Here is a 51,650-nt window from a genome sequence, read left to right as displayed (position 1 = left end):
GCTCCGGCTCCCAGTCGAGCGTCGCAAGGTGCTTTTCGATGGAGACGGCGAGCGCATCGATATAGGCCGGGTCGTCGTGATAGGGCGGCACGGTGCGCAGCGCCGGCTGCCAGCGCATCTTGAGCAGCGTCTCGAACGCCTTGTCGTTGACGGTCGCCGTCGTTGCGGCTGCATATTGCGGATAGAGCGGGAAGACGAGGATGCGCTCACAGCCCTGCTTTTGCAGATGTTCCATGCGCGATGCGATGGACGGCTGGCCGTAGCGCATGGCCCAGTCGACGACGACCTCGGAATGGTCCTCAAGCGCCGTTGCCATCAGTTCGGCCTGGCTGCGCGTATAGGTGCGCAGGTAGCTCTCGTTCCGGTCCTTGTTCCAGATCGTCTCATAGGCCTTGCCGACCTTGCCGGGGCGGGTGTTGAGCACGATGCCAAACAGGATCGGATACCAGGCGATGCGCGGCCATTCGATCACGCGCTTGTCGGTCAGGAATTCCCGCAGGTAGCGGCGCATCGAGGTGTAGTCCGTGCCATCAGGCGTGCCGAGATTGACGAGGAGCACACCGACCTTGCCATGCTTGACGGGCGGATGGGCGGTGGGCTTGGCAATGTCCTGCATGATGGTGCGATCCTGTACGTTGTCGTTCATTCTTCTTCTGCGCGGCGGGGCCGGTCCGTTCAGAATGGTTCTAAAAAGAAATGCCGGCCCGGGAAAGCCCGGACCGGCATAAAAAGTGGAGACAAATTGTCCTTATTTGGCCGGGATCGACAGCTCCGTGCCGATATGCAGCGTGCGCGGACGCGGATTGCCATTGGCTGCTGCAATCTTGCGCCACAGCGTGCCGTCGCCATAGGCGGCCTTGGCCAGGTCCCAGAGCGTGTCGCCGCGGGCGATGACATGCTTGCCGCCAGCCGTTGCCGCGGACTCGGATGCGGTGGTGGTGGCCGCCACTTCGCCGGCGGCGGCAGCGCCATCGACCGACTTCGCGTCCGTCTGCGTCGTTGCAGCGTCGGCTGTCGCCGGGGTCTGCGTGGATGCCGCTGCGGCGACCTCGGTGATGCGGCCGTCCGTATAGGGCTTGTAGGGGCGGTTGGCGGCGAGATAGTCGGCGACGACCAGCTCGAGGTTCGGACCGAAATCGTAGGCGTTCATGCCGGACTTGGCGAAGATCGAATAACCGTCGCCCCCGGCGCGCAGGTAGTTGTTGGAAACGACGCCATAGGTCTTGGCCGGATCGAGCGGCACGAAGGCTTCGCCCTCCTTGACCTCGACGGAGACGACGCGGCTGCCTGCCGGCTTCGACTTGTCGAAGGAATACTTCATGCCGGAAACCTGCGGGAAGCGCCCCGCGCCTTCCTCGATCTGGCCGAGGCCGTTTTCAAGCGCGGCGATGAGGTCCGAGCCCTTGAGCTGGAAGGTCGCTACGGTGTTCTGGAAGGGCAGGACGGAGATGACCTCGCCCATCGAAACCGGGCCGCCATCGATCGACGAACGCAGGCCGCCGCCATTGGTGATGGCAATGGTCATGCCCTGGTCCCTGGTGCGGTCAAGGATGGCGTCCGTCACGAGGTTGCCCATGGCGCATTCGGCGGCGCGGCATACCTCGCGCGAGCCGTCGATCGGCTCTGCGCTTTCGGCGACGATCTTGTTCTTCAGCTCATCGATCGGGCCGGCAAGCTCCTTGATCCGGGCAAGGACGGCCTCGTCCGGCTTGATGGAGGAATCGATCAGGATCGGCTCGCCGGAGGCTTCCTTCACCGCGCCCGCATCGTCGAAGACGACCTTCAGATTGCCGAGATACTTCGAATAGGCGCCCGCCTGCACGACCGGCACCTTGTAGCCGCCGGGATTGTCGACCAGCGTCGGGTAGGGGCCTTCCGCCTTGTCCGAGGTGTTGGAAAGGAACGTGTTGGTATGGCCGCCGACCACCACGTCCACATCCGGGATCTTGGCGATGGCGGCGAGGTCGCGCGGATAGCCCACATGGGTCAGCGCGATGATCTTGTCGACGCCCGCTTTCTTCAATTCGCCGACGGCCGCGGTGATGTCTGCGACGTCATTGCCGATCAGCACGTTCGGGCCGGGGGAGGAGAGTTCCGCCGTGTCGTTCGCAACGGCCCCGACGATGCCGATCTTCTGGCCGCCCTGCTCGATCACGATGAAGGGCTTGATGCGGTCGCCGAGCTTCGAGCTTGCGCCGGCTGCGACATTGGCGGTGACGACCGGGAACTGGACCTTGTCGAGGAAGGTGGCAAGACCGTCCTCGCTGTCGTCGAATTCATGGTTGCCGACGGTCATGGCGTCGAACTTCATGAGGTTGAGGAATTCGGCTTCCACCGCGCCCTTGTAGGTCGTGTAGAAGAGCGAGCCCTGGAAATTGTCGCCGGCATTGAGGAGCAGCACGTTCTTGCCGGTGAGCGCCTGGCGCTGGGCATCGATCGCTGCCTTGAGGCGCGCGACGCCGCCGAAGCACTCGCCTTTGCCTTCCTCCTCCGTGGAGCAGGTCGAATCGAACTTGTTGATCGCCTCGATGCGTGAATGCAGGTCGTTGATATGCAGGATGTTCAGTTCGTAATCCGCAAGCGCAGAGCCGCTGGAGAGTACGATAAGGGAGGCGGCCAGAAGGCCGGATCGGATAATCGTCATGGACTGTTCTCCTCGTTTGCCCCGCGACCGACCGCCTGGGAGGGGCTGCCTCTTCCCATAGACCGGAAACATGACAGCCGGCTGGCGGATGTTTTCATCGCTTGCCGGCAACTTCAAGAGAAAACAGGGGCGTGGCAGCGTGGCCATGCGCCGAAACGAAAAAAGGGCCTTGCGGCCCTTTTTGGATATCTGCCCTGGCTCAGGCGCGGCGGGAAAGCGAAAACTGTGCGCCTTCGGCCGTGGTGCAGTTGAGCTGGCTCTGGCTGACGAGCGCGCAATTGACCTTGGACTGGGTGTTGCGCACCAGCGAGGTCATGTTGATCTCGACCAGCGTCGGGGAGTTTTTCACATAGGTGCCCGACGCCAGGAGCTGGTTCGTGTCGGTCGTGCGCGTCGTGAACGTGCCGGCCGAGAAGGTCGAGACGATGCCGTTCGGATCCACCCAGGCGCCTTCCACCCCGGTCGGCATGGGCCGCTGGGCCGTCGGCATGTCGCGCGGTGCGCGCTCGGTCTGGCAGGAGGCGAGCGCGGCGGCGGCGGCGAGCAGGCTCAGGACTGTGATCGGCTTCATATGGTTCTCCCAAGGTCACGGCGGCGCAAACCACCCGTCCGGTTCGGCAGAACATGCCGTGAAGACAGGTCGAAAGCAAGATACGCGGCGGGGCGAATGAGTATTATCCCATTGAAAGCGAAGACGCCCGCGGCTTGGCGCGGGCGTTCGAGAAGGCTGAAAAGTCGAGCGGACCTCTCCTCTGTCATGCTCGGCGGGCCTGCCATGACAGAGGACGGTGTCGCGGGTGGTTCAGCGAACCAGGATATTCTTGAACTGCCACGGATCCTTCGTGTCGAGGTCTTCCGGGAAGAGGCCCGGGCGGCCGTCGAGCGGGGTCCAGTCGGTGTAGTGGCCTTCGACCGGGCCGAGATAGGGCATCTGCACTTCGAGGCAGCGCTTGTAGTCGATCTCGTCCGTATCGACGATGCCGGCCTTCGGGTTTTCGAGCGCCCAGACCATGCCGGAGAGCACGGCGGAGGTCACCTGCATGCCGGTTGCGTTCTGGTAGGGAGCGATGCGGCGGGTTTCCTCCAGCGACAGGCGCGAACCGTACCAGTAGGCATTCTTGTCGTGGCCATAGAGCAGAACGCCGAGTTCATCGACGCCGTCGACCAGTTCCTTCTCGTCGAGCACATGCAGGACAGGCTGCTGATGGCCGCCATTGCCGAACATTTCATGCAGCGACAGGACGGCGTCATTGCACGGATGGTAGGCATAGTGGCAGGTCGGGCGGTAAGTGACGTCGCCGTTCTTGTCGCGCACCGTGAAGAAGTCGGCGATCGAGATCGCCTCGTTGTGGGTGACGAGGAAGCCGTATTGCGGGCCGGGCGTCGGGCACCAGGAGCGAACGCGCGTATTGGCGCCCGGCTGTTCCAGGTAAATGGCCGCCTTGCAGCCCTTCTTGTGCTTCTTGGCGTTCTTCGGCATCCAGTTTTCATGGGTGCCCCAGCCGAGTTCGGCAGGCTGTAGGCCCTCCGAGATGAAGCCCTCGACAGACCAGGTATTCCAGAAGGTGTTGAACGGCTTCGGGTTCTTGGTGCGCTGGGTATCGCGCTCGGCGATGTGCACGCCCTTGACGCCGGCCTTCTTCATCAGCTTGGCCCAGCCTTCGCGGTCGTCCTGCGCAGGCTCTTCGAATTTCAGTTCGAGATCGTTGGCAAGATTGAGCAGCGCCTGCTTGACGAACCAGGAGACCATGCCGGGATTTGCGCCGCAGGTGGAAATGGCCGTCGTGCCGCCCGGGCTCTTTTCCTTCTCCTTGCGCACGGTTTCGCGCAGGGCGTAGTTCGTGCGGTCGGCATTCTTCATGTCCTTGTCGAAATAGAAGCCGAGCCAGGGCTCGACGACGGTATCGATATAGAGCACGTCGAGCTTGCGGCACAGCTTGATCAGGTCGAGCGAGCCGGTATCGACGGAGAGGTTGACGCAGAAAGCCTGGCCTTCGCCTTCCTTGAGGAGCGGCTTCAGCAGGTCCTTGTAGTTGTCCTTGGTGACATGCGCCTTGATGTGGCGCACGCCATGACGGGCATAGATTTCGGCGTCGGCCTCGTCTTCGCGCGGCTCGATGACGATCAGCCTGTTCCGGTCATATTTGAAGTGGCGCTCGATCAGCGGCAGCGTGCCGCGCCCGATGGATCCGAAGCCGATCATCACGATCGGGCCGGTAATTTCGCCATAAACCGGATAGGTGCTGTCTGCCATTTGGTTCTCCTGCGGACGGCCGCTTTGCGCAAAACAGGACCCTCGAAGGTCCTGCCATGCTAAGCGCTAGATCACAGATTTCTGTCACAATAAAGGGAGGCGGAAGTTTTCTGCGGCGGTATATTTAACCGGCTGCGACCGCCCGCAATTCAGCCACGAGTGCTGCCCTTTTCTCGACAAGTCCCTTGTATTGCGCCTGCGGCAGCGTCAGCGTTTCGAGCTGGTCGGCGAAGACAGCGGCGACCTTTGCCGCATCGGGCAGGGTGCGCACGGCGGCGAGCGGATCGGTGTAGATGCGGATGGTGAAGAGGATGTCGCCGGAGACGGGCAATTTGCGCAGTGTCTGGCGCTCGACGCGGGCGAAGGTGGTTTCGAGCGACAGTCGGTGGCCTTGCGGCAATGCGCCATGCGCCTTGGAGGCCGGATAGTGCAGGTCGGCATCCGGATTGATCGACCAGTTGAAGCGGAAGACGGGCTGTTCGACCTTGAGATTGTCGAACATGCGGTTGATCAGCTGGGCGTTGCGCGTGCCCTCGCCGAATTCCGGCACGGGGGCATGGATATCCTCCATCCGGCGGCCGAACTTTTCGGCAAGCGACCAGGAGGAGGGGAAGGCGACGTAACCCGCAACGAGCCGCCAGCCGCTATCGTCGCGGCGCATCAGCACGAGGTCTTCCTGAACCAGCGCGCCGGCGGTGACGAGCGGCGCTTCGCCGCTGTCGAGTTCGATGCTGCGCGCGCCGACCGAGATGGCCGAACCCTTGCGGCTGTAGCGGTCGGGGTGGCGCTGCGCCAGATGGTCGGAAAGAAGGTCCAGGACTTCCCGTTGTGCGGCGCGCGTGCCCTCTTCCTCGACGAAGACGGCGTCGCGGTGGTGGGCGATCAGCCGGTCCTTTTCGAGAAGGTAGCGTTCCATCTCGCCGTCCGGTTCGATCCAGCGGTCCGGGTCGAGCGGGCCGAGGCCGATGGTGAAGAGGCGGGCGGAACCGTCATAGGGCGTATAGGCCGGCTGTTTCATGCACGTTCGCTCCGGATCAGTCCGCGCAGGGAATTGCCCATCAGGATCGCGCCGCGATCGAGGTCTTGCGGGCGCAGGACCTGTTCGACGGCTTTGCCCGTTTCGAGCAGTTCCTCGCGCAGCACGCCGGCAAGCAGGCCGGAGGTAAGCGGCGGTGTCTTCAGCACGCCGGTGCCGTCATCGAGGAAGAGCGAGGTGATGGTGCCCTCGCACAGTTCGCCGCGCTCGTTGAGGAGGATCACTTCGTCGGCCTCGCTCGCCGGGAATTCGGCACGCGCCGCGCCGTAGGCATCGCGGCGGGAAGTCTTGTGGCGCAGCAGCGGATCGGCCGAGAAAAGGGGCGTGGCCGCTAGCTTCACCCGCCATGTCGCGTCGGGGGCGAGCGGGGTGAAGGGGGCCGTCTGCACGTCAAGACGCCCGCCCGCGAACAGCTCGAGACGCACGCGCAGCGGCGTCTGTTGCGGCAGGGCTGCGGACAAGGCGGCCCTTGCCGCATCGGCTCCCGGCAATCCCAGCGCGGACGCCGAGCGCGCCAGCCGCGCCAGATGCCGCTCCAGTCGGACGAAGCCGACGGCCGGCTCCCAGCGCAGGGTCTCGATCAGCGAGAGATCCATTGATCCCCCACGGCAAAGCGCGCCTTCAGCAGGCATTCCTCATATTCGGATTCGGCGGTGGAATCGAAGACGATGCCGCCGCCGACATTGAAGACGGCATCGCCGTCTTCGAAGAGCGAGATGGTCCGGATCGCCACGTTGAAGCGCATCGTGCCGTCGGGCGCGATGAAGCCGATGGCGCCGCAATAGGCGTCGCGCGGGCCGTTCTCCAGGTCGTGCAGGATTTCCATGGCGCGCATTTTCGGTGCGCCGGTGATCGAGCCGCAGGGGAAGAGGGCGGAGAAGATATCGCGGATCGACAGGCCGGGCAGGAGCTTTGCCCGCACATGGCTGACCATCTGGTGCACGGTCGGATAGGTCTCGACGGCGAAGAGCTTGGGCACATGCAGCGTGCCGACTTCGGTGATGCGCGAGATGTCGTTGCGCAGGAGATCGACGATCATGCGGTTTTCCGCCTGCGACTTCGGATCTGCCTGCATGGCGGCGATGATCCGCTCGTCCTCCGCCGCATTGGCGCCGCGCGGCGCGGTGCCCTTCATCGGATGCGTCTCGATCCAGCCGTCGCTGTCGATGTCGAAGAAGAGTTCCGGCGAGCGGGAAAGAAGCTGCGGCCCGTCGAGCGAGACGAAGGCGCCGTAGTGCACCGGCTGGCGCTCGATCAACGACCAGAAGGCGGCGAGCGGATCGCCGTTCCAGCGGGCGCGGATCGGCATGGTGAGGTTCGCCTGATAACAGTCGCCCTGCCGCAGGTGCTGGTGCAGGCGATCGAAGCGGCTGCGGTAGGTCTCGAAATCCCAATGGGCTTGCGGCTCGGTCAGGAACGGCTCGTTCTCGACGCGCTGGCGCACGCTTGAAAGCGGATGGCCGTCCGCCGGCTTCTCGAAGATGCCGAAGCTCATCAGCGGCGTCGGACGGTTCTCCACCGCAAGCGGGGCGAGTTTCTCCTCGAAGAGATGGCCGGCTTCGTAGCTCATGAAGCCGGCGATCCAGTGGCCCTTCGCATGGGCAGCCTGCAAGGCCGCGAAAGCCGGCTCGAAACCGGCGTGCTCGCGCACGGTGACGACCGCGATCGGGTCGGCGAAAACCACCGTCCGGTCCTCACGGTCGTCCCTGAGGAGCACAAAGCGTTCGCGGTCGGTCATGCTGACGTCTGGCTTTCCCTGGAATTGCGTAAACAAACGATTCTGAGATCAGGCCCTATCAAGCGCTTCCAGTTCGTCGATCAGCCCCTCGATCATCGACAGTCCCTTGCTCCAGAACGACGGATCGGTCGCGTCGAGGCCGAACGGCTTCAGAAGCTCGGAATGGTGCTTTGTGCCGCCGGCCTTGAGCAGGTCGAAATACTTCGTCTGGAAACCGGTCTCTGCCTGCTGGTAGACGGCGTAGAGCGAATTCACCAGGCAATCGCCGAAGGCATAGGCATAGACGTAGAAGGGCGAGTGGATGAAGTGCGGGATATAGGCCCAGTAGGTCTCGTAGCCCTCGGAAATCCGGATCGCGGGGCCGAGGCTTTCACCCTGTACGGAGAGCCAGAGCTCGCCGATCTGGTCGCTGGTTAGTTCTCCTTCCTTGCGGGCGGTGTGCACCTTGCGCTCGAATTCGTAGAAGGCGATCTGGCGCACGACCGTGTTGATCATGTCCTCGACCTTCTGGGCCAGCATCGCCTTGCGCTCGCGCTTGTCCCTGGTCTTGTCGAGCAGGCTGCGGAAGGTCAGCATCTCGCCGAAGACGGAGGCGGTCTCGGCCAGCGTCAGCGGCGTGGAGGCCATGAGCGCGCCCTGGCCGCCGGCCAGCACCTGATGCACGCCGTGGCCAAGCTCGTGGGCGAGGGTCATCACGTCCCGCGGCTTGCCCATGTAGTTGACCAGCACATAGGGGTGGGCGGAGGGCACGGTCGGATGGGCGAAGGCGCCCGGCGCCTTGCCCGGGCGCACCGGCGCGTCGATCCAGCCCTTGTCGAAGAAATCCCTGGCGATGTCTGCCATTTCCGGCGCGAAGGCGCTGTAGGCGGAGAGCACGGTGTCGCGAGCCTCGTCCCAGGAGATCGCCGCGTTCGGCGTCTCGGGAAGGGGCGCATTGCGATCCCAGAACTCCATCTGCTCCATTCCGAGCCACTTTGCCTTCATCGCATAGTAGCGGTGCGACAGGCGCGGATAGGCGTCGCGCACGGCGCTGGCCAGCGCTGCGACCACTTCCGGCTCGACGCGATTGGCCAGATGGCGGCTGTCGGCGATGTCGGCAAAGCCGCGCCAGCGGTCGGCGATTTCCTTGTCCTTGGCGAGCGTGTTGGTGATCAGCGTGAAGGTACGGATATTCTCCTTGAAGGTCGCTGCAAGCGCCTGCGCTGCCTTGCGGCGCGCCTCGCCATCGGGCGACTGGAGCTGGTTGAGGGTGACTTCCAGCGGCAGCGCCTCGCCGTCGATCGTGAAGCGCAGCGACGCCATCGTCTCGTCGAACAGACGGTTCCAGGCGGCCGCGCCCGTCATCGACTTTTCGAGGAAGAGCTGTTCCGTCCTGTCGTCGAGCTGGTAAGGCTTGTCCTTGCGCAGGTCCTCGATCCAGGGGCGATAGTGTGCAGCAAGCGCATCATTGGTGAGGGCAACCTCGATGCGCTCGTCAGCTATCCTGTTGAGCTCAAGGGAGAAAAACAGAAGGTGCGCGCCAAGATCGGTGAGCTTCGACTGGGCGTCGCCATAGAACTTGCCGTTGGCCGGGTCGGTCGTGTTGGTGAAATAGGTGAGGCCGGCAAACGAGATGATGCGGCCCATCAGGTCTTCCAGCGCCTCGAATTCGCGCACCGCCGTGCCGATGCCGTCGTCACCGGTCTTGCCGGCCGCCGCGTCCAGCTTGCCCTTCCATTTCGCCTCGAACGCAAGCGCGCCGGCCTCTGCCGCCTTCATGTCGTTCTGGAATTCGGGCGAGGCAGGTGCGGGATAGAGATCGCCGAGGTTCCAGCCGGGAAGGTCGCCCAGCTCGGCGGCAGCGGCTGCGTCGGCCGGTGCGAAGTCGATGCGGGGTTCATGGAAAATTCGGGCCATCTTCTATCTCTCTTGCTGGTGGGCAGATCGGGTTCATTGCTTGCGTCGGCGATGGTTAAAATGCAAGCCTTTCTCAAAACGGCATGTTCAACCCTTTCTGCCAAGTTCCGCTGGTGTCCAGTTTCCCTAGGGCGTGCATGACGCATGCCTTCGGCAAGGAGGTTCCAGTGACGGCCCATATTCTTGTCATCGATGACGATCCTGTCCAGCGCAGGCTTTTGAAGAACATGATCGAGCGCTCCGGCTATGTCGCCCATATGGCGGAAAACGGCCGTGCGGGCCTCGACCTGCTCGACCGCAAGGGCGGTCTGATCAATGTGATCCTGCTCGACCTCATGATGCCGGAAATGAACGGCTCGGCCTTCCTCGAGGCGCTCGCCGAACGCGAGAACACCATTCCGGTGATCGTGCAGACGGGGCAGGGCGGCATCGAGACGGTGGTGATGGCCATGCGGGCCGGCGCCTTCGATTTCGTGGTGAAGCCGGTTTCGCCCGAGCGCCTCAATGCGGCGGTCAGCAATGCGCTGAAGGTGGATCAGCGGGAAGGGCGCAGCCGCAGCGGCCGCCGCCACCGCACCGAGACCGTGCATTTCGATGACATCGTTTCGGCAAGCCCCGAAATGCTGCGCGTCATCGAGCTTGGGCGTCGCGCCGCGCAGTCGAACATTCCGGTGGTGCTGGAAGGCGAATCGGGTGTCGGCAAGGAAATGGTGGCGCGCGCCGTCCAGGCGGGAAGTGACCGGGCGCACAAGCCCTTCGTCACCGTCAACTGCGGCGCCATTCCGCACAATCTGGTCGAAAGCATCCTCTTCGGCCACGAGAAGGGCGCCTTCACCGGCGCGACGGAACGCCATACCGGCAAGTTCATGGAGGCCGATGGCGGTACGCTCTTCCTCGACGAGATCGGCGACCTGCCGCTCGAGGTGCAGGTGAAGCTGCTGCGCGCCGTGCAGCAGGGCGAGATCGAGACGATCGGCGCACGCTTCCCGCAGAAGGTCAATGTGCGCCTCATTTCGGCGACCAACCGCGACCTCATCAACGAGGTGCGCGAGGGGCGTTTCCGCGAAGACCTCTACTATCGCCTGAATGTCTTCCCGATCACCATTCCGGCGCTGCGCAAGCGCAAGGAGGACGTGCCGGTTCTGGTGCGCGCCTTCGTGCAGCGCTTTGCCGGCGAGCAGAAGCTGGCCCGTCCGCTCGGCGTTTCGGCCGGCGCGATGGCGCTGCTGACGGCCTATGACTGGCCGGGCAACATCCGCCAACTCGAAAACGCCATCTTCCGTGCGGTCGTGCTGTCTGAAGGGGCAGAGCTGACGGCGGCCGATTTCCCGCAGATCGCGGCGCAGGTGCCCGGCTACGGCCTTGCCGAGGACGGCGCCGTCACCTGGGACGCGGTGGAGCTGCGCTCCGCCGAGCCGGCATCCGAATCCCGCCTGCCGAATGTCTATCCGGATTTCCGGCCGAGCGAATCGGTCGACACTGCTTCCGGCCCCGACAATGCGATTTCCAGCATCGACAAGGGCGGCAACGTGCGCAAACTTGCCGATGTGGAAGAGGAACTCATTCGTTTTGCCCTGAAATTCTATCATGGCCAGATGAGTCAAGTTGCCCGCAAATTAGGCATCGGGCGCTCGACGCTCTATCGCAAACTCAAGGATTATGGCATCGATCCCGATGATCCGTTGAAGGAAGCTGCGTAAAAACATCTGAAATCCCGGTCACTTGGGATTTCTCAATTGCCGTTTATTCCCTGTTAGTGGATTGTTCACTATAACGGTTGCGCGAGGAAGAGTGTGGCGGATTTGCCATGCTCTCACCGCAATTGGCAGTCATCTGGGACAACGGACGGTCGTTGTCCCTTGGACGGGGAAAGAGTTGGCAAATTTGTTCGCATCGATGAAGCGCCAGGGGGCATCCCTGAGCCGCCTTTGCACAGCAGTGCTGCATAAACTGCCGAAGGCATTGTCCACGGCTGTGCTCTCTGCCGCCCTGATCCTGCCGACGGCAATCCCTGCTACGGTTCAGGCCGAGAGCGGCAACCGGACCCTCAAGCTCTATTTCATCCATACCAAGGAAAAGGCCGAGATCACCTTCAAGCGCAACGGGCGCTATGATCAGCGTGGTCTGAAGCAGGTCAACCAGTTTCTGCGCGACTGGCGCCGCAACGAGCCGACCAAGATGGACCCGCGCCTGCTGGATCTCGTCTGGGAAGTCTACCAGAAGGCTGGCGGCAAGGGTTATATCAACGTCGTTTCCGCCTATCGCTCGCCGGCGACGAACGGCATGTTGCGCTCGCGCTCCAAGGGCGTGGCCAAGAAAAGCCAGCATATGCTCGGCAAGGCGATGGACTTCTACATTCCCGGCGTCAAGCTTTCGACGCTGCGCGCCACCGCGATGAAATTCCAGGTTGGCGGCGTCGGCTACTACCCGACCTCCGGCTCGCCCTTCATCCATCTCGATATCGGCGGCGTGCGCGCCTGGCCGCGCATGAGCCGCCAGGAACTCGTCAGCCTGTTCCCGGACGGCAAGACCATGCACGTCCCGACCGACGGCAAGCCGTTGCCGGGCTACCAGCAGGCGGTTGCCGACTACAAGCGCCGCGTCGGCTCCAATACGATCGAAGTTGCCGGTGGCGGCTCGAGCCCGTCGGCATCCAAGCGCAAGGGCGGCTTCCTTACCGCGCTGTTCGGCGGTGGCGGCGACGAGGATGAAGAACCCGACATGATCGCCAGCAGCGCGACCATCGCGGACGATTTCGACGAGGGCAGGTCCGCCGGCGCAAAGGCGAAGGCCGTCCAGGAGAAAAGGCCCGCCGCGAGCGAGGCTGAAACCGAAATCGCCTTCACCGCGCCGGTTCCAGACAGCCGTCCTGCGTTCAAGACGACCGAGACGACCAGCGAACTTGCCCTTGTCGCACCGACGACGAGCGGTGCCGTTGCGGCCCTCGAGGCGGCCACGGCCGAAGGGCAGAAGCCTGAATTCGAGGACCTTGCGGCCTACAAGATTCCGCTTCCCGTGATGCTGGGCGCACGCACCAATCCTGGCGATGCCGTAGCGAACGAGATCATGACCGCGGAAGCCGCGAGCGAAGATGGCGAGGAACTGGCCATGGTGCCGGTGCCGGGCCTTCGTCCGCAGGTCGAGCTTGACCAGACGCAGACCGCACTGATGGCCGCTGCGGAAGCAAACGTGGCGATGCCTGCTGCGGCTGACCGTTCGGGCCTTGCCGCGCTTGCCGATCCGATGACGGATGAGGCGGCTGGCAGCCCGGTCGAAATGGCCGCGCTCGTCTCGATGAATAACAGCGGTGCGCTATCCGGCAGCAACGCCTTCGACGCCAAGCCGGCGGAAGAGGCGAGCACCAAGGGCGGCCGGCCGAAGAAGAAGGATGCCGATGCGGCGAACCGCGGGGCGATCCGCACCGAGCCGAAGCCGTCGCAGAAGATCCTCTCTCAATGGGCGCTTACGCAGGGCCGCGTTGCAACGCTCTCCAAGCCGGTCAAGGCGCCGCGCTTCGTCAGCCGCACGCTGCGCGCCGCTCCGACGGCCGTCTACCTTGCCGGCTTCCAGCCGGAGGGAAAGTCGATCGACACTGGCCGCTTCAGCGGCACCGCGGTGAACTTCATGGAAGTGCGCAAGTTCGAAACCGCCAGGAACTGAGCACGGGAAATGTCCCAGTAAAAAAGCCCGCCGGAGCGATCCGGCGGGCTTTTTCTTTGGGTGGTCCGGCGAAGACGGCTTATTCGGAGTCGGCCGGCAACTCGATCATGCCGAGGGCCTGCAGGTAGGTGTCGAGGATCGCTTCCTGCTCCATGCGCTCGTCCTTGTCCTGCTTGCGGATCTGGATGACCTTGCGCAGGATCTTGGTGTCGAAGCCGGTTCCCTTGGCCTCGCCATAGACGTCCTTGATGTCGTCGGCGATGGTTTTCTTTTCTTCCTCGAGGCGTTCGATCCGCTCGATGAATGCGCGAAGCTGGTCGCGTGCGACGCCGTGGGCATCCGACATGGTCTTCTCCTTGGATGGGCTAGAAATTCGAAGGGTGCCGTGACTTGCCGCGAACTTCCGGCAAGATCAAGGCCTATCACGCAGTCCTTGAGGATTTTCGCGCGGGAGCGGCGTCATTCCTTCGGGCGGTTGATTTCGAAGGCGGCCTTTTGCGAATCCGTCGCCTCGCGCTGGTAGCGCTCGCGCCATTCCTCATAGGGCATGCCGTAGACGATCTCGCGCGAGGCCTCCTTGTCGAGGGGGACGCCGGCCTCGTTGGCGGCGTCGCGATACCAGTTCGACAGGCAGTTACGGCAGAAGCCGGCAAGATTCATCAGGTCTATGTTCTGCACGTCGGTGCGCTCGCGAAGGTGCTCTACGAGGCGGCGGAATGCGGCCGCCTCGAATTCGGTCTGCTGCTCTTTGCTGAGGTCGGTCATCTTGCTTTCCTGCAATCTCAATAGGGCCCGGTGCGGGAGGGGTATATATGGTATGTGTGCAGGGCCTCGTCCGCGTTCAACCGGGATAAGATCGGCGCGAGGCGGTCGACCCAGCGGGCGATGCCGGCCTCGTTGCCGATTTCGTCCTGGCGGATTTCGATGAGGGCATGCGGGATGCCGGGCTTCATGCAATGACGGAACATGGTATCGCCGCGCAGCGCGCCGTCATAGGGTTCGTTGTCGCCCACGATGACATCGCCCGGGGCCGCCAGTTCCTTGAGCAGGGGCCGCACCGCGCGGGGATCGCGGTCCCACAGCACCGTCACCTGCCATGGCCGTGCGACACCCTTCCAGGCTGGCGTGAAGGAATGCATGGAGATGACGAGGGGCGCCTTGCCGGTCTTCGCCGCTGTGGTGGCGATCGTGCGGGACACGGCATCGTGATAGGGGCGATGGAAGGCTTCGAGCCGGTAATGCCATTCTTCGGGCGTGATCGGATGATTGCCTGGAACGATCGCGCCGTCGGAAATGCGCATGACGAGTGTCGGGTCGTCCTCACCGCGATTGGGGTCGATGAGGAGGCGGGAAAAGCGGCTCATGACGACCGGCGCGTTCAGCCGGCTGGACAGGCCGCGCACCACGCCCTCGACGCCGATGTCGTAGGCAATGTGTCGCTCGAAGGCGCTTTCCGGCAGTCCGAGGCGACCGTAGCGCTGCGGCAGGAGATTGGTTGCGTGATCCGCCAGGATGACAAGCCCGAGGCTCGCGTCGCCGTCAATGATTTCGAAAGAGGGATGATCCTGCATGCCCAATACCACATCTCCACCGTGCCCTGCGACTGATTACATGGGGCGATCCGGCCCGCAAGGCGGGAGGGCCCGGCTTGCCGGAAAGATTCCTACTCATTTTGTGAAAATGTAATCGATTAGTGTTGCGTTGACATTCCTGTCCCGGCGTCGCAAGAAAGCGCTTATTCAAATCAACGGAGTTCCATCGGAAGCCGTGAGAGCCAAGAGCCACAGCCCGTTTTTCCCGAAAGCCAGCGGCCTTTTGCAGGCCGGCCTTTTCACACTCGCGGGTTTCCTCGCCCTGTCCGTGCCGGACGAGGCGAAGGCCGATTTCCGCGTCTGCAACGGAACGCAGAACCTCGTCGGCGTCGCCATCGGTTACCGTGCCAAGGAAGGCTGGATGACCGAAGGCTGGTGGCAGGTGCCTGCCACGACCTGCGCCACGCTGATCGAGGGCGAACTGCAGTCGCGTTACTACTATCTATATGCCGAAGACGCCGCCCGTGGCGGACGCTGGACCGGCGACGTCAACATGTGCGTCGCCGAGAACGAGTTCAAGATCACCGGTGTGCAGGACTGCTTTGCACGCGGGTTCCAGCGCATGGGCTTCAAGGAATATGACACGGGCCGACAGGGAAGCTGGATGGTGCAGCTTTCCGATACGCCAGGGACTCAGGAAAGCCAGAATTGATGAGACGGAACAGAAAAGTCAAAATCCTCGCCACGCTCGGACCTGCATCGTCTGACGAGCAGATGATCCAAAAACTGCATGAGGCAGGGGCAGACCTGTTCCGCATCAACATGAGCCATGCCAGCCATGACGTGATGCGCACGCTGATCAGCCGCATCCGCGCCGTGGAAGCCCGCTGTGGCCGCCCGATCGGCATTCTGGCAGACCTTCAGGGTCCGAAGCTGCGCGTCGGCAAGTTCGCCAACGGCTCGGAAGAGCTGAAGCCCGGCCAGACCTTCACGCTCGACAACAAGGACGAGCCCGGCGACAACAAGCGCGTCTTCCTGCCGCATCCGGAAATCCTCGAAGCGGTCAAGCCCGGCCATCGCCTGCTGATCGACGATGGCAAGCTGCATCTGCGCGCCGAGAGCATCGACGGCAAGTCGATCGTCTGCACCGTCGTTTCCGGCACCAAGATCTCCGACCGCAAGGGCGTCAGCCTGCCCGACACGCTGCTCGGCGTTGGCGCGCTGACCGAGAAGGACCGTGTGGACCTCGATGCAGTGCTGGCGACCGGCAGCGTCGACTGGGTGGCGCTTTCCTTCATCCAGCGTCCGGAAGACCTTGCCGAAGTGCGCAAGGTCGCCCGCGGCCGCGTCGGCCTTATGTCGAAGATCGAGAAGCCGCAGGCCATCGAGCGTATCGAGGAAATCATCGAGCTTTCCGACGCACTGATGGTGGCGCGTGGCGACCTTGGTGTGGAAATGCCGCTGGAAGCCGTCCCCGGCTTGCAGAAGCAGCTCGTTCGCGCCTGCCGCCGCGCCGGCAAGCCGGTCGTCGTCGCGACCCAGATGCTGGAATCGATGATTTCCGCGCCGGTGCCGACGCGCGCCGAAGTGTCGGACGTCGCGACTGCCGTCTTTGAAGGCGCGGATGCCATCATGCTGTCCGCCGAATCCGCTTCGGGCGACTATCCGGTCGAAGCTGTCACCACCATGGCTTCCGTTGCCAGCAAGGTCGAGCGCGATCCGCTCTATCCGGGCATCATCTACGCCCAGCGCTCGACGCCGGAAGCGACCGGTGCCGACGCCATCTCGCTGGCTGCCCGCCAGATCGCCGAGACGCTGAAGCTGTCGGCCATCGTCTGTTACACCTCGTCGGGCACGACGGGCCTGCGCGCGGCGCGTGAGCGGCCGGATGTACCGGTTCTGGCGCTTTCGCCGGTCATCGAGACGGCACGCCGCCTCTCGGTCGTCTGGGGCCTGCACTGCGTCGTCACGGGTGATGCGACGGACCTCGACGACATGGTCAACCGTGCCTGCCGCATCGTGGTCAGCGAGGGCTTCGGCAATCCCGGCGACCGCATCATCATTTCGGCCGGCGTGCCGCTCGGAACGCCGGGCGCAACGAACATGCTGCGCATCGCCTATATCGGCGCCGACGGCGTCAGCGGCGTCTGATCGGTTTATTCGCTGTGATTATTCGCAAGGCGGGCTTCGGCCCGCCTTGCCGATTCCTGGAGGTTGCGATCCTTGCCGGCGATCTTTTCCAGCGCCTCGATGGCAAGGTCCGTCACGACGTAGTCCGGCTTGTGGCCGAGATGGCGGATCCAGACCAGTTCAGCCCCCCTTATGTCCCGCGCCAGTCCGCGCGAATGGATTTCTTCATAGACGACGCCGTCCGTGTCGCCGGTGACGATGACCGTCGGCGTGCGGATGCCGGCATATCGCGGCTGTATCCGGCGGACATAGTCCTGGAGATTGGCGACATCGGTGGCGTTGTTGCGGAAGGTCGCCGGGCGCAGCACGAGCGCCGGGGCCGTCGCCTCGATGTAGTCGCCCGGGCGCGGGTTCGGGGAGAAGATGAAGCGCGTGCCGCTGTCGATGCGTGAGAGGCCCGCAGGCAGCGCCACGATGCGGGTGAAGAGCCAGCCGATGACGGGCTGTTTCGCAAGGTCGTAGTACCAATCGATGCCGCCGGGCCAGGGATGGGTGGCGGGCGCCAGGAAGAGCAGGCCCGCCGTCTTTTCCGGATGCTCCAGCGCAAAGCTTGCGGCAATGGCGCCACCGAACGAATGGCCGACGATGATGGCCTTGTCGATGCCGCGCTTTTCCATCAGCCGGGCGATGGCGCGCGCCTGACCGTCCGGCAGGTCGTTCTCCGGCCCGCCGCGCTCCGAATAACCGTGGCCCGGCCGGTCGAGGAAGAGCAGGTCCGCGCGCCCTTTCAGCTTTGCGTGGAAGGCATGCATCTGGTCGCGCAGGTTGCCGCTTGCGCCATGGATGAAGACGACGGGCGGCAGGTCGGCATTTTCGCCGGCCGGCACGAATACGCTGCTCATGCGAAGGCCGCCGATCTCGATCAGTTCACCGGTGTTCGGATGTTGCCGTTCGAGGGCGCGCGCCTTCCATGCCGTGAAGACGTAGCCGGCGAGCGCCAGGGCGAGGGGAGCGGCAAGGAGAGTGATCAGCAAAGGGGGCAAGGATTGGTCCGGGCTTGACGGCAGCGAGCCGTGCTACGGGATCTGCGCCGGTGTGGATCACCAGCCGGGGTCAGGTACGCTGGCCGGTCAGTTTTTCTGCGAGGTCTCCAAGCTCCTTCTGCGCCTGCCGCTCGGCCGGGTAGATGTCGAGGAACTGTTCCCAGGCCTTGAGCGCCATCTCGTCATGGCCGCTCTGCGTCATGATCGCGGCCATGCCGGCGAGCGCGCCGAAATGGCGGGGCTCGATCCGCAGCACCTGGTTTATGTCGGACATGGATTTGCGGTAGTTGTTCATCTTGAAGTGGAGGGTCGCGCGCCGGTTCCAGCCTTCGACATAGTCGGGCTTCAGGCGAATCGTCTCGTCGAGAAAATCGAGCGCGGCCGCGTTCTTTTCCTCGGACATGGCCTTGTCGGCCCACTGGATGAGAAGATTGATGCTGGCGCTGCCGGAGTCCTGCCATTCACGGCGGATCTGGTCGGCGATGCCTTTTGCCGCATCCGCATCTTTCTCGCGCTTCAGCTCGGTAAAGAGCTTGTCGATCCGCTGGGCCGGCGTGGTGAACGCACTGGCGGAGGCGTCCAGAGACGCCTTGTCGGCCGTCTGCGCAAGGGCAGCTGTCGGTGCGGAGCCGATGAAGGAGAGGGAGAGGATGAGAGCAGCAAGCATGAAAAAGCGCATGGCGGTTATGGTAAACCGCCATGGCCAAACTTCAAATAGGATTCTGTCGATCATCACTGCCCGGTTGAGGGGCATGCGACCACGACGCCTGTTCAGCCCTGACGAGCCTTGAAGCGCGGGTTCTGCTTGTTGATGATGTAGACGCGGCCCTTGCGACGAACGAGGCGGTTCTCGCGATGACGAGCCTTGAGCGACTTGAGCGAATTCTTGATCTTCATTTTTTCGATCCGCGTATTGCAGGGCGACTCGAGTTCGCCGGATTTCTTCAATCAAAAACGCGCCGTCTCGGGCGCGCTTTCGGGTTGGCAGGCATGTAACCTGTGGCATTTCCGCTGTCAACCGCAGGCCGCGGAATTTCCGCGATATAGCCCGGTTTTCCAGACTCTGTCAGTCGAAAATCTGGGTGATATGACCCATTTTTCGGCCGGGCCTTGCTTCCGTCTTGCCATAGAGATGGACGAGCACGCCGGGTCTGGCGAGCCAGGCGGGAACGTCGTCGATATCGTCGCCGACGAGATTCTGCATCACGCAGTCCGAATGGCGGCGGGGATCGCCGAGCGTGTGGCCGGCAACCGCGCGGATGTGCTGCTCGAACTGCGAGACGACGCAGGCCGCCTCAGTCCAGTGGCCGGAATTGTGCACGCGGGGCGCGATTTCATTCGCGACGAGCCCGCCATCCGGCAGCACGAAGAATTCGACCCCGATGACGCCGACATAGGAAAGGCTGTCGAGAATCGCACGTGCGCCCTTGCGGGCCTGGTCGGCCGTCGCCTCGCTGACGCGGGCCGGCAGGGTGGAAGTGTGCAGGATGCCGTTCTGGTGGACGTTTTCCGCCGGATCGTAACAGGCAATGGTGCCGTCGCGGTCGCGCGCGGCAATGATGGAGATTTCACGCTCGAAGGACACCAGGCTTTCGAGAATCAGCGGCACGCCGCCAAGCGCCTCGAAGGCGCCTTCCCGGCTTTCGGCGGGCGAGCGGAAGAGCCGCTGTCCCTTGCCGTCATAACCGAGCCGGCGCGTCTTGAGCACGCCCACGCCGCCGAAGCGGTCGAGTGCGGCTTCGAGATCGGCCTGGCTGTCCACGGCGGCAAAATCGGCGGTGACGATGCCGCAGTCACGGATGAAGCTCTTTTCGATGAGCCGGTCCTGCGAGACTTCGAGCGCGCGTGGCGGCGGGAACACCGGTACGCTGCCCGCCAGCGCCTCTGCGGCGGAAACCGGCACGTTCTCGAACTCGTAGGTCACGACGTCGCAAAGGCGGGCAAGTTCGGCGAGCGCTTCCGGGTCGTCATAGGCTGCGACGATCTGCGCATTGGCCACCTGGGCGGCCGGACAATCGGCTTGCGGCTCGAGGATGACGGTGCGCAGGTTGAGGCGCGCGGCGGCCATGGCGAGCATGCGGCCGAGCTGGCCACCGCCGATGATGCCGATCGTGCGGGCGCTCATAGCGGGCCGTCCACGGGGTATTCGGCAACGGCGTTCGACTGGTTCTCACGCCATTCGTCGAGGCGATGGGCAAGCTCGGGGTCGCTGAGGGCGAGCACCGCGGCGGCCAGCAGGGCGGCGTTGACCGCGCCGGCCTTGCCGATGGCCAGCGTGCCGACGGGAATGCCGGCGGGCATCTGGACGATGGACAGCAGGCTGTCCTGGCCGGACAGCGCCTTGGATTGCACCGGAACGCCGAAGACCGGCAGTGGCGTCATTGCAGCCGCCATGCCGGGCAGGTGCGCCGCGCCGCCGGCGCCGGCGACGATGACCTTGAAGCCCTCGGCCTTGGCCCCGCGTGCGAAGCTATAGAGCCGGTCGGGCGTACGATGTGCCGATATAATACGGGCCTCGTAGTCGACGCCGAGCGCATCGAGCGTATCGGCGGCATTCTTCATCGTCTCCCAGTCAGACTGGCTTCCCATGATGATGGCGACGGGGGGCGTTTCTGTCGTGTCCAAAGTACTCGTCCGTTTCAGGCGATGATGTCGGGAATGATCTGGTCTTCCAGCTTGGAAATGGTGTCCTTCAGGATCAGTTTCTTCTTCTTCATGCGCTGGATCCTGAGCGCTTCGCAGCCGATCTGGATCATGGCGTTGATCGCGGCGTCGTAGTCTTCGTGCTCCTGGCGCAGCCGTGCAACGGCCAGCCGCAATTCAGCCTGATCCTGGTCTGCCATGCTATTCGTTCCCCGTCGTCGGAGGCGCGGCTAACCCGTGCTCCCCAGCCTGTATGAAAGGCTGCTCCTATCACGAAAACCCCGGTAACGGGAAGTTATCCTTCGCCACGTTTTCGCCTTCGACAAATGAAAAATGGCATGGCACACTGAAACTGTTGCAACCTGGACCACCCGGCATGAAAATGACCGGGTGCAAGCAAAAGGAAGGAACTGTCACATGACGATTGAGGCTCATCTGGCTACGCTGGAAAAGAAGCATGTCGCTCTGGAAGAAGAGCTCCACGCCGCCATAACGCGTCCCTCTTCCAAGGATCAGACGATCGCGGACATCAAGCGTCGCAAGCTGCGCATCAAAGACGAGATGGAGCGTCTTCGCTCCTCGGCTCACTGAAAAGACAGGGATTTTTCCAAGCGCATTTATAAAGGGAGCCAGTCGCGGAAGAAACGGTCTGTATGGGAGGACCAGGGCAGCAGCCCCTTTCGCGAAACCGCTCCCGAAGGACGAAACGATAGATGTCGATACGCCCTGGCCCACCACAATGGTGCGCCAGGGCGTTCTGTTTCAGGATGGGACGCCGGATCGGTCAGGACCAGAACTGGTCGAGCCACAGATTGAGCCTGTCGAAGCCCCTGGCGTTGATCGCGTAGATGCGCCTGGTGCCTTCGGCCTTCACGCTGACAAGGTTGGAATCGAGCAGCGCCTTCAAATGCTGCGACACCGCCGGGCGGCTGATCGGCAGGCCTTCGGACAGTTCGTTGACGGTGCGCGGGGCACGGCGCAACTCCTCCAGCAGGAACCTGCGGTTGGGATCGGCAATCGCAGCGAAGGGGTCCGGGTGCGCCATGGCCGAACGCTATGGCAAAGCAGCACCTGCGGCAAGGTTTTTGTGCGCCGCGAAGGGGCGGTTCAGAGGAAGGCCGCCGCGCCGTCATAGGCGAGTTTCAGGCCCGCGATGAAGGCCATGGCATACATGAAGGGATAGAAGACATCCGGCTTCATGCGCTTGACGGCGAAACCGCCCAGCGCCGTTGCCGCGATGGCAAGCGGGAAGAGCGTTGCGGAGATCGTCAGGTTCGTCATGTCGAGCTGGCCGAGCGCGAAATAGGGGCCCACCTTGATGAAGTTGAGAATGGCGAAGAAGCGCACGGCCGCGCCGGTATAATCGCGTGGCGGCAGCTTGAGCGGCAGGCCGTAGACCTGGAACGGGGCACCGCCCGCATGGGCGACGAAGCTGCCATAGCCGGAAAGCGTGCCGAAGAAGGCCGCCGGAACGAGCCGGTGCGGCTTGGCGTGGATGACATGGCCGTGGCGCACCCGCCAGCTGTTGTAGAAGTAGCGAAGCGCAAAGAGCACGGTGATGAGGCCGATGATGAGGCGCAGCGCGTCGCGCGGCACATAGGCGGAGGTCGCCCAGCCGATCGCAAGGCCGACAAGCGCGCCCGGCAGCAGCATTTTCAGGAGCGTGCGTTCATTGTGATGGCGCCAGATCCACAGCGAGACGCAGTCCATCACCAGGAGGATCGGTAACAGGATGGCGGCGGCCTGCACCGGCGGCACGGCCATGGCCAGCAGCGGCACGCCCATCAGGGCGAGGGCCTCGCCCATGCCGCCTTTTGTCAGGCCGACGAGCAGGACGGCAGGAATGGCGGCATAATAGATGGTAGGGTCGATGGACATGGAAGGCGATTGATCCTGTTCGTCCTTCCGTCTAACCGCTTTGATCTGTTATGACGAGCCCAACCATAGCCAACCCAAGGAAGTGCCCATTCATGTCCAATGCCCTGACCCGCTGCCGCCTGGTGCTGATCCTCCCCGAGGGCGAGGACCTTTCCGCGCGCGCCGCGATGCTGGAGGGCGCGCTGAAGGGCGGCGATGTCGCCTCGGTGATCCTGCCGCAATACGGGCTCGATGACGGCCAGTTCCAGAAACATGCCGAAGCCCTGGTGCCGATCGTGCAGAATGCGGGCGCCGCAGCGCTGGTCGCCGGCGATACGCGCGTTGCCGGCCGGGTGAAGGCAGACGGCATTCATGTGACGGGCGGGGTCACGGAACTGGGCGAAGTGATCGAGAAGTTCACGCCGCAGTTCATCGTGGGCGGCGGCAATGCGACCGACCGGCACAAGGCGCTGGAAGTTGGCGAGGTACAGCCGGACTACGTCTTCTTCGGTAAGATCGGCGGCGATATCAAGCCCGAAGCCCACCCGAAGAACGTCGCGCTCGCCGAATGGTGGGCCTCGATGATCGAAATCCCCTGCATCGTGCTTGGCGGCTCGGATCCGCAATCGGCGCTTGTCGTTGCCGAGTCCGGCGCGGAATTCGTGGCGCTCGACAAGGCGGTGTTCGCCGATCCGGCGCAGGCGCCGCATGTGGTTGCGGTCGTCAATGCTCTTCTTGACGAAAAAGCGCCACGGTTTGAGCAATAGTAGGCGCGCATGATCAGGGCCGTCCTCTCGCACGCTTGCCGTATCGCGCCGATGGCGCTTGTCGCCACCGGTATTTTCGCGGCCGCCCCCGCCCTGGCGGAAGCGGCCCGGAAGGGTCCCTCCGTCACCGCCGATGACACGACGACGCCGGCAATAGACCCGGCGAACGGCGTGCAGCCGGGGTTCACCAAGGAAGTGCCAGAGGCGAAGAAGGACGATGAAAAACCGTCCGACGGGCCGTCCGGCGGCCTCTCCGTGCTCGATCGCATGGGGGCGGACTTGCCGGATTTGCCGGCGGAAAAGCCTTTTACCGGCAAGGTCGATGAAGCCTATGGCGCGTTCCAGCGCGGCCGCTATCTGACGGCGATGGAACTGGCGCTGCCGCGCGCGCAACTCGGCGATCCGGCGGCACAGACACTGGTGGCCGAAATCCTCGACCGGGGTCTCGGCGTCAAGCGCAACCGCGAGCAGGCCATATTCTGGTACGGGCAGGCCGCCAATGGCGGCGATCCCACCGGCATGTTCAAATATGCCGTCCTTCTCATGGAGCGTTCCGGCTCGAAGGATGATCGCAAGAAGGCCGACGAACTGATGAAGAAGGCCGCCGATCTGGGCAATGCCTCGGCGCAGTTCAATTTTGCCCAGGTGCTGGTGGCCGACAGCCCCGGCGAGCCGGGTCTTCGCGCGGCAATGCCGTACTATGAGAAATCCGCCGAGCAGGGCATTGCGGATGCTCAATATGCGCTGTCGCAGATCTACATCAACCTGAAGGACCTGCCGGAAGAGAAGACGAAACGGGCCCGCGAATGGCTGTTGCGTGCTGCCCGCGCCGGTTTCGATACGGCCCAGCTCGACCTCGGCATCTGGCTGGTGAATGGAATCGCCGGCGAACGCGACTACGATGCCGGCTTCAAATGGGTAAAGCGGGCGGCGGAGGGCGGTAACCCGGTTGCCCAAAGCAAGCTCGCGCAGCTCTATATCCACGCCATCGGCACCAAGTCAGATCCGGTCGAGGCGGCGAAATGGTTCGTGCTGGCGCGCCGCGCCGGGCTCAACGATCCCTCGCTGGAAGATTTCTATCTCGGCCTCAACGACGAGCAGCAGAAGGCGGGAGTGGCGGCGGCGAACAAGTTCCGCACGGGTACTTGAGCGCCCGCATTTCCCCCGTTGCAGGATCGTGCCCCCTGCCTTGCGCTCAGCGCAGGGGCGCAAGGCTTGAAACTTTGAGGAATTTGTGGTCTTGAAGCCGCACATTCGGTCCGGTGCGTTTGCGCGCCGCGGCTCCTGCCGTCCCGAAGCATCCGGACATTCCCGAAGGACTTAAGTTACATGGCTCGTTCAGCTCTTCTCAACGTCATGGTTCAGGCCGCTTTCAAGGCAGGCAAATCGCTCTCGCGCGATTTCGGCGAAGTGCAGAACCTGCAGGTCTCGCTCAAGGGGCCGGGCGACTATGTTTCCCAGGCCGACCGCAAGGCGGAAAAGCTGATCCGCGAGGAGCTGATGAAGGCTCGTCCGACCTATGGCTTTCTCGGTGAGGAATCCGAGGAGATCATCGGCACGGACGGCGCGCATCGCTGGATCGTCGATCCGCTCGACGGCACGACCAACTTCCTGCACGGCATGCCGTGCTTTGCGGTTTCCATCGCACTGGAGCGCAATGGCGAGATCGTCGCGGCCGTTCTGCTGAACCCGGCGACGGACGAACTCTTCACGGCCGAGCGCGGCGGCGGCGCCTTCCTCAACGACCGGCGCCTGCGCGTCGCGGCCCGCAAGAGCCTGTCGGATACCGTCATCGGTTGCGGCATGCCGCATCTCGGCCGCGGCAACCATGGCAAGTTCCTCATCGAGCAGCGCCATGTGATGGGCGAAGTCGCCGGCATGCGCTGTCTCGGCTCGGCGTCGCTCGATCTTGCCTATGTCGCAGCCGGCCGTCTTGACGGCTACTGGGAGCGGGGCCTGTCCGCCTGGGACATCGCAGCCGGCATCCTCCTGATTCGCGAAGCCGGCGGCTACGCAACCGACTTCGACGGCGGCAACGGCATGTTCGAAACCGGTTCGATCGTCTGCGGCAACGAATATATCCACAAGGCGCTGCGCGAAGTGCTGCACCGCCCGGTGCCGACGCGCTGACGGGATGACGCCGGCGGCGCTTTCACGCGCCGCTGTTGCTGCTAAGCCCTTCAATTCGGCGCAATCTTCCTCTAGTCTCCGCCCCGACGAGGAAGCGGAGATGCGACTACATGGCTAAGCTGGCGCTGTCGGGTTGGGGAGGGTCGGCCGAGACCGGCGACGACTACCCGCACAAACTCTCGAGCCCCATGGCCTTCTTCTGGACGATGGTGATCTTTCTCATCATCGTCGGCTTCGTGGCCGCCATCCTTTTCCGGCAGGCGCAATCGGCCTTTCTCAGCAATCCCGGCCTCAACGGCCTCATCCTCGGCGTGCTGCTGATCGGCATTCTGCTGGTGTTCAACCATGTGCTGGCGCTTCGGCCGGAGGTACGCTGGTTCAATTCCTTCCGCGCGGCAGGCAGCGCCGAGAAGGTCGGGCGCGACCCCCTCCTTCTTGCGCCGATGCGCGCGCTGATCGGCCGCCACCACTCGGTGGCGCTCTCCACGACGACCTTGCGGTCGATCCTAGATTCCATCGCGACGCGCCTCGACGAATCGCGCGACACGTCCCGCTATCTCATCGGCCTGCTCGTCTTCCTCGGCCTGCTCGGCACCTTCTGGGGCCTGCTCGGCACGATCGGCTCGATCAGCGCGGTCATCCAGTCGCTCGATGCCGGTGGCGGCACGACGAACGATATCCTGACAGCCCTCAAGCAGGGCCTCTCCGCGCCGCTCGACGGCATGGGCACGGCTTTCTCGACCTCGCTTTTCGGCCTGTCCTCCTCGCTCATCCTTGGCTTCCTCGACCTTCAGGCCGGCCGTGCGCAGAACCGCTTCTATACGGAACTGGAAAACTGGCTTTCCTCGGTGACGGATGTGGGCTCCGAATTCCAGCCCGTCGGCGACATGACGGCAAACTCCTCCGCCGATGTGCAGGCACTAGCCGAGCAGATCCTGAAGCTTGCGCACGAGGGCGGCGGGAGCAACCGTTCCACCGCCGCCATGGCGAGCCTTGCGGAAGGCATCCAGGGGCTCGTCAAGAACATGCGTAGCGAGCAGCAGATGCTGCGTGACTGGATCGAGGCGCAGCAGGAAGAATCGAAGGCGCTGCGCCGCACGCTTGACCGGCTTGCCGCGCGGAACGGTGAAAAGGCTGCCGAGCGCACGGATCGCGCCGCTGAAAAAGTCCAGACGGCCGGGGGCGAATAGCCATGGCGCTCGCCCGCAACCGGCGCAGCCAGCGCTCGGTCGACTACTGGCCGGGCTTCGTCGATGCATTGTCGACGCTGCTGCTCGCCATCATGTTCCTGCTCACGGTTTTCGTGCTGGCGCAATTCTTCCTCAGCCGCGAGATTTCCGGCAAGGACGACGTACTCAACCGGCTGACCAGCCAGATCAACGAGCTCACGCAACTTCTGGCGCTGGAAAAGAGCGGCAAGCAGGATCTGGAGGACGTGCTCGCCAATCTCCAGGCTTCGCTTGCCCAGTCCGAGACCGACCGGACGCGCTTGCAGCAGTTGCTTGACAGCGGTTCGGGCGCATCCGCCGCGGCGAGCGCGCGTGTCGCGACGCTGGAAGGCGAGCTGGATTCGGAAAAGCAGATGAGCGCGCGGGCGCTGAGCCAGGTCGAACTGCTCAACCAGCAGATCGCGGCGCTGCGCAGCCAGATCGCGGCCGTGGAGGAAGCGCTTCAGGCCTCGGAGGCCAAGGACAAAAGCTCGCAGGTGAAGATCGCCGATCTCGGCCGACGCCTCAACGTGGCGCTGGCGCAGCGCGTGCAGGAGCTTAACCGCTATCGCTCCGATTTCTTCGGTCGCCTGCGTGAAATCCTCTCCGACCGGGAAAACATCCGCATCGTTGGCGACCGCTTCGTCTTCCAGTCGGAAGTGCTGTTCCCCTCGGGCGGCAGCGACCTCAACGAGGCCGGGCAGGCGGAAATGGGCAAGCTGGCCACGGCGCTGCTCGATCTTGCGCGGGAAATACCCTCCGAGATCAACTGGGTGCTGCGCGTCGACGGCCATACGGACAATGTGCCGCTTTCCGGCGCGGGGCGCTATCGCGACAACTGGGAGCTTTCGTCCGCCCGTGCGACCTCGGTGGTGAAGTACCTGATTGCCAATGGCGTGCCGGCCAACCGGCTCGTTGCGGCCGGTTTCGGCGAATACCAGCCGATTGCCGAGGGCGGGGACGACAAGGCGCGCGCCACCAACCGCCGCATCGAGCTGAAGCTCACCGAAAGATAGCCGCTATCGCCCGGCATCCGCCGCGCCCTCTCCGGCGTGTTGATCTTACGCATACGTGCGCGTAAGTTTTCTTCCTGATGTAGCGGGAGGCGGTGCGGTGGATTGCGATCTTCTGGTGATCGGGGCAGGCCTTGCCGGTCTCGTTGCAGCGACGGAGGCGGCCGGACGTGGCCTCAAGGTGATCGTCCTCGATCAGGAGGGCGAGCAGAACCTTGGCGGTCAGGCATTCTGGTCGCTCGGAGGCCTCTTCTTTATCGACAGTCCCGAACAGCGGCGGATGCGCATCCGCGACAGCATCGACCTCGCCCGACAGGACTGGCACGGCTCGGCCAGCTTCGACCGGCAGGAGGACTACTGGCCCCGCCGCTGGGCGGAAGCCTATCTGGATTTTGCGAGCGGCGAGAAGCGCGCCTGGCTGCACGCCATGGGCATGCGCTGGTTCCCGGTCGTCGGTTGGGCCGAGCGCGGCGGCGGGCTCGCCACCGGCCACGGCAATTCCGTGCCGCGCTTTCATGTGACGTGGGGCACCGGCCCCGGCGTGCTGGCGCCCTTCCTTCGTCGCGCAGAGGAACTGCGCGCATCCGGCGTGCTCGCATTCCGCTTCCGCCATCGGGTCGATGGCCTGATCATCGAGGGCGGTGCGGTCGTCGGCGCGCACGGCGCGGTGCTCAAGCCGGATGGCGCTGAACGGGGACGCTCGACCTCACGCGAGGTCGTGGGCGATTTCAGCATTCGGGCCGGCGCGGTTCTGGTTTCTTCCGGCGGCATCGGCGGCAATCATGATCTGGTGCGGCAGAACTGGCCGCGCGAGCGCCTCGGCGACCCGCCGGGCTTCATGGTGAGCGGCGTGCCGGATCATGTCGACGGGCGCATGCTGGGGATTGCGCAGCAGGCCGGCGGCTCGGTCATCAATGGCGACCGCATGTGGCACTATACGGAAGGGATCAGGAACTGGGATCCGATCTGGCCGGGCCACGGCATCCGTATCCTGCCCGGACCGTCGTCGCTCTGGCTCGATGCGCGCGGACGGCGGTTCCCGGCGCCGGCCATGCCGGGCTTCGATACGCTGGCGACGCTGAAGGCGATCCGTGCGACCGGCCACGACCATAGCTGGTTCATCCTGACGAAGTCGATCATCAAGAAGGAATTCGCGCTGTCCGGCTCGGAGCAGAACCCGGACCTGACCGGCAAGAACATTCCGCTGCTCCTGAAGCGTCTCGGCAGCAACCCGCCCGGCCCCGTGCAGGCCTTCATGGACAAGGGCGCGGATTTTGTGGTGCGCACCGATCTTGGCGATCTTGTCTCCGCGATGAATGCACTGACCGACGAACCGTTGCTGGATGTGGCGCAGGTGCGGGCCGAGGTGGAGGCGCGCGACCGCGAGATCGCGAACCTCTTCTCGAAGGATGCGCAGGTCACCGCCATCCGCGGCGCGCGCGCCTATCTCGGCGACAGGCTGATGCGCACGGCGCGGCCGCACCGTCTGCTCGATCCGAAGGCCGGGCCGCTGATCGCCGTGCGTCTCAACATCCTGACGCGCAAGACGCTGGGCGGGCTCCAGACGGACCTGTCCGGCCGGGTGCTGGAACTGTCCGGAAAGCCGGTGCCGGGCCTGTACGCGGTGGGCGAGGCGGCCGGTTTCGGCGGCGGCGGCCTGCATGGCTACAACGCGCTGGAGGGCACCTTCCTTGGCGGGTGCCTCCTTTCCGGCCGCATCGCGGGCAGGGCGGTCGGCGCCTGACAGCGCCGACCGGACTGGCTGGCGATCAATCCATCTGGATATTGGCGCCTTCGACCACCGGCTTCCATTTGGCAAGCTCCGCCGTAACGTGTTTGCCGAGCTCTTCCGGCGTCGAGCCGACGATCGTTGCGCTGAATTCCTTCATGCGTTCGGCGACCGCCGGGTCCTTGAGTGCGTTGTTCGCCGCTTCGTTGAGCTTTGCGACCACTTCCGCCGGCGTGCCGGCAGGGGCGAAGAGGGCGTTCCACGTATAGGTCTCGTAGCCGGGAATGCCGGCTTCGGCGACTGTCGGCACATCCGGGAAGGAGGCGGCGCGTTCCTTTGTCGTGACGGCGAGGGCGCGCAGCGTGCCGGCCTTGATGTGGCTGGAAGAGGACGGCAGGTTGTCGAACATAATGGGGATCTGGTTGCCGATCACGTCGTTGAGCGCCGGGCCGGAGCCCTTGTAGGGCACATGCTGCATGCTGACGCCGGCCATGCTCTTGAAGAGTTCGCCGGAAAGGTGCAGCGGCGTGCCGTTGCCGGAGGAGGCGTAGCTGTAGCCTTCCGGCTCGGCCTTCAGCAGCGCCAGAAGCTCCTCGACGGTCTTGGCCGGCAATTCCGGATTGACCACCAGCACGTTCGGCACGATGACGAGCAGCGAGACCGGTGCAAAATCCTTTTCCGCATCATAAGGCTTGGTTTTCAGGATCAGCGGGTTCAGCGCATGGGTGGCGACGGTCGCCATCAGGATCGTGTAGCCGTCCGGGTCGGCACGGGCCACGCGGTCCGCCCCCAGGCTGCCGCCCGCTCCGCCGACATTTTCAACGACGATCTGCTGGCCGAGGTTTTCCGACATCTTCTGGGCGATGATGCGGGCGACGACATCCGTCGAGCCGCCGGCCGCAAACGGCACGACGAGCGTGATGGTCCGGTCGGGGAATTGCTGGGCGCTTGCGGGTATTCCCAGCGCCAGTGATGCGAGCACGGTGGTGCCAAGTGCAATGAGGGTACGGCGGGTGATCGTCGAAAATGCCACGTTGTTCTCCTCCCGAGGTGACGTGAAGTCGCCACCTCAGGATAGGGCGCCAGCGCCGCGCGGCAAGGGCTTCGATCAGCCGACCGCGCGTTCTTCCTCGAGGAAGGCCTGGCCGCCATGGTCGAACTGAAGCCGGGCGAGGCGGGCATAGAGGCCATCCTGCCGGATGAGCGACTGGTGCGTGCCTTCCTCGACGATGCGGCCGTCTTCCATGACGAGGATGCGGTCGGCCTTCAGCACGGTGGCGAGGCGGTGGGCGATGATGATCGTCGTGCGCTTGCCCATCTGTCCGTCGAGCGCCTTCTGCACCAGGGTTTCGCTTTCGGCGTCGAGGGCGGAGGTCGCCTCGTCGAGCAGCAGCAGCGGCGCATCCTTCAGGATCGCGCGGGCAATGGCGATGCGCTGGCGCTGGCCGCCGGAAAGCGTGACGCCGCGCTCGCCGACCATCGTGTCATAGCCCTTGTCCAGCCGTTCGATGAACTCTTCCGCCTGTGCGGCTTTCGCCGCGGCGCGGATCGCCTCGTCGCTGACATCGAGCATGCCGAAGGCGATGTTGTCGCGGATCGTTGCAGCGAAGATGGTCACATCCTGCGGCACCAGCGCGATGCGGCGGCGCAGTGCTTCCGGGTCGGCGGTGCGCAGGTCGACGCCATCGAGAAGGACGGTGCCGGAATCGGGATCGTAGAAACGCAGGATGAGCGAGAAGATCGTGCTTTTGCCGGCGCCGGAGGGGCCGACGATGGCGACGGTCTCGCCCTGCTTTACCGCGAAGTCGAGGCCGTTGATGCTGCGATAGCCGGGACGTGCCGGGTAGGAGAAGTGGACGTCCCTGAAGGCGATCTCGCCGCGCGCGGGCATCGGCAGTGCCACCGGGCTGGCGGGTGCGGTGATGGCCGGCGGCTCGGCGAGCAGTTCGCTCAGGCGTTCGGCAGCGCCGGCGGCCTGTGAAAGTTCGCCCCAGACTTCCGAAAGCGCCCCGAGGCTGCCGGCGGCAAAGACCGCATAGAGCAGGAACTGGCCGAGCGTTCCGGCGGAAAGCGTGCCGGACAGGACGTCCCGTGCGCCGAACCAGAGTACGGCGACGACAGAGCCGAAGATCATGGCGATGGCAAAGCCGGTCAGCAGCGAGCGGGCGCGGATGGCGGAGCGGGCTGCCTCATAGGCGCTCTCGACATTGCCGAAGAAGCGCGTACGGGCCGCCTCTTCCGCGTTGAAGGCCTGAAGCGTGCGGGTGGCGCCGATCGCCTCGCCGGCATAGGCCGAGGCGGCGGCAAGCGTATCCTGCGCCTCGCGCGACCGGCGGCGCACCGAGCGACCGAAGGCGACCAGCGGGAAGACGATGACGGGAATGGCGGCGATGACGAGGCTGGAAAGCTTCGGGCTCGTATAGACCATCATGCCGATGGCGCCGAAGCAGAGGATCAGGTTGCGCAGCGCGACCGAGGCGGTGGCGCCGACGGCGGACTTGATCTGCGTGGTGTCGGCAGTCAGGCGCGAGACGATCTCGCCGGACTGGTTGACGTCGAAGAAGGCGGGCGAGAGCCTGGTCACATGGGCGAAGACATCGCGGCGAAGATCGGCCACGATTCGCTCGCCGAGCGTGATGACAAAGTAGTAGCGCATGCCGCTGGCCAGGGCGAGCATACCGGCCAGCGCGAAGAGCATAGTGAAATAGGTATTGATGAAACCGAGATCGGCGCCGGAGAAGCCGTGGTCGATCATGCGGCGCACGGCGATCGGCAGGATCAGCGTCGTCACGGCAGCCATGACGAGCGCGACCAGAGCCCCGCCGACCAGGCCGCGATAGCGGCGGATATAGGGAGCAAGCCTGCCCAGCGGACGAATGTTTTGACGCGCGGGCTTTTCCTGCGCGACGTGCTCTCTGTCTGTGGACACCATACCCCCGTTTCCAGTGCCTAGCGGCACGAATTGTCTTTCGGCTCTTGTTATCCAGACGGCCTTCATGTATAGGCTCGCCATCGAATTGGGAAGCCGTAGGTCCGACCGACCGCGGCTTCATTTACGTCTTTGGCCGCGCTGCCGCAATCCATTGCGACAAATGGCCCCCGGAACAGGCAGGAAGAGTGTCATGAAGGCTGATATCCATCCCGACTACCACATGATCAAGGTCGTCATGACTGACGGCACCGAGTACGAAACCCGCTCGACCTGGGGTTCGGAAGGCGCAACGATGAACCTTGAAATCGATCCGAAGTCGCACCCGGCATGGACCGGCGGCAACCAGCAGATGCTGGACCGTGGCGGCCGCGTTTCCAAGTTCAAGAAGCGCTTCGAAGGCCTCGGCCTCTAATCTTTCTGCGTCGCAGACGATTTCAAGGACCCGGCTTCAGGCCGGGTTTTTTGTTGCCTGAATTTGGGGAATGCTGCCCCTCATTCCCCCGCGAACAACAAAAAACCCGGCCGGAGCCGGGTTCGTATCGTCGTGCCTGCTTTGGCGCTCAGTTGTTGCCGAAGGCGGTCTGCAGCAGGTTGAGCTGGGCCTGGACGCTGTTCTGGTTGTCCGGCTGAAAGGTCTGGACGTCCTGCGGGCGGTAGATCTCGCGGTCGAGCAGGGCGATGCGGTTCTGCAGGCGCAGCGAGCGCTCGATGAGGTCGCGGAAGGCTTCCGGCAGGTCGTTCCAGCCGGGTGCGGTCTTGTCGACGTTGAAGCTGTCGAGGCGGACCTTGTTCTTTTCGGACAGGACCTGCTCGCGGTTCATCTCGCCATTGTTGACGGCGCGCTGGAGCAGGAGCCAGGAGGCCATCTGCATCAGGCGGGTGGTGAGGCGCATCGATTCTGCCGCATAGAGCACCGAGGCCATGCGCGGCAGGACCTTGGACGCCTGGCGACCGACGCCGTCGAGATAGCTGGCGGTCTCTTCGACCAGGCCCATGCCCTCCGCGTACAGGGACTTGAATTGCGCCGAAGACGCAACGTGGCCAGCAAAGCTGACGGTATTCAATCCTCTTTCGGACATGGTTTGATCCCTGTTGAACGCATCACAATGCAGGTAACGGAAGGTTGGCCCGAGGTGTTCCAAGTGGCCGGTCTATGTCTTGAGGATGATGCCATAACCTAATTCGCGCAAGGGTATTCTTAAGAAAGGGTTAATCTCCACAATTCTTTCACGGCGGGTGTTCCAGACCGATTCCGGGGGAACAAAAAAAGAGCCGCAGAAAGCGGCTCTAAAGGTAAAACAGGGAGAAAAATCAGACCGATGCGCCAAAGGACGAAAATGTCTGAACCCGGAAGGACCGGATGTGCGAGTAATAACATGTAAGGCTTAATGGCCGGTTAACTCTATTGCCGGTTCGGTCGAGCCTGTGCCTTTTCGGCAAGACTGCGGCAATCCGGCACGGGCCGTTTTTGAAGGGTGGCGTGATTCGGGGAGGGGTATCCCCGGCTCTAGCGGAACAGGCTCTCCGCCGCCGAGCGGCTGGCGCCCTTCCTCGCCTTCTCCGATTCGAGCCGTTCGATCTCCGCGCGCAGGAGGTCGATCCTGACCGAAAGCTCGTCTACCGACAGCAAGGAGAGATCGCTGCCGATCTCGTGTGCGGGCTTCTTCACGGAACGGTCGTCGTCAAGCATGCTCATTGGTTGCGTTCCTCCTGTTGCTCGTCGGCGGCCTGTGCGCGCGGCGAAAGCTGAAGGCTTTCCGGCGTGGTAAGTGTGCCGGGATTGATGGTGGTATAGGAATCGCGCATCTCGGCGGGCAAGGCGGCGCGACGGCGGCTGCGGATGATGGCGTAGATCGTGATGAGGATATGCGCCGAGCAGGTCACCATGAAGAGCGCATAGGGGCCGACCGCCGACATGATCGGGCCGCCGAGCGTCGGGCCGATGATCGTGCCGACGCCGTAGAGCAGCAGCAGGCCGCCGGAAACCTTCACGAAGTCCTCGGCGCTGGCGAAGTCGTTGGCGTGCGAGACGGCGATCGGGTAGAGCGCGTTGGCCGCCGCCCCGTAGAGGGCGGTCAGCACCAGCAGTACGGTCACCGAGGCCGGCTGGAAGACGACGAGCGCAAGGCCTGCCACGGCGGCGATGGCGGCGAGTACGGCCAGAACGATGCGCCGGTCGACCCGGTCGGAGATGCGGCCGGCAGGGAGCTGCATGACGGCGCCGGCGAAGATTGCGACGCTCATCATGATGGCGATCGTGCTGGAGGTCAGGCCCGCATTGGCGCCGAAGACTGCGCCCAGCGTACCGAAGGCGCCATTGGCAATGCCGATCAGCACGATGCCGACGCAGGCGATGGGCGAGGTGCGGTAGAGCGCCGGTATGTCCAGCCTGACCTGCTTCAGCGGCTGCGGCGAGGCGGCGGTCGAAAGGGTCGTCGGCAGCATGGCGAGGCAATAGAGAATGCCGGCGAACATGAAGAGCAGCGGCGTCGTCACATCGCCGAGCGCGACGGTCATCTGGCCGCCGACGGTGCCGATCAGCGTGATGGCGATATAGAGTGAAAAGATCAGGCCGCGGCTCTCGTTGGTGGCGCGCTCGTTCAACCAGCTTTCGATGATCATCGAGGTGCCGGCGATGGAAAAGCCCGTGACGGCGCGCAGCACGATCCACCAGATGGGATCGACCAGCATGCCCGTCAGAAGCGCTATGATGGCGATCAGCGAGGCAAAGCCGGAGAAGGCGCGCACATGGCCGATGCGCTTGACGACGGTCGGCGCCAGAAGGCAGCCGAGCACGAAGCCCGTTGCCCAGGACGTGCCGAGCAGGCCGAGCATCGTGGTCGCATATCCCTCGAAGGCGCCGCGCATGGGCAGAAGCAGGCCGTGCAGGCCGTTTCCGAGGAACAGGAACAGGGTGCCCATGAGAAGCGCGAAGACGGAAATGAGGTTTTTACGCATGTGATTTCCGCAGTTTCATCGATGGGATAGGAATAGCGCACCTATTGCCGATTGCCAGATGCAAAGGCTTGTCGGGGCGTGATTTTCAGGCCTTGCGCTGATCGCTTGGAAAAGTGTCTGAGGTGTGACAGGAAGGGCGGAGAAAGGCCGCCATGTCGAAAATCCTTCCCGCCCTGCTGCTTGCCGTCATGCTTTTGCATCTCATCCGGCCCATCGGTCTGCCGGGGCTGAAGCGGCGCGCGGATTTCTGGAAGATCGCGGTCGTCGCCATTGCGATGATGATGCTGACGGTCCTGATACGTCCCTGAGGGAAGCCCCTGCGGGCACGGCCCGAGGCATGAACTGAGCGTGCGAAACGCAAAAGGGCCACCCGAAGGTGGCCCCCATGAGGTTTGGTCCGGTGCGGACCCGGGCAGAAGTGCCCGCAGGAAGGTGGGCTCAGAACGAGGGCTGCCTCGTTTCGCTCACCACAATTCCCATGCCCGAAGCCAAGACCGAAATCTCATTAGACATTGGATCACCTTCCTTTCTGAACGTTGACGTTAAGCAGAATGTAGGCGATCGGCGGCAGAGCGCAAGGGGTGCGAGCTTATTTCTGCTGGTGCAGGATTTCGACGCCCGGCAGCGGCTTGCCTTCCATCCATTCGAGGAAGGCGCCGCCGGCGGTCGAGACATAGGTGAAATCGTCCGCGACACCGGCATGGTTGAGGGCGGCAACCGTATCGCCGCCACCGGCGACCGAGACGAGCTTGCCTTCCTTCGTGCGGGCCGCGGCGTGCCTGGCGGCGGCAACCGTCGCCGCGTCGAAGGGCGCGATTTCGAAGGCGCCGAGCGGGCCGTTCCAGACGAGCGTCGTGGCGCGGGAGATCCAGGTGTTGACGGCCTCGATGGTCTTCGGGCCGACATCGAGCATCATGGCGTCGGCCGGAATGGCGTTGACGTCGACCACTTCGTTCTCGGCATTGGCCTTGAACTCGCGGGCGATGACGCCGTCTTCCGGCAGCACGATGGCGCAGGTGGCGGTCGCCGCCTCGATCATGATCTGCTTGGCGGTTTCGGCAAGGTCATGCTCGCAGAGCGACTTGCCGACATTGGTGCCGCGGGCGGCAAGGAAGGTGTTCGCCATGCCGCCGCCGATGACCAGCGCGTCGACCCGCTTAACGAGGTTCATCAAAAGGTCGATCTTGGTGGAGACCTTCGCGCCGCCGACAATGGCGACGACCGGGCGGACCGGATTGCCGAGACCCTTTTCGAGCGCTTCCAGTTCGGCCTGCATGGTGCGGCCGGCATAGGCGGGCAGGAGATGGGCGAGGCCTTCGGTCGAGGCGTGCGCGCGGTGCGCAGCCGAGAAGGCGTCGTTGACGTAGATATCGCCATTGGCGGCAAGGGCGGCGGTGAAGTCCGCGTCGTTCTTCTCTTCGCCCTTGTGGAAGCGGGTGTTCTCCAGAAGCAGGATGTCGCCGTCCTGCATGGCGGCGATGGCGGCGGCGACCGGCTCGCCGATGCAGTCTGCGGCGAAGCGGACGGTCTTGCCGAGGACGTCGTTCACCGCCGGCAGGATCTGCTCCAGCGACATGTCGGCGACGGCCTCACCCTTCGGGCGGCCGAAATGCGCGAGCAGGACGACCTTGGCGCCCTTCTTCGACAGTTCGAGGATGGTGGGCGCGACGCGCTCGATGCGGGTTGCATCGGTGACCTTGCCGTCCTTGACCGGAACATTGAGATCGACGCGGACGAGCACGCGCTTGCCGGCGATGTCGGTGAGATTGTCGAGGGTCTTGAAGGTCATGGCGCCGATCCTGCACTTGTCGAATAATCATGGAAAAACACCCGGGCATCGCTGCCCGGGTGCTTGGTGTCTCAGCTCAGATGAGCTTGCCGAGGGCAACCGCGGTGTCGGACATGCGGTTGGAGAAGCCCCATTCGTTGTCGTACCAGGACAGGATGCGAACGAGATTGCCGTCGAGGACCTTGGTCTGGTCGGCGGCGAAGTTCGACGAATGGCTGTCGTGGTTGAAGTCGATCGAGACGAGCGGGCCGGTGACGTAGTCGAGGATGCCCTTCAGTTCGCCTTCGGCGGCTGCCTTGATGGCAGCGTTGACTTCCTCGGCCGTGACGTTGCGCGAGGGGACGAACTTCAGGTCGACGACCGAGACGTTCGGGGTCGGCACGCGGATCGACGAACCGTCGAGCTTGCCCTTGAGCTGCGGCAGCACGAGGCCGACGGCCTTGGCGGCGCCCGTCGAAGTCGGGATCATGGACAGGGCCGCCGCGCGGGCGCGGTAGAGGTCCTTGTGCATGGTGTCGAGGGTCGGCTGGTCGCCCGTATAGGCGTGAACCGTCGTCATGTAGCCCTTCTCGATGCCGAAGGCCTTGTCGAGAATGTAGGCGACCGGCGCCAGGCAGTTCGTCGTGCACGACGCATTGGAGATGACCAGGTCATCCTTCGTCAGCGTGTTGTGGTTGACGCCGTAGACGATGGTCTTGTCGGCATTGTCGCACGGTGCGGAAACGATCACGCGCTTGGAGCCGTTGGCCAGGTGCGCGGATGCCTTTTCCTTAGTGGTGAAGAGGCCGGTGCATTCCAGCGCGATATCGACGTCGCCCCAGGGCAGTTCCTTGGGGTCGCGGATGGCGGTGACGCGGATCGGGCCGCGGCCGACGTCGATCGTGTCGCCGGTAACGGTGACGGTGCCCGGGAACTTGCCGTGGACAGAATCGTAGCGAACGAGGTGCGCATTGGTCTCGACCGGGCCGAGGTCGTTGACGGCGACGACTTCGATGTCGGTGCGGCCGGATTCGATGATCGCGCGCAGCACGTTGCGGCCGATGCGACCAAAGCCGTTGATGGCAACTTTCACAGTCATTTCGGGTCTCTCCCTATCAAAAAATCTGTTGGCGGTGTGGGCGCGACGGGAGGCCGCGCCCGACGGCACTCAGGCGAGTTTGGCTTCCGCAGCGGCGACGACAGCTTCCGGCGTGATGCCGAAGTGCTTGTAGAGTTCCTTGTAGGGACCCGATGCGCCGAACGAGGACATGCCGACGAAGATGCCGTCCGAGCCGATGAAGTGATCCCAGCCCTGGCGAATGCCGGCTTCGACGGCGATCTTGACCGGCGAGTTGCCGATGACCGCTTCCTGGTAGGCTTCCGGCTGTTCGGCGAACAGCTCGAAGCACGGCACCGAGACGACGCGGGTTGCGATGCCCTTGGCCGAAAGCGTCTGCTGCGCCTTCACCGCGATCTCGATTTCGGAACCCGAAGCGAAGATCGTGACCTGGGCGTCGCTGGCCGAAACGAGATCGTAGGCGCCGCGGGCGCAGAGGTTCTCTTCCTCGTATTCCAGGCGTACCGGCATCAGGTTCTGGCGGGTGAGGGCGATTGCCGACGGGCGGTTGTGGCTCTCGAGCGCCAGCTGCCAGCACTCTGCCGTTTCCGTGGCGTCGGCCGGGCGGAAGACGAGCAGGTTCGGGATGGCGCGCAGTGCCGCCATGTGCTCGACCGGCTGGTGGGTCGGGCCGTCTTCGCCAAGACCGATGGAGTCATGCGTCAGAACGTGGATGACGCGGATACCCATCAGGGCTGCAAGGCGGATCGACGGACGGCAATAGTCCGAGAAGATCAGGAAGCCGCCCGAATAGGGGATGAGGCCGCCATGCAGCGCCATGCCGTTCATCGCTGCCGCCATGCCGTGCTCGCGCACGCCGTAGTGGATATAGCGACCGGAGAAGTCGGTCGGGGTGATCGACTTGGTCTGGCTGGTCTTGGTGTTGTTCGAGCCGGTCAGGTCGGCCGAGCCGCCGATTGTTTCCTGCAGAACGCCGTTGATGACTTCAAGCGCGTCTTCCGAGGCCTTGCGGGTCGCCGGGTTCGGCTTGGTTTCGGCAAGCTTCTTCTTGTAGGCGGAGATTGCCGAATCGAGGCTGCCTTCGAGGTCGCCGGCAAAGCGGCGGACGAACTGCGCCTTCTTCTCGGCTTCCGTCTTTTCGAGGCGGGCTTCCCATTCCTTGTAGGCCTTGGCGGAGCGCAGGCCGGCGAGACGCCAGCCGTCCAGCACGTCGGACGGGACGACGAAGGGTTCCGATTCCCAGTTCAGCGCCTTGCGGGTGGCCGAGATTTCCTCGGCGCCGAGCGGCGAGCCGTGCACCTTGTGCGTGCCGGACTTGGTCGGCGCGCCGAAGCCGATGGTCGTCTTGCAGGCGATCATGGTCGGCTTGTCGGACTTCTGTGCTTCCTCGATGGCGGCGGTGATCGCATCCGGATCATGGCCGTCGATGGCGATCGTGTGCCATTGGCTGGCGCGGAAGCGGGCGTGCTGGTCGGTCGAGTCGGCCATCGAGATGGGGCCGTCGATCGAGATGTTGTTGTCGTCCCAGAACACGATCAGCTTGTTCAACTTCAGGTGGCCGGCAAGCGCGATGGCTTCCTGGCTGATGCCTTCCATGAGGCAGCCGTCACCGGCCAGGACGTAGGTGTAGTGTTCGATGAGGTCGTTGCCGAATTCGTCGCGCAGCTTGCGTTCCGCAAGCGCCATGCCGACGGCGTTGGCAATGCCCTGGCCGAGCGGACCGGTGGTCGTCTCGATGCCGGCGGCGTGGCCGTATTCCGGGTGGCCGGCGGTCTTGGCGCCGAGCTGGCGGAAGTTCTTGATCTCGTCGATCGTGATGTCGTCGTAGCCCGTCAGATACAGCAGCGAGTAAAGCAGCATCGAGCCGTGACCGGCCGACAGCACGAAGCGGTCGCGGTTCGGCCAGGACGGGGTCTTCGGATCGAAGGACAGGAAACGGGTGAAAAGAACCGTTGCGATATCTGCTGCGCCCATGGGAAGGCCGGGGTGGCCCGAATTCGCCTTCTCCACGGCATCCATGGAAAGGAAGCGAATTGCGTTCGCCATCCGGTCGTGTTTTTCGCGAGAGATCATGACTGTTCCGTATTCTACGAGGTGTTGGGGCCGACGCCGCTCGGAGCATCGGTTGGAAGCGGGTGACACATAGCAGGTGCGCCGTCGGAGTCAACGAATTCGGCGGGTTTTCCGGCACTTCAAGGGTGGTCCTGCGACCTTTTTTAGCATTTCTGAATGAGGCCGGGCGGCTCCTTTTCCGGCTGTCTCGAGCGCTGATCCACAGCGGCGTTTCCGCCTGTAACGCCGCGCTGTTGACGCTGATGCCCGCAGTTGAATACTGTCAAGGGGAGAGAACCGGCGCTGGCGGCGGCGATTCGTGTTTTTTGAGAGTGCCGGTGAAGGCTTTATGACCAACGGGGAAACAGTCAGGGCAGCAATCGAGGAGCTCCGCAGAGCCGTCGCGAGCCTCGACAATGCGCTCGACATGCGCTTCGATCGCGAACGCGATCGGGGCGAGGTGGAAGGAGAGGTGCGGCGCGTCAACACTGACCGCTCGCGGCTTGCCCAGGAACTCGACCAGTCCGAATTCCGCGCAAACCGGCTGGAGGAGGTGAACCGCGAGGTCTCCCGCCGGCTCGTCACGGCCATGGAAACGATCCGGGCCGTGCTCGACCGTTAAGCGCCGCATTCCCCGTAATCAGGAAAATTCCGCATGGCACAGGTAACCGTACAGATTGATGGCAAGGCCTATCGCATGGCTTGCGAAGAGGGCCAGGAGGCGCATCTCGAAGAGCTTGCCGCCGGCTTCGATCAGTATGTCGGGCACCTGAAATCGCAGTTCGGCGAGATCGGCGACCTGCGCCTGACCGTCATGGCCGGCATCATGGTGATGGATGAGCTGAACGACGTCACCCGCCGTCTTGCCAAGCTGGAAAAGGAAGCCGAGGAGCTGCGCCAGGGGCGGGAAGGCGTGATGGACGAGGTGTCCAAGAGCGAGGACGCGATTGCGCAGGCGCTCGGCGAACTGACAAGCCAGATCCAGGGCATGGCTGCAAAACTGTCGGGCAAGCCCCCGGCGAACTAATCGGCAGAATTGCCACTGGCGAACAGCCCGTTTTGCGCCTATATATCGATTGCGATCTGCGCTTCTCGACAGGAACCACAATCCCTGGGGCCATACTCGATCCAAAGGGAGCTGTCCCTGACCCGGCCCGTGGGCTTGGTCACACGGTGCCCACCTACGTTTGTAGGCACCCAGGATCGTAAACCTCCATCGGTCGCCGTGGATCGCACTTTTCCCCTTCATGTCGCCAGACGAAAAAAGCCGCCCAACGGGCGGCTTTCGTCATTTCGGGCAAGAGAAAACCTCAGGCGGCTGCCTTCAGTTCCTTGTCGATCATGGCGCGCAGGCTGCCGAGGTCCTTGGCGAAGGCGCGGATGCCTTCGGAGAGCTTCTCGGTGGCCATGGCGTCTTCGTTCAGCATCCAGCGGAAGGTCTTTTCGTCGATCTTGACCGGCGAAACCTTGACGACCTTTTCCGGCGAAAGCTTGCGCTCCAGCGTGCCCTGGGCCGCATCGAGTTCCTCGAGCAGGGCAGGGCTGATCGTCAGGCGGTCGCAGCCGGCAAGGGCTTCGATTTCGCCCGTGTTGCGGAAGGAGGCGCCCATGACGATCGTGTTGATGCCGTTGGACTTGTAGTAGTCGTAGATCGCGCGGACCGAGAGCACGCCCGGATCGTCTTCCGCCGTGAAGGTCTTGCCGCTTGCCTTGACGTGCCAGTCGAGGATGCGGCCGACGAAGGGCGAGATGAGGAAGACGCCGGCATCGGCGCAGGCAATGGCCTGGGCCTTGTTGAAGAGCAGCGTCAGGTTGCAGTCGATGCCTTCCTTCTGCAGTACTTCGGCGGCGCGGATGCCTTCCCAGGTGGAGGCGAGCTTGATCAGGATGCGCTCGCGGGAAATGCCGCGCGCGTCATAGGCCTTGATGATCTCGCGGGCCTTGGCGATGGAGGCCTGCGTGTCGAAGGACAGGTCGGCATCGACTTCTGTCGAGACGCGGCCGGGCACGAGTTCGGCGAGAGCTGCACCGACGGAGATCGCCAGGCGATCGGCGACGGCGGTGACGACGCCTTCGTGATTGCCGCCCTGCGACTGGCCCCAGCGGATGGCTTCCGTCACCGCATCGGCAAATGCCGGCGTGCCCAGAGCCTTCAGGACGATGGTGGGGTTGGTGGTGCAGTCGACCGGCTTCAGGCGGCGGACGGCTTCGATGTCGCCGGTATCTGCCACGACGGTCGTCATCGCGCGGAGTTGTTCAAGCTTGGACGTCATATCCGAAATCCCGAATGGTTGTTGTGGGCCGCCTTCCGCAAGGGAAATGCGTGACCCTCCTCCAAGTTCCTGAAAGCGCATCCGGCGACCGTGCTTCCGTTTCGCTCGCCTTATGTGCTCGCACATCATCTGCCGGCAGAAAACCGCCAGCGGACATGAGGCGGACTATCATCGTCTCCAGGGGAGGAAGTCAAGCACTTTTGCACAATCTGATGAACATATGTCGCATTTCCTGTTTGGCGTGATAAGGTGGCCCCCGGAAACGATTGCAGACAGATGGAGGCGACGTGGCAAGGCTCCGGCGCGACACACATACGGCCTATTCGGAATCGGCGGCGCTTCGGCTGAGGGCCGCCTGGCTCTATTACAATCAGGGCCTCACCCAGAAGGATGTGGCGGAGAAGATCGGCGTCAGCCGCAGCACGGTCATCCGCATGCTCGACGAGGCGCTGAAGCGCTCGGAGGTGCAGATCTGGATCAACGAGGGCATTGCCGACTGCGTCGAGCTCGCCGTGCGGCTGGAAAAGGCCTACGGGCTGGACGAGGCCGTGGTGGTGCCGGCGGCCAGCAGCGCCGAGGCGACCGCCCGGAGCGTCGGGCTGGCGCTTGGCCAGTTCCTGACCGAGGCGATCCCGGATGATTGCACGGTGGGCGTCGGCTGGGGGCGCACGCTGACGGCCTCGCTCGCCAGCTTCCGCCCGGCGCGGCGCGAGCGGGTGAAGGTCGTTTCGCTGCTTGGCGGAGTGGTCGAGGCCCACCACATCAATCCGATTGAATATACCTGGCGGCTGGCGAGCCAGCTCGGCGCGGAATGCTACCTGTTTCTTGCGCCGCTGCTTGTCGATTCACAGGAGACCAAGCGCAGCCTCATCGAGAAATGCGGGCTGAAAACCTTGTTCGATCTGGCTGAAAACATGGATATCGCCGTGGTGAGCTGCGGTGACATCGGGCCGCGGTCCAGCTCGCTCTCGCGCGATTTCATAGCCCGGCAGGAACTGGACGAACTTATCGCGGCCGGCTGCGTCTGCGATACGATGTGCAATTTCCTCGATGCGGAAGGCCATACGATCGACCATCCGATCCGCCACCGGGTGATGTCGATCGATCTCGATACGGTCAAGAAGGCGCGCCACATCGTACTCGTCTCGGGCGGGGCGCACCGGGCGCCGGCGATCCGCGCCACGATCCGGCGCGTCGGCTGCAACACGCTGATCACCGACGAGGGCGCTGCGCAGGCCATGCTGCGGCTGGCGGAAACCTCGGCAGCTGCCTAGATCAGGTCGAGCCGTACGGCGCGGATGATCGCGCCCGTGACATTGCGGGCGTCGAGTTTGTCGATGGCGCTGCGAATGGCCTCCGTCACGCGAGCCATTGCAAGGTCGGTTTCGAGCACGATTTCAGCCACCGTCCTGCCGTTGGCGGCAAGTTCGAGGCACCGTTTTTCGATTTCGGTCAGTTCGGGAAGGCGGGAAGGATCATTTGCCGGGGGCGTCATGCGTCCCGCTTAAAGGCTGGTCGATGGAGGGCAAAGCGCAAGCTGTCGCAATGTTTAACAGGGCTCCGCGGATTTTCGCGCCTTTGTCCCGTTGTGGGACAGGCCGCTTCCTGTCGCAAGAGGAAGGGGAATTGCATTCCGGCACCGTCAGCTGGTAAGCCACGCGCCAAAAGGCTGGAGACATCCGTGACACCCAAGGAACAGAAGGCGGCGATCCGCAACGAGCGGCTGGCGTTGCGCGACGCGATGACGGTGGAGGCGCGCATCGAGGGTAGCCTCGCCATGATCGATCATGCAGGCGACCAGATCGCATTCGAGCCCGGTACGGTGATTTCCGGCTTCTGGCCTATCCGCTCGGAGGCCGATATCCGTCCGCTCATGGCGCATCTGCGCAGCCGGGGCGCGCGGCTGTGCCTGCCCGTCGTGCTCGACCGCGAGACGATCCTCTTCCGCGAACTGGTCGCCGGCGCGCCGGTGGTGAAGACCGGTTTCGGCACGACCGGGCCGGGGCCGGAGGCCGCCGTGCTCGATCCGGATATCCTGCTGGTGCCGCTGTCGGCCTTCGACCGGACTGGCCATCGCATCGGTTATGGCGCCGGTCACTACGACCGGGCAATCGACCGGCTGAAAGCGAAAGGCCGCACGCCGAAGCTGATCGGCATTGCGTTCGACTGCCAGGAAGTGGCATCAGTACCCGCAGAGCCGCACGATGTGCCCCTGGATGGCATTCTCACCGAGAGCGGCCTCGGCATGTTCCAACAGGTTTCGTAAGGCAGTTCGATGCGTTTTCTTTTTCTGGGCGATATGGTGGGCAAGACCGGGCGGACGGCCGTCTGGGAGCGCCTGCCGGGATTGATCAGCGACCTCAAGCTGGATTTCGTCGTCGTTAACGGAGAGAATTCGGCCGGCGGTTTCGGTATCACCGAAGACATCTTCCTCGGCACGATCAATGCCGGCGCTGATGTGGTGACCACGGGGAACCACGTCTGGGACCAGAAGGAAGCGGTCGGCTTTGCCGGCCGGCATGACCAGTTCCTGCGCCCCGCCAACTATCCGGCCGGAACGCCGGGCCGTGGCGCCAATCTCTTCATCGCCCGCAACGGCGCCCGCGTGCTGGTCGCCAACATCATGGGCCGCGTGTTCATGCATCCCGAACTCGACGATCCCTTCACGGCGGGCGAGGCGATCCTTGCTTCCTGCCCGCTCGGCGAGCAGGCGGATGCGATCATATTCGACTTCCACGCCGAGGCGACGAGCGAGAAGCAGTGCTTCGGCCATTTCGTCGATGGCCGCGCCAGCGTCGTCGTCGGCACGCATACCCATGTGCCGACGGCCGATTGCCAGATCCTGAACGGCGGCACGGGCTACATGTCGGATGCCGGCATGTGCGGCGACTACGACTCCTCGCTCGGCATGGACAAGGAAGAGCCGCTCAATCGCTTCATCTCGAAAATGCCGAAAGGCCGTTTCGAGGCGGCTTCCGGTCCTGCGACGATCTGCGGGCTGGCGGTGGAGATTTCCGACCGCACTGGCCTTGCCGAAAAGATCGCCCCGCTGCGCCTTGGCCCGCGCCTTGCCGAAACGCTGCCGGATTTCTGGCGCTGATCCTCATGCGCCCGACCGTTTGGCGCAGGTGATCGGCAGAAACGGCGGTGAAGGTCGGATGCGCCTTTGCTTCGACATCCGGCTCTTCATCGGGATTGAGATTCGTCGGGGAAGGCCGCTCAACCGATTGTGATCACCGCTCGGCGTGCAAGCCTCGACCCGTTCCGCGTGCGGGCGCATAGTCGCCGCCGACCTGTGAACGGAGCCGCTCATGCCGCATCTCCTGCTCATGCCGTTGATCGCCGTCGCCCTTGCAGTTCTTGCAGCGCCGCGAAATTCGCTGGCGCAAGCCGAGGCGCCGGTCAGCCAGTGCCAGATGATCGCCCGCTCCCTGCCCTCCGTCAGGTTCGCAAGCTTTTCCGCCGAGAACATATTTCAGGTGCAGGCGAAGGCGAACGAGGAGGTCCGCATCACCTATGTCGGCCACTCGACCTTCTTCATCGAGACGCCGGCGGGCGTGAAGATCGCCACCGACTATAACGGCTGGTACAAGCCCCCGGCACTGCCGACCGTGGTGACGATGAACAAGGCGCATTCCAGCCACTATACGATGACCCCGGAGCCCGGCATCGAATATGTGCTGCATGGCTGGCAGGACGGTTCGCAAAAGGGCGCCGACCACGACGTGGTGGTGGGTGACACCTATATCCGCAACGTGCCCACCGATATCCGCGGCTGGGGCGGGGCGATGGAACCGAACGGCAATTCCATCTTCATCTTCGAGGTGGCCGGCCTGTGCATCGGACATCTCGGCCACCTGCACCATGAATTGACGGAGAAGCAGTACGGTGAGATCGGCCGGCTCGATGTGCTGATGGTGCCGGTCGATGGCGGGCTGACCATGGGGGCGCAGAGCATGAGCCGGGTTGTGCAGCGGCTGCGTTCCTCGCTCATCCTGCCCATGCATCGCCGCGGCCCGCCGGTCAGCCAGTTTCTTTCGATGTTCGGGAATGGCTTCGATGCGGTGACGGACGACGACGCGACGATGACCGTTTCGATCCGCAACTTGCCGAAGCGGCCGACGATTCATATTCTCTCCGGTGTCTGATGCCGGAGTCCCTTGATGCGCTTTCTCCTCGCCACGTCCGCCCTGTTGCTCTTCCCGGCGCTTGCTTTCGCAAACAGCGCGCCGACACCGGGCGGTCCGGCGGCCGAATCCGGCCAGCCGCGCGAGACGGTGACGCGCCCCGCTGAAAAGGCGCCGGTTCGCTCCTTCGGCGTGGCGCAGGAGTTCATGATGCCGTCCGGCAATATCGGCTGCATCTACATCCCGGAAGGCGGCACGCAGGCCTATCAGCCGGCCGATGGCGGGCCTGAACTGTCCTGCGACCGTATCGAGCCGAAATATCTGCGCGCCACGCTGGGGCGAAGCGGCAAGGCGGTTGTTCGCACGAATGTCGGCGATCAGGGCTGCTGCGGCGCCGAGACGGTCGTGCCCTATGGCGAGACCTGGTCCGCCGGCCCCTTCACCTGCTATTCGGAGCGCACGGGGCTGACCTGCGAGCGCAGCGACGGCCATTCCTTCCTGTTGAGCCGCGCCCGCGTCAAGGCAGATTGAAAACCGGGCGTTGCTTTGTTTGCGGGACTGCTGGACGTCCGGCGGCAATGAAATTATAAGGCGGCATTCCGAAAATCGGGGCTGCAGGCTGGCGTTCCACCGCGGCCGTCATGCCCCGCTCAACGACCGGCGACCCGAGAAGGGGCGCCAAAACGAGACAGGGGTGCCATGGCTGGCCATTCACAGTTCAAGAATATCATGCACCGCAAGGGCAAGCAGGATGCCGTGCGGTCGAAAATGTTCTCCAAGCTTGCCCGTGAAATCACGGTGGCGGCGAAGACCGGTCTTCCTGACCCGGCCATGAACGCCCGCCTGCGCCTGGCGATCCAGAACGCCAAGGCGCAGTCCATGCCGAAGGACAATATCGAGCGCGCCGTCAAGAAAGCCTCCGGCGCCGACAGCGAGAACTACGAAGAGATCCGCTACGAGGGCTACGGCCCGGGCGGCGTTGCCGTCATCGTCGAGGCGCTGACCGACAACCGCAACCGCACCGCGTCCTCCGTCCGCTCGACCTTCTCCAAGGCCGGCGGTGCGCTTGCCGAAACCGGCTCGGTCTCCTTCTCCTTCGATCGTGTCGGTGAAATCACCTACAAGCTGTCCGCCGGCGATGCCGACAGCGTCATGGAAGCGGCCATCGATGCCGGTGCCGAGGACGTTACGACGGACGAGGACGGCCATACGATCATCTGCGGCTTCGAGGACATCGGCGAAGTCTCCAAGGCGCTGGAAGACAAGCTCGGTGAAGCCGAGACCGTAAACGCGATCTGGAAGGCGCAGAACACCGTGCCGGTCGATGAGGAGAAGGCGCAGTCGCTGATGAAGCTCATCGAGACGCTGGAGGACGACGACGACGTGCAGAACGTCTACTCGAACTTCGAGGTCTCTGACGAAGTTCTGGCCAAGCTTTCGGCCTGATCGGTCGCAATGCAATCAGTCGAGAAGGCCGGGCGCCGAAAAGGCCCCGGCCTTTTTCGTCAGGCCGCCTTTGCCAGCGTCTCGCGCGCCTCGGCAAAGAGCCGCACGGATTTCAGCCGTGCGCCCATGTCGTAGACCGGCATGGAGACGATCAGTTCGTCCGCACCGGTCATGGACAGGAAGTCGGCGATGCGGCGCTTGATTTTCTCCGGCCCGCCGACCACCGCATATTGCAGCGTATGCTCGACATTGATGCGCTCCCCGTCGCTCCAATGCGGATCCATGTTGTCGACCGGCGCCGGGAAGGCGCCGGGCGTGCCGCGGCGAAGGCGCACGAAGGATTGCTGCATCGAGGTGAAGAGGAAATCGGCCTGCGCATCCGTATCGGCCGCAGCGCCCATCACGCCGACCATGGCATGCGGCCGGTCGAGATATTGCGACGGCTCGAATCGCTCGCGGTAGATTTCGAGCGCCGTCAGCAGCATGTCCGGCGCGAAATGCGAGGCGAAGGCGAAGGGCAGGCCCAGCATGCCGGCAAGATGTGCCGAATAGTGGCTGGAGCCGAGCAACCAGACGGGCACGTTGCTGCCTGCGCCGGGAACGGCGACAATCTTTTGCTCCGGGCTCGTCGGCCCCAGGAGCTGCATCAGCTCGACGACGTCCTGCGGGAAATTGTTGGCGGCGCTGTCGAGGTTGCGGCGCAACGCTCGCGCCGTCATCATGTCCGTGCCGGGTGCGCGGCCGAGGCCGAGATCGATGCGATCCGGGAAGAGGGCGGCGAGCGTACCGAACTGCTCCGCGATCACCAGCGGGGAATGGTTCGGCAGCATGATGCCGCCCGAGCCGACGCGGATCTTTTGCGTGCCAGCGGCGACATGCTGGATGACGAGCGAGGTGGCGGCGCTGGCTATTCCGCGCATGCCGTGATGCTCGGCAAGCCAGAAACGCTTGTAGCCGAGCGCTTCGGCCTCCTGGGCAAGACGCCTTGAATTTTCGAGCGACTGGGCGACGGTGCCGCCTTCGACGATGGGCGAAAGGTCCAGGATGGAGAAGGGCACCATGGGGACGGCCTCTTTGTGAGCAGTTTTGATTGTCCTCCCATGTAGGTTCAGTTTTGTGAAATCCAAGCAGGCCCCGCACGGTTTTCATGTACGTCGGCTTTGTTTTTGTTTTGTTCACATTTCGCTGGCAGGGTCCGGCCGACAGGAATAGGGTTTTGCCATGCAGGAAACGATTCGCATCATCGGCATCGATCCGGGGCTTCGCCGCACCGGTTGGGGCATCATCGAGACGCTCGGCAACTCGCTGCGCTTCGTCGCCTCCGGTACGGTGACCTCCGATGGCGACATGGACCTGGCCTCGCGCCTGTGCCAGCTGCATGACGGGCTTGCCGAGGTGGTGCACAGCTACCAGCCTGGGGAAGCGGCCGTCGAGCAGACCTTCGTCAACAAGGACGCGACGGCGACGCTGAAGCTCGGCCAGGCGCGCGGCATCGCCATGCTGGTTCCGGCCCGCGCGGGTCTGCGCGTCGCCGAATACGCGCCGAATGCCGTCAAGAAAGCCGTCATCGGCGTCGGCCATGGCGAGAAGCAGCAGATCCACATGATGCTGAAGGTGCTGATGCCGAAGGCCACCTTCGTGGGCAACGATGCGGCCGACGCGCTCGCCATCGCTATCTGCCATGCCCACAACCGTCAGGGCCTCTCGGGCCGTCTCGCCAAGCTCGTCGGCTGATATGTTCTTGACTTGTTCCGGTTTCGCCAGTAGGTAATACCTCAGAGGTATTACCATGCGTGTGACGGAAAAAGGTCAGGTGACGATCCCGAAGGATATTCGCGACCGGTTGAACATCGGTCCGGGATCCGAGGTGGATTTCGTCGCCGATGACAAGGGCGCGAGGCTGATCGTCGTCGCCGGCGGCAAGGCGGCGGAGCCTGACGAATTCGAGGCCTGGCTGAAGAGCCGCTCCGGCACGTTCGACACCGGCGGAATGACGACCGACGAATATATGGATTGGCTTCGGGGATCGCGCGATGACCTCGGTTCTGATTGACACCATTATCATCATCGACGTCTTCGGGCCGGAAACGCCGTTCAAGGCCTGGTCGTCGCAGGCGATTCTGGCGCTGAAGCAGGACGCGCAGTTCATCCTCTCCCCGATCGTCTGGGCGGAGCTTGCCGGTATGATGCCGGGCGAGGACGTGCTGGCGCAGTCACTTGCACGCCTCAATCCGGTGCGCGAGGCCTTGCCCTTCACCGCCGCCTATCAGGCGGGGCTGGCGCATCAGCGCTACCGGCGGGCCGGCGGGCAACGCGAGCGCACCTTGCCCGATTTCCTGATCGGGGCGCATGCCTCGGTGCGATCCCATCGGCTTCTTACGCGGAACGTGGCACGCTACCGCTCCTACTTCCCCGCGCTCGACATCATTTCTCCCGAAACCCACCCTGACGGACTTCACCCATGATCGGCAAACTCAAAGGCACCATCGACGAGATCGGCGACGACCACGTGATCCTCGACGTGCATGGTGTCGGCTATATCGCCCATTGCTCGGCACGCACGCTCGGCAGGCTCGGCTCGCCCGGCGAGGCGGCCGTGCTGTTCATCGAGACCTATGTGCGCGAGGACCAGTTCCGGCTCTTCGGCTTCCTGACCGCGCTGGAACGGGAATGGTTCCGCCTGTTGCAGAGCGTGCAGGGCGTCGGCTCCAAGGTGGCGCTGGGTGTGCTCTCCACGCTGACGCCGGGGGAGCTGGCCAACGCCATCGCGCTTCAGGACAAGACCGCCGTGTCGCGCGCGCCGGGCGTTGGGCCGAAGGTGGCGGTGCGCATTGTCACGGAATTGCGCAACAAGGCGCCGGCCTTTGCCGGCGAGGCGTCGGGCTCCATCGGGCTCAAGCAGGAGATCGGCGAGGGTGTCGCCTCGGCGCCCGTGAGCGATGCGGTATCGGCGCTTACCAACCTCGGATATTCGCGTGACCAGGCGGCGAATGCCATCGCGGCCGCGCTGAAGAATGGCGGCGAGGGGGCCGACAGCGCCAAACTCATCCGCCTCGGCCTCAAGGAGTTGTCGCGGTGATGCGGTTGCCTTCTTCGGCGGACAATGGGATTAGGGCCGAATGAGCGAAGATGACAGACTGCTTTCGTCGGAAAAGCGCGGCGAAGACATCGATACCGCCTTGCGGCCGCAGACGCTGGACGATTTTACCGGCCAGGCGGAGGCGCGCGCCAACCTGAAGATCTTCATCGAGGCGGCCAAGAACCGCGGCGAGGCGCTTGATCACGTCCTGTTCGTCGGCCCGCCCGGTCTCGGCAAGACGACGCTGGCCCAGATCATGGCCAAGGAACTCGGCGTCAATTTCCGCTCCACCTCCGGCCCGGTCATCGCCAAGGCGGGCGATCTTGCGGCGCTGCTCACCAATCTGGAAGAGCGCGACGTGCTCTTCATCGACGAAATCCACCGTCTCAACCCGGCCGTCGAGGAAATCCTCTACCCGGCCATGGAGGATTTCCAGCTCGACCTCATCATCGGCGAAGGCCCGGCTGCGCGCTCGGTGAAGATCGACCTGTCGAAATTCACGCTTGTCGCCGCGACCACGCGCCTCGGCCTGCTCACCACACCGCTGCGCGACCGTTTCGGTATTCCGGTGCGTCTCAACTTCTACACAGTCGAGGAACTGGAATCGATCGTGCGCCGTGGCGCGCGGCTGATGGGACTCGGCATGACGGACGAGGG

General features: G+C 63.9%; 55 protein-coding genes, 1 other RNA gene and 1 pseudogene. 27 read left to right on the top strand and 30 right to left on the bottom strand.

Going from position 1 to position 51,650, the window contains the following annotated elements; translation table 11 throughout:
* The 8 genes from hemH to WA950_RS10050 form a co-directional block, all read right to left on the bottom strand.
* The coding region (gene hemH / locus WA950_RS10085; RefSeq protein WP_424551578.1) for a ferrochelatase at window positions 1-616 on the bottom strand (616 nt) is incomplete at its 3' end.
* Between the two features lie 132 nt (window positions 617-748).
* Window positions 749-2,644 (bottom strand): 5'-nucleotidase C-terminal domain-containing protein, encoded by a 1,896-nt coding sequence (locus WA950_RS10080; protein ID WP_424551573.1) that lies wholly within the window; start codon window positions 2,642-2,644, stop codon window positions 749-751.
* Between the two features lie 199 nt (window positions 2,645-2,843).
* Complete coding sequence (gene omp10 / locus WA950_RS10075) at window positions 2,844-3,215, bottom strand: outer membrane lipoprotein Omp10 (protein WP_424551572.1); 372 nt, start codon at window positions 3,213-3,215, stop codon at window positions 2,844-2,846.
* 231 nt (window positions 3,216-3,446) lie between these two features.
* Window positions 3,447-4,898, bottom strand: coding sequence for a homospermidine synthase (locus WA950_RS10070; protein ID WP_424551571.1), 1,452 nt, complete (start codon window positions 4,896-4,898; stop codon window positions 3,447-3,449).
* Window positions 4,899-5,022: 124 nt separating this feature from the next.
* Complete coding sequence (locus WA950_RS10065) at window positions 5,023-5,916, bottom strand: heme-dependent oxidative N-demethylase family protein (protein ID WP_424551570.1); 894 nt, start codon at window positions 5,914-5,916, stop codon at window positions 5,023-5,025.
* Window positions 5,913-6,530, bottom strand: coding sequence for an aminotransferase class IV family protein (locus tag WA950_RS10060; RefSeq protein ID WP_424551569.1), 618 nt, complete (start codon window positions 6,528-6,530; stop codon window positions 5,913-5,915). Before WA950_RS10060 ends, WA950_RS10065 begins: the two co-directional genes overlap by 4 nt.
* Window positions 6,515-7,672 carry an aminodeoxychorismate synthase component I gene (locus WA950_RS10055; protein WP_424551568.1) on the bottom strand — a complete coding sequence of 386 codons (1,158 nt, stop codon included), beginning with the start codon at window positions 7,670-7,672 and terminating at the stop codon, window positions 6,515-6,517. The genes WA950_RS10060 and WA950_RS10055 overlap by 16 nt, the downstream gene beginning before the upstream one ends.
* A 48-nt stretch (window positions 7,673-7,720) precedes the next feature.
* Window positions 7,721-9,568: a M3 family oligoendopeptidase gene (locus tag WA950_RS10050; protein ID WP_424551567.1), complete on the bottom strand. Its 1,848-nt coding sequence runs from the start codon at window positions 9,566-9,568 to the stop codon at window positions 7,721-7,723.
* 167 nt (window positions 9,569-9,735) lie between these two features.
* Between WA950_RS10050 and WA950_RS10045 the strand changes: the two genes are divergently transcribed.
* Entirely contained in the window at window positions 9,736-11,268 is a 1,533-nt protein-coding gene (locus WA950_RS10045) for a sigma-54-dependent transcriptional regulator (protein WP_424551566.1), read from the top strand.
* Window positions 11,269-11,464: 196 nt separating this feature from the next.
* Entirely contained in the window at window positions 11,465-13,228 is a 1,764-nt protein-coding gene (locus WA950_RS10040) for a DUF882 domain-containing protein (protein ID WP_424551577.1), read from the top strand.
* Between the two features lie 79 nt (window positions 13,229-13,307).
* Here WA950_RS10040 and WA950_RS10035 read toward each other — a convergent pair whose 3' ends face one another.
* The 3 genes from WA950_RS10035 to WA950_RS10025 form a co-directional block, all read right to left on the bottom strand.
* Window positions 13,308-13,574, bottom strand: a complete 267-nt coding sequence (locus WA950_RS10035; RefSeq protein WP_424551565.1) for a DUF2312 domain-containing protein — start codon at window positions 13,572-13,574, stop codon at window positions 13,308-13,310.
* A 113-nt stretch (window positions 13,575-13,687) separates the two neighbouring features.
* A complete protein-coding gene (locus tag WA950_RS10030) occupies window positions 13,688-13,993 on the bottom strand; it encodes a DUF1244 domain-containing protein (RefSeq protein WP_424551564.1) in 306 nt (101 codons plus the stop codon).
* Window positions 13,994-14,010: 17 nt separating this feature from the next.
* Window positions 14,011-14,799, bottom strand: coding sequence for an N-formylglutamate amidohydrolase (locus tag WA950_RS10025; protein ID WP_424551563.1), 789 nt, complete (start codon window positions 14,797-14,799; stop codon window positions 14,011-14,013).
* 295 nt (window positions 14,800-15,094) lie between these two features.
* Here WA950_RS10025 and WA950_RS10020 point away from each other — a divergent pair.
* Together WA950_RS10020 and pyk are read left to right on the top strand one after the other, a co-directional pair.
* Window positions 15,095-15,472: pseudogene (locus tag WA950_RS10020) on the top strand (DUF1036 domain-containing protein); the annotation flags it as partial.
* Window positions 15,472-16,911 (top strand): pyruvate kinase, encoded by a 1,440-nt coding sequence (gene pyk / locus WA950_RS10015; RefSeq protein ID WP_424551562.1) that lies wholly within the window; start codon window positions 15,472-15,474, stop codon window positions 16,909-16,911. The pseudogene WA950_RS10020 and the gene pyk, both read left to right, overlap by 1 nt.
* Before the next feature lie 5 nt (window positions 16,912-16,916).
* Here the strand turns inward: pyk and WA950_RS10010 are convergent, their stop codons facing one another.
* From WA950_RS10010 to WA950_RS09985, 6 genes are all read right to left on the bottom strand, one after another.
* Window positions 16,917-17,924: an alpha/beta fold hydrolase gene (locus WA950_RS10010; RefSeq protein ID WP_424551576.1), complete on the bottom strand. Its 1,008-nt coding sequence runs from the start codon at window positions 17,922-17,924 to the stop codon at window positions 16,917-16,919.
* Window positions 17,925-18,003: 79 nt separating this feature from the next.
* Window positions 18,004-18,621, bottom strand: coding sequence for a hypothetical protein (locus tag WA950_RS10005; RefSeq protein WP_424551575.1), 618 nt, complete (start codon window positions 18,619-18,621; stop codon window positions 18,004-18,006).
* 83 nt (window positions 18,622-18,704) lie between these two features.
* Window positions 18,705-18,830 carry a type B 50S ribosomal protein L36 gene (ykgO, locus tag WA950_RS10000; protein WP_119256688.1) on the bottom strand — a complete coding sequence of 42 codons (126 nt, stop codon included), beginning with the start codon at window positions 18,828-18,830 and terminating at the stop codon, window positions 18,705-18,707.
* Between the two features lie 169 nt (window positions 18,831-18,999).
* A complete protein-coding gene (locus tag WA950_RS09995; protein ID WP_424551561.1) occupies window positions 19,000-20,058 on the bottom strand; it encodes a 5-(carboxyamino)imidazole ribonucleotide synthase in 1,059 nt (352 codons plus the stop codon).
* The gene (gene purE, locus WA950_RS09990; protein ID WP_160785349.1) at window positions 20,055-20,522 is read right to left on the bottom strand and encodes a 5-(carboxyamino)imidazole ribonucleotide mutase; all 468 of its coding nucleotides are present in this window, start codon (window positions 20,520-20,522) and stop codon (window positions 20,055-20,057) included. The genes WA950_RS09995 and purE overlap by 4 nt, the downstream gene beginning before the upstream one ends.
* Window positions 20,523-20,572: 50 nt before the next feature.
* Window positions 20,573-20,776 carry a YdcH family protein gene (locus WA950_RS09985; protein WP_424551560.1) on the bottom strand — a complete coding sequence of 68 codons (204 nt, stop codon included), beginning with the start codon at window positions 20,774-20,776 and terminating at the stop codon, window positions 20,573-20,575.
* A 217-nt stretch (window positions 20,777-20,993) separates the two neighbouring features.
* On the opposite strand from WA950_RS09985, the gene WA950_RS09980 reads away from it, so the two are divergent.
* On the top strand, window positions 20,994-21,167 hold the full coding sequence (locus WA950_RS09980; protein WP_424551559.1) for a YdcH family protein: 174 nt from the start codon (window positions 20,994-20,996) through the stop codon (window positions 21,165-21,167).
* Window positions 21,168-21,360: 193 nt separating this feature from the next.
* On the opposite strand, the gene WA950_RS09975 is transcribed toward WA950_RS09980, so the two are convergent.
* Both WA950_RS09975 and WA950_RS09970 read right to left on the bottom strand, forming a co-directional pair.
* Window positions 21,361-21,621: an ArsR/SmtB family transcription factor gene (locus WA950_RS09975; protein ID WP_313196478.1), complete on the bottom strand. Its 261-nt coding sequence runs from the start codon at window positions 21,619-21,621 to the stop codon at window positions 21,361-21,363.
* A gap of 62 nt (window positions 21,622-21,683) precedes the next feature.
* Window positions 21,684-22,454 (bottom strand): sulfite exporter TauE/SafE family protein, encoded by a 771-nt coding sequence (locus WA950_RS09970; RefSeq protein ID WP_424551558.1) that lies wholly within the window; start codon window positions 22,452-22,454, stop codon window positions 21,684-21,686.
* A 92-nt stretch (window positions 22,455-22,546) separates the two neighbouring features.
* Here WA950_RS09970 and WA950_RS09965 point away from each other — a divergent pair, with 92 nt between their 5' ends.
* The 6 genes from WA950_RS09965 to WA950_RS09940 all read left to right on the top strand — a co-directional run bounded on the left by WA950_RS09965 (window position 22,547) and on the right by WA950_RS09940 (window position 29,295).
* On the top strand, window positions 22,547-23,200 hold the full coding sequence (locus WA950_RS09965; RefSeq protein ID WP_424551557.1) for a thiamine phosphate synthase: 654 nt from the start codon (window positions 22,547-22,549) through the stop codon (window positions 23,198-23,200).
* Window positions 23,201-23,251: 51 nt separating this feature from the next.
* Window positions 23,252-24,349, top strand: coding sequence for a tetratricopeptide repeat protein (locus WA950_RS09960; RefSeq protein ID WP_424551574.1), 1,098 nt, complete (start codon window positions 23,252-23,254; stop codon window positions 24,347-24,349).
* A gap of 180 nt (window positions 24,350-24,529) precedes the next feature.
* Window positions 24,530-25,330 (top strand): inositol monophosphatase family protein, encoded by an 801-nt coding sequence (locus WA950_RS09955; protein ID WP_424551556.1) that lies wholly within the window; start codon window positions 24,530-24,532, stop codon window positions 25,328-25,330.
* Between the two features lie 110 nt (window positions 25,331-25,440).
* Window positions 25,441-26,520, top strand: coding sequence for a flagellar motor protein MotA (locus WA950_RS09950; protein WP_424551555.1), 1,080 nt, complete (start codon window positions 25,441-25,443; stop codon window positions 26,518-26,520).
* Window positions 26,521-26,522: 2 nt separating this feature from the next.
* A complete protein-coding gene (locus WA950_RS09945; protein ID WP_424551554.1) occupies window positions 26,523-27,554 on the top strand; it encodes a peptidoglycan -binding protein in 1,032 nt (343 codons plus the stop codon).
* A 97-nt stretch (window positions 27,555-27,651) separates the two neighbouring features.
* Window positions 27,652-29,295: an FAD-binding dehydrogenase gene (locus WA950_RS09940; protein WP_424551553.1), complete on the top strand. Its 1,644-nt coding sequence runs from the start codon at window positions 27,652-27,654 to the stop codon at window positions 29,293-29,295.
* Between the two features lie 25 nt (window positions 29,296-29,320).
* Here the strand turns inward: WA950_RS09940 and WA950_RS09935 are convergent, their stop codons facing one another.
* Window positions 29,321-30,313, bottom strand: coding sequence for a Bug family tripartite tricarboxylate transporter substrate binding protein (locus WA950_RS09935; RefSeq protein ID WP_424551552.1), 993 nt, complete (start codon window positions 30,311-30,313; stop codon window positions 29,321-29,323).
* Window positions 30,314-30,388: 75 nt separating this feature from the next.
* Window positions 30,389-32,212, bottom strand: a complete 1,824-nt coding sequence (locus WA950_RS09930) for an ABC transporter transmembrane domain-containing protein (protein WP_424551551.1) — start codon at window positions 32,210-32,212, stop codon at window positions 30,389-30,391.
* A gap of 190 nt (window positions 32,213-32,402) precedes the next feature.
* On the opposite strand from WA950_RS09930, the gene rpmE reads away from it, so the two are divergent.
* On the top strand, window positions 32,403-32,624 hold the full coding sequence (rpmE, locus tag WA950_RS09925; protein ID WP_306032346.1) for a 50S ribosomal protein L31: 222 nt from the start codon (window positions 32,403-32,405) through the stop codon (window positions 32,622-32,624).
* 148 nt (window positions 32,625-32,772) lie between these two features.
* Here the strand turns inward: rpmE and WA950_RS09920 are convergent, their stop codons facing one another.
* The 3 genes from WA950_RS09920 to WA950_RS09910 all read right to left on the bottom strand — a co-directional run bounded on the left by WA950_RS09920 (window position 32,773) and on the right by WA950_RS09910 (window position 35,170).
* Window positions 32,773-33,291: a DUF1465 family protein gene (locus WA950_RS09920; RefSeq protein WP_424551550.1), complete on the bottom strand. Its 519-nt coding sequence runs from the start codon at window positions 33,289-33,291 to the stop codon at window positions 32,773-32,775.
* Between the two features lie 428 nt (window positions 33,292-33,719).
* Window positions 33,720-33,908 (bottom strand): DUF1192 domain-containing protein, encoded by a 189-nt coding sequence (locus WA950_RS09915; protein WP_424551549.1) that lies wholly within the window; start codon window positions 33,906-33,908, stop codon window positions 33,720-33,722.
* The gene (locus tag WA950_RS09910; RefSeq protein WP_424551548.1) at window positions 33,905-35,170 is read right to left on the bottom strand and encodes an MFS transporter; all 1,266 of its coding nucleotides are present in this window, start codon (window positions 35,168-35,170) and stop codon (window positions 33,905-33,907) included. The genes WA950_RS09915 and WA950_RS09910 overlap by 4 nt, the downstream gene beginning before the upstream one ends.
* 152 nt (window positions 35,171-35,322) lie before the next feature.
* On the opposite strand from WA950_RS09910, the gene WA950_RS09905 reads away from it, so the two are divergent.
* On the top strand, window positions 35,323-35,478 hold the full coding sequence (locus WA950_RS09905) for a hypothetical protein (protein ID WP_424551547.1): 156 nt from the start codon (window positions 35,323-35,325) through the stop codon (window positions 35,476-35,478).
* Between the two features lie 281 nt (window positions 35,479-35,759).
* Here WA950_RS09905 and WA950_RS09900 read toward each other — a convergent pair whose 3' ends face one another.
* The 3 genes from WA950_RS09900 to tkt all read right to left on the bottom strand — a co-directional run bounded on the left by WA950_RS09900 (window position 35,760) and on the right by tkt (window position 40,089).
* Window positions 35,760-36,959, bottom strand: coding sequence for a phosphoglycerate kinase (locus WA950_RS09900; RefSeq protein ID WP_424551546.1), 1,200 nt, complete (start codon window positions 36,957-36,959; stop codon window positions 35,760-35,762).
* 76 nt (window positions 36,960-37,035) lie between these two features.
* The gene (gap, locus tag WA950_RS09895; protein ID WP_424551545.1) at window positions 37,036-38,037 is read right to left on the bottom strand and encodes a type I glyceraldehyde-3-phosphate dehydrogenase; all 1,002 of its coding nucleotides are present in this window, start codon (window positions 38,035-38,037) and stop codon (window positions 37,036-37,038) included.
* A 69-nt stretch (window positions 38,038-38,106) separates the two neighbouring features.
* Window positions 38,107-40,089, bottom strand: a complete 1,983-nt coding sequence (tkt, locus tag WA950_RS09890; RefSeq protein WP_424551544.1) for a transketolase — start codon at window positions 40,087-40,089, stop codon at window positions 38,107-38,109.
* A 328-nt stretch (window positions 40,090-40,417) separates the two neighbouring features.
* Between tkt and WA950_RS09885 the strand changes: the two genes are divergently transcribed.
* The 3 genes from WA950_RS09885 (at window position 40,418) to ssrS (ending at window position 41,304) form a co-directional block, all read left to right on the top strand.
* Complete coding sequence (locus WA950_RS09885) at window positions 40,418-40,690, top strand: DUF4164 domain-containing protein (protein WP_424551543.1); 273 nt, start codon at window positions 40,418-40,420, stop codon at window positions 40,688-40,690.
* Between the two features lie 33 nt (window positions 40,691-40,723).
* Window positions 40,724-41,095: a cell division protein ZapA gene (locus WA950_RS09880; protein ID WP_424551542.1), complete on the top strand. Its 372-nt coding sequence runs from the start codon at window positions 40,724-40,726 to the stop codon at window positions 41,093-41,095.
* Window positions 41,096-41,145: 50 nt separating this feature from the next.
* Window positions 41,146-41,304: non-coding RNA, 6S RNA (gene ssrS / locus WA950_RS09875), on the top strand.
* Between the two features lie 74 nt (window positions 41,305-41,378).
* Here the strand turns inward: ssrS and tal are convergent.
* Complete coding sequence (tal, locus tag WA950_RS09870; protein ID WP_424551541.1) at window positions 41,379-42,341, bottom strand: transaldolase; 963 nt, start codon at window positions 42,339-42,341, stop codon at window positions 41,379-41,381.
* Window positions 42,342-42,628: 287 nt separating this feature from the next.
* Here tal and WA950_RS09865 point away from each other — a divergent pair, with 287 nt between their 5' ends.
* Window positions 42,629-43,615 carry a sugar-binding transcriptional regulator gene (locus tag WA950_RS09865; protein ID WP_424551540.1) on the top strand — a complete coding sequence of 329 codons (987 nt, stop codon included), beginning with the start codon at window positions 42,629-42,631 and terminating at the stop codon, window positions 43,613-43,615.
* Here the strand turns inward: WA950_RS09865 and WA950_RS09860 are convergent.
* The gene (locus tag WA950_RS09860) at window positions 43,612-43,836 is read right to left on the bottom strand and encodes a hypothetical protein (RefSeq protein ID WP_424551539.1); all 225 of its coding nucleotides are present in this window, start codon (window positions 43,834-43,836) and stop codon (window positions 43,612-43,614) included. The two genes, WA950_RS09865 and WA950_RS09860, sit on opposite strands and share 4 nt — an antisense overlap.
* 186 nt (window positions 43,837-44,022) lie before the next feature.
* Between WA950_RS09860 and WA950_RS09855 the strand changes: the two genes are divergently transcribed.
* From WA950_RS09855 to WA950_RS09835, 5 genes are all read left to right on the top strand, one after another.
* A complete protein-coding gene (locus WA950_RS09855; RefSeq protein ID WP_424551538.1) occupies window positions 44,023-44,607 on the top strand; it encodes a 5-formyltetrahydrofolate cyclo-ligase in 585 nt (194 codons plus the stop codon).
* A gap of 9 nt (window positions 44,608-44,616) precedes the next feature.
* A complete protein-coding gene (locus WA950_RS09850) occupies window positions 44,617-45,441 on the top strand; it encodes a TIGR00282 family metallophosphoesterase (RefSeq protein ID WP_424551537.1) in 825 nt (274 codons plus the stop codon).
* A gap of 211 nt (window positions 45,442-45,652) precedes the next feature.
* The gene (locus tag WA950_RS09845; protein ID WP_424551536.1) at window positions 45,653-46,489 is read left to right on the top strand and encodes an MBL fold metallo-hydrolase; all 837 of its coding nucleotides are present in this window, start codon (window positions 45,653-45,655) and stop codon (window positions 46,487-46,489) included.
* Window positions 46,490-46,504: 15 nt separating this feature from the next.
* Complete coding sequence (locus tag WA950_RS09840) at window positions 46,505-46,999, top strand: hypothetical protein (protein ID WP_424551535.1); 495 nt, start codon at window positions 46,505-46,507, stop codon at window positions 46,997-46,999.
* Window positions 47,000-47,167: 168 nt separating this feature from the next.
* The gene (locus WA950_RS09835; protein WP_424551534.1) at window positions 47,168-47,914 is read left to right on the top strand and encodes a YebC/PmpR family DNA-binding transcriptional regulator; all 747 of its coding nucleotides are present in this window, start codon (window positions 47,168-47,170) and stop codon (window positions 47,912-47,914) included.
* Between the two features lie 59 nt (window positions 47,915-47,973).
* Here the strand turns inward: WA950_RS09835 and WA950_RS09830 are convergent, their stop codons facing one another.
* Complete coding sequence (locus WA950_RS09830; RefSeq protein ID WP_424551533.1) at window positions 47,974-48,975, bottom strand: LLM class flavin-dependent oxidoreductase; 1,002 nt, start codon at window positions 48,973-48,975, stop codon at window positions 47,974-47,976.
* 160 nt (window positions 48,976-49,135) lie between these two features.
* Here WA950_RS09830 and ruvC point away from each other — a divergent pair, with 160 nt between their 5' ends.
* From ruvC to ruvB, 5 genes are all read left to right on the top strand, one after another.
* Window positions 49,136-49,648, top strand: a complete 513-nt coding sequence (gene ruvC, locus WA950_RS09825) for a crossover junction endodeoxyribonuclease RuvC (protein ID WP_424551532.1) — start codon at window positions 49,136-49,138, stop codon at window positions 49,646-49,648.
* 55 nt (window positions 49,649-49,703) lie between these two features.
* Window positions 49,704-49,967 carry an AbrB/MazE/SpoVT family DNA-binding domain-containing protein gene (locus tag WA950_RS09820; protein WP_424551531.1) on the top strand — a complete coding sequence of 88 codons (264 nt, stop codon included), beginning with the start codon at window positions 49,704-49,706 and terminating at the stop codon, window positions 49,965-49,967.
* Window positions 49,948-50,379, top strand: coding sequence for a type II toxin-antitoxin system VapC family toxin (locus WA950_RS09815; protein WP_424551530.1), 432 nt, complete (start codon window positions 49,948-49,950; stop codon window positions 50,377-50,379). The genes WA950_RS09820 and WA950_RS09815 overlap by 20 nt, the downstream gene beginning before the upstream one ends.
* A complete protein-coding gene (gene ruvA / locus WA950_RS09810) occupies window positions 50,376-50,993 on the top strand; it encodes a Holliday junction branch migration protein RuvA (protein ID WP_424551529.1) in 618 nt (205 codons plus the stop codon). Before WA950_RS09815 ends, ruvA begins: the two co-directional genes overlap by 4 nt.
* Before the next feature lie 40 nt (window positions 50,994-51,033).
* A partial coding sequence (gene ruvB, locus WA950_RS09805) for a Holliday junction branch migration DNA helicase RuvB (RefSeq protein ID WP_424551528.1) occupies window positions 51,034-51,650 on the top strand: 617 nt, incomplete at its 3' end.

Origin of the sequence: Shinella sp. (assembly GCF_049651085.1) — a bacterium.
Taxonomy (GTDB): domain Bacteria; phylum Pseudomonadota; class Alphaproteobacteria; order Rhizobiales; family Rhizobiaceae; genus Shinella.
The sequence above is the reverse complement of the archived record's forward strand: the minus strand, read 5'-3'. Positions and strand labels throughout refer to the sequence as shown.

Coding starts and splice junctions, on each gene's coding strand:
- WA950_RS10080 (WP_424551573.1), bottom strand. CDS start 2,644: ATGACGATTATCCGATCCGGCCTTCTGGCCGCCTCCCTTATCGTACTC.
- omp10 (WP_424551572.1), bottom strand. CDS start 3,215: ATGAAGCCGATCACAGTCCTGAGCCTGCTCGCCGCCGCCGCCGCGCTC.
- WA950_RS10070 (WP_424551571.1), bottom strand. CDS start 4,898: ATGGCAGACAGCACCTATCCGGTTTATGGCGAAATTACCGGCCCGATC.
- WA950_RS10065 (WP_424551570.1), bottom strand. CDS start 5,916: ATGAAACAGCCGGCCTATACGCCCTATGACGGTTCCGCCCGCCTCTTC.
- WA950_RS10060 (WP_424551569.1), bottom strand. CDS start 6,530: ATGGATCTCTCGCTGATCGAGACCCTGCGCTGGGAGCCGGCCGTCGGC.
- WA950_RS10055 (WP_424551568.1), bottom strand. CDS start 7,672: ATGACCGACCGCGAACGCTTTGTGCTCCTCAGGGACGACCGTGAGGAC.
- WA950_RS10050 (WP_424551567.1), bottom strand. CDS start 9,568: ATGGCCCGAATTTTCCATGAACCCCGCATCGACTTCGCACCGGCCGAC.
- WA950_RS10040 (WP_424551577.1), top strand. CDS start 11,465: ATGAAGCGCCAGGGGGCATCCCTGAGCCGCCTTTGCACAGCAGTGCTG.
- WA950_RS10035 (WP_424551565.1), bottom strand. CDS start 13,574: ATGTCGGATGCCCACGGCGTCGCACGCGACCAGCTTCGCGCATTCATC.
- WA950_RS10030 (WP_424551564.1), bottom strand. CDS start 13,993: ATGACCGACCTCAGCAAAGAGCAGCAGACCGAATTCGAGGCGGCCGCA.
- WA950_RS10025 (WP_424551563.1), bottom strand. CDS start 14,799: ATGCAGGATCATCCCTCTTTCGAAATCATTGACGGCGACGCGAGCCTC.
- pyk (WP_424551562.1), top strand. CDS start 15,472: ATGAGACGGAACAGAAAAGTCAAAATCCTCGCCACGCTCGGACCTGCA.
- ykgO (WP_119256688.1), bottom strand. CDS start 18,830: ATGAAGATCAAGAATTCGCTCAAGTCGCTCAAGGCTCGTCATCGCGAG.
- WA950_RS09995 (WP_424551561.1), bottom strand. CDS start 20,058: ATGAGCGCCCGCACGATCGGCATCATCGGCGGTGGCCAGCTCGGCCGC.
- purE (WP_160785349.1), bottom strand. CDS start 20,522: ATGGGAAGCCAGTCTGACTGGGAGACGATGAAGAATGCCGCCGATACG.
- WA950_RS09985 (WP_424551560.1), bottom strand. CDS start 20,776: ATGGCAGACCAGGATCAGGCTGAATTGCGGCTGGCCGTTGCACGGCTG.
- WA950_RS09980 (WP_424551559.1), top strand. CDS start 20,994: ATGACGATTGAGGCTCATCTGGCTACGCTGGAAAAGAAGCATGTCGCT.
- WA950_RS09975 (WP_313196478.1), bottom strand. CDS start 21,621: ATGGCGCACCCGGACCCCTTCGCTGCGATTGCCGATCCCAACCGCAGG.
- WA950_RS09970 (WP_424551558.1), bottom strand. CDS start 22,454: ATGTCCATCGACCCTACCATCTATTATGCCGCCATTCCTGCCGTCCTG.
- WA950_RS09965 (WP_424551557.1), top strand. CDS start 22,547: ATGTCCAATGCCCTGACCCGCTGCCGCCTGGTGCTGATCCTCCCCGAG.
- WA950_RS09960 (WP_424551574.1), top strand. CDS start 23,252: ATGGCGCTTGTCGCCACCGGTATTTTCGCGGCCGCCCCCGCCCTGGCG.
- WA950_RS09955 (WP_424551556.1), top strand. CDS start 24,530: ATGGCTCGTTCAGCTCTTCTCAACGTCATGGTTCAGGCCGCTTTCAAG.
- WA950_RS09950 (WP_424551555.1), top strand. CDS start 25,441: ATGGCTAAGCTGGCGCTGTCGGGTTGGGGAGGGTCGGCCGAGACCGGC.
- WA950_RS09945 (WP_424551554.1), top strand. CDS start 26,523: ATGGCGCTCGCCCGCAACCGGCGCAGCCAGCGCTCGGTCGACTACTGG.
- WA950_RS09930 (WP_424551551.1), bottom strand. CDS start 32,212: ATGGTGTCCACAGACAGAGAGCACGTCGCGCAGGAAAAGCCCGCGCGT.
- rpmE (WP_306032346.1), top strand. CDS start 32,403: ATGAAGGCTGATATCCATCCCGACTACCACATGATCAAGGTCGTCATG.
- WA950_RS09920 (WP_424551550.1), bottom strand. CDS start 33,291: ATGTCCGAAAGAGGATTGAATACCGTCAGCTTTGCTGGCCACGTTGCG.
- WA950_RS09915 (WP_424551549.1), bottom strand. CDS start 33,908: ATGAGCATGCTTGACGACGACCGTTCCGTGAAGAAGCCCGCACACGAG.
- WA950_RS09910 (WP_424551548.1), bottom strand. CDS start 35,170: ATGCGTAAAAACCTCATTTCCGTCTTCGCGCTTCTCATGGGCACCCTG.
- WA950_RS09905 (WP_424551547.1), top strand. CDS start 35,323: ATGTCGAAAATCCTTCCCGCCCTGCTGCTTGCCGTCATGCTTTTGCAT.
- WA950_RS09900 (WP_424551546.1), bottom strand. CDS start 36,959: ATGACCTTCAAGACCCTCGACAATCTCACCGACATCGCCGGCAAGCGC.
- gap (WP_424551545.1), bottom strand. CDS start 38,037: ATGACTGTGAAAGTTGCCATCAACGGCTTTGGTCGCATCGGCCGCAAC.
- tkt (WP_424551544.1), bottom strand. CDS start 40,089: ATGATCTCTCGCGAAAAACACGACCGGATGGCGAACGCAATTCGCTTC.
- WA950_RS09885 (WP_424551543.1), top strand. CDS start 40,418: ATGACCAACGGGGAAACAGTCAGGGCAGCAATCGAGGAGCTCCGCAGA.
- WA950_RS09880 (WP_424551542.1), top strand. CDS start 40,724: ATGGCACAGGTAACCGTACAGATTGATGGCAAGGCCTATCGCATGGCT.
- tal (WP_424551541.1), bottom strand. CDS start 42,341: ATGACGTCCAAGCTTGAACAACTCCGCGCGATGACGACCGTCGTGGCA.
- WA950_RS09860 (WP_424551539.1), bottom strand. CDS start 43,836: ATGACGCCCCCGGCAAATGATCCTTCCCGCCTTCCCGAACTGACCGAA.
- WA950_RS09850 (WP_424551537.1), top strand. CDS start 44,617: ATGCGTTTTCTTTTTCTGGGCGATATGGTGGGCAAGACCGGGCGGACG.
- WA950_RS09845 (WP_424551536.1), top strand. CDS start 45,653: ATGCCGCATCTCCTGCTCATGCCGTTGATCGCCGTCGCCCTTGCAGTT.
- WA950_RS09840 (WP_424551535.1), top strand. CDS start 46,505: ATGCGCTTTCTCCTCGCCACGTCCGCCCTGTTGCTCTTCCCGGCGCTT.
- WA950_RS09835 (WP_424551534.1), top strand. CDS start 47,168: ATGGCTGGCCATTCACAGTTCAAGAATATCATGCACCGCAAGGGCAAG.
- WA950_RS09830 (WP_424551533.1), bottom strand. CDS start 48,975: ATGGTGCCCTTCTCCATCCTGGACCTTTCGCCCATCGTCGAAGGCGGC.
- ruvC (WP_424551532.1), top strand. CDS start 49,136: ATGCAGGAAACGATTCGCATCATCGGCATCGATCCGGGGCTTCGCCGC.
- WA950_RS09820 (WP_424551531.1), top strand. CDS start 49,704: ATGCGTGTGACGGAAAAAGGTCAGGTGACGATCCCGAAGGATATTCGC.
- WA950_RS09815 (WP_424551530.1), top strand. CDS start 49,948: ATGACCTCGGTTCTGATTGACACCATTATCATCATCGACGTCTTCGGG.
- ruvA (WP_424551529.1), top strand. CDS start 50,376: ATGATCGGCAAACTCAAAGGCACCATCGACGAGATCGGCGACGACCAC.